At 65.9% G+C, this 50,109-nt stretch carries 49 protein-coding genes, 1 tRNA gene and 1 pseudogene; 25 read left to right on the top strand and 26 right to left on the bottom strand.

Features of this window, described 5'->3' with window-relative positions; all coding sequences use genetic code 11:
* Positions 1–138 precede the first annotated feature (138 nt).
* Entirely contained in the window at positions 139–618 is a 480-nt protein-coding gene (locus ACTJLD_RS40150; protein ID WP_440661611.1) for an SRPBCC domain-containing protein, read from the top strand.
* A 122-nt stretch (positions 619–740) separates the two neighbouring features.
* On the opposite strand, the gene ACTJLD_RS40155 is transcribed toward ACTJLD_RS40150, so the two are convergent.
* From ACTJLD_RS40155 to ACTJLD_RS40170, 4 genes are read right to left on the bottom strand one after another with little or no spacing between them, the layout of a single operon-like run.
* Complete coding sequence (locus ACTJLD_RS40155) at positions 741–1,721, bottom strand: acetyltransferase (RefSeq protein ID WP_440661613.1); 981 nt, start codon at positions 1,719–1,721, stop codon at positions 741–743.
* A gap of 17 nt (positions 1,722–1,738) precedes the next feature.
* Positions 1,739–2,530: an SDR family oxidoreductase gene (locus ACTJLD_RS40160; protein ID WP_091925860.1), complete on the bottom strand. Its 792-nt coding sequence runs from the start codon at positions 2,528–2,530 to the stop codon at positions 1,739–1,741.
* Between the two features lie 41 nt (positions 2,531–2,571).
* Positions 2,572–3,765, bottom strand: coding sequence for a sulfotransferase family protein (locus ACTJLD_RS40165; RefSeq protein ID WP_440661614.1), 1,194 nt, complete (start codon positions 3,763–3,765; stop codon positions 2,572–2,574).
* Positions 3,762–4,871: a DUF1214 domain-containing protein gene (locus ACTJLD_RS40170; protein ID WP_440661616.1), complete on the bottom strand. Its 1,110-nt coding sequence runs from the start codon at positions 4,869–4,871 to the stop codon at positions 3,762–3,764. Before ACTJLD_RS40170 ends, ACTJLD_RS40165 begins: the two co-directional genes overlap by 4 nt.
* Positions 4,872–5,001: 130 nt before the next feature.
* Between ACTJLD_RS40170 and cysD the strand changes: the two genes are divergently transcribed.
* From cysD to ACTJLD_RS40195, 5 genes are all read left to right on the top strand, one after another.
* Positions 5,002–5,982: a sulfate adenylyltransferase subunit CysD gene (cysD, locus tag ACTJLD_RS40175; protein WP_440661617.1), complete on the top strand. Its 981-nt coding sequence runs from the start codon at positions 5,002–5,004 to the stop codon at positions 5,980–5,982.
* Positions 5,982–7,895 (top strand): sulfate adenylyltransferase subunit CysN, encoded by a 1,914-nt coding sequence (cysN, locus tag ACTJLD_RS40180; protein ID WP_440661619.1) that lies wholly within the window; start codon positions 5,982–5,984, stop codon positions 7,893–7,895. Before cysD ends, cysN begins: the two co-directional genes overlap by 1 nt.
* Before the next feature lie 138 nt (positions 7,896–8,033).
* Positions 8,034–9,221, top strand: coding sequence for a helix-turn-helix transcriptional regulator (locus ACTJLD_RS40185; protein WP_440661620.1), 1,188 nt, complete (start codon positions 8,034–8,036; stop codon positions 9,219–9,221).
* A 257-nt stretch (positions 9,222–9,478) separates the two neighbouring features.
* The gene (locus ACTJLD_RS40190; protein WP_440661622.1) at positions 9,479–10,846 is read left to right on the top strand and encodes an MFS transporter; all 1,368 of its coding nucleotides are present in this window, start codon (positions 9,479–9,481) and stop codon (positions 10,844–10,846) included.
* Positions 10,833–11,882: a lactonase family protein gene (locus tag ACTJLD_RS40195; protein ID WP_440661624.1), complete on the top strand. Its 1,050-nt coding sequence runs from the start codon at positions 10,833–10,835 to the stop codon at positions 11,880–11,882. Before ACTJLD_RS40190 ends, ACTJLD_RS40195 begins: the two co-directional genes overlap by 14 nt.
* Positions 11,883–11,943: 61 nt before the next feature.
* Here ACTJLD_RS40195 and ACTJLD_RS40200 read toward each other — a convergent pair whose 3' ends face one another.
* On the bottom strand, positions 11,944–12,981 hold the full coding sequence (locus tag ACTJLD_RS40200) for an AraC family transcriptional regulator (RefSeq protein ID WP_440661625.1): 1,038 nt from the start codon (positions 12,979–12,981) through the stop codon (positions 11,944–11,946).
* Positions 12,982–13,185: 204 nt separating this feature from the next.
* Between ACTJLD_RS40200 and ACTJLD_RS40205 the strand changes: the two genes are divergently transcribed.
* The gene (locus ACTJLD_RS40205; protein ID WP_027786914.1) at positions 13,186–14,295 is read left to right on the top strand and encodes a fatty acid desaturase; all 1,110 of its coding nucleotides are present in this window, start codon (positions 13,186–13,188) and stop codon (positions 14,293–14,295) included.
* A gap of 23 nt (positions 14,296–14,318) precedes the next feature.
* Here ACTJLD_RS40205 and ACTJLD_RS40210 read toward each other — a convergent pair whose 3' ends face one another.
* The 8 genes from ACTJLD_RS40210 to ACTJLD_RS40245 form a co-directional block, all read right to left on the bottom strand.
* Positions 14,319–14,939 carry an HAD family hydrolase gene (locus ACTJLD_RS40210; RefSeq protein WP_027786913.1) on the bottom strand — a complete coding sequence of 207 codons (621 nt, stop codon included), beginning with the start codon at positions 14,937–14,939 and terminating at the stop codon, positions 14,319–14,321.
* A 151-nt stretch (positions 14,940–15,090) separates the two neighbouring features.
* On the bottom strand, positions 15,091–15,957 hold the full coding sequence (locus tag ACTJLD_RS40215) for a hypothetical protein (protein WP_059692997.1): 867 nt from the start codon (positions 15,955–15,957) through the stop codon (positions 15,091–15,093).
* Positions 15,958–16,008: 51 nt separating this feature from the next.
* Complete coding sequence (locus ACTJLD_RS40220) at positions 16,009–16,665, bottom strand: TerD family protein (protein WP_021163605.1); 657 nt, start codon at positions 16,663–16,665, stop codon at positions 16,009–16,011.
* 101 nt (positions 16,666–16,766) lie between these two features.
* Positions 16,767–17,783, bottom strand: coding sequence for a DUF475 domain-containing protein (locus ACTJLD_RS40225; protein WP_440661629.1), 1,017 nt, complete (start codon positions 17,781–17,783; stop codon positions 16,767–16,769).
* A 46-nt stretch (positions 17,784–17,829) separates the two neighbouring features.
* Positions 17,830–18,576, bottom strand: a complete 747-nt coding sequence (locus ACTJLD_RS40230; protein WP_027786910.1) for a VWA domain-containing protein — start codon at positions 18,574–18,576, stop codon at positions 17,830–17,832.
* A gap of 20 nt (positions 18,577–18,596) precedes the next feature.
* Positions 18,597–19,688: a toxic anion resistance protein gene (locus ACTJLD_RS40235; RefSeq protein WP_027786909.1), complete on the bottom strand. Its 1,092-nt coding sequence runs from the start codon at positions 19,686–19,688 to the stop codon at positions 18,597–18,599.
* Positions 19,689–20,041: 353 nt separating this feature from the next.
* Positions 20,042–20,458, bottom strand: a complete 417-nt coding sequence (locus ACTJLD_RS40240; protein ID WP_059692993.1) for a hypothetical protein — start codon at positions 20,456–20,458, stop codon at positions 20,042–20,044.
* Between the two features lie 45 nt (positions 20,459–20,503).
* Complete coding sequence (locus ACTJLD_RS40245) at positions 20,504–21,133, bottom strand: LysE family translocator (RefSeq protein WP_027786907.1); 630 nt, start codon at positions 21,131–21,133, stop codon at positions 20,504–20,506.
* Between the two features lie 155 nt (positions 21,134–21,288).
* Here ACTJLD_RS40245 and ACTJLD_RS40250 point away from each other — a divergent pair.
* From ACTJLD_RS40250 to ACTJLD_RS40260, 3 genes and pseudogenes are all read left to right on the top strand, one after another.
* A pseudogene (locus ACTJLD_RS40250) lies at positions 21,289–21,477 on the top strand (hypothetical protein); the annotation flags it as partial.
* Positions 21,478–21,534: 57 nt separating this feature from the next.
* Positions 21,535–21,625: transfer RNA gene (locus ACTJLD_RS40255), tRNA-Ser, on the top strand.
* A 258-nt stretch (positions 21,626–21,883) separates the two neighbouring features.
* On the top strand, positions 21,884–22,768 hold the full coding sequence (locus tag ACTJLD_RS40260; RefSeq protein ID WP_440661632.1) for a DUF2939 domain-containing protein: 885 nt from the start codon (positions 21,884–21,886) through the stop codon (positions 22,766–22,768).
* A gap of 63 nt (positions 22,769–22,831) precedes the next feature.
* Here ACTJLD_RS40260 and ACTJLD_RS40265 read toward each other — a convergent pair whose 3' ends face one another.
* From ACTJLD_RS40265 to acs, 3 genes are all read right to left on the bottom strand, one after another.
* Complete coding sequence (locus ACTJLD_RS40265; protein ID WP_440661634.1) at positions 22,832–24,847, bottom strand: sodium:solute symporter family protein; 2,016 nt, start codon at positions 24,845–24,847, stop codon at positions 22,832–22,834.
* Positions 24,848–24,850: 3 nt separating this feature from the next.
* On the bottom strand, positions 24,851–25,195 hold the full coding sequence (locus ACTJLD_RS40270) for a DUF4212 domain-containing protein (protein ID WP_440661636.1): 345 nt from the start codon (positions 25,193–25,195) through the stop codon (positions 24,851–24,853).
* Positions 25,196–25,278: 83 nt separating this feature from the next.
* On the bottom strand, positions 25,279–27,261 hold the full coding sequence (acs, locus tag ACTJLD_RS40275; RefSeq protein WP_440661637.1) for an acetate--CoA ligase: 1,983 nt from the start codon (positions 27,259–27,261) through the stop codon (positions 25,279–25,281).
* Positions 27,262–27,577: 316 nt separating this feature from the next.
* Here acs and ACTJLD_RS40280 point away from each other — a divergent pair, with 316 nt between their 5' ends.
* The 9 genes from ACTJLD_RS40280 to ACTJLD_RS40320 all read left to right on the top strand — a co-directional run bounded on the left by ACTJLD_RS40280 (position 27,578) and on the right by ACTJLD_RS40320 (position 34,881).
* The gene (locus ACTJLD_RS40280; RefSeq protein ID WP_440661639.1) at positions 27,578–28,474 is read left to right on the top strand and encodes a DMT family transporter; all 897 of its coding nucleotides are present in this window, start codon (positions 27,578–27,580) and stop codon (positions 28,472–28,474) included.
* Between the two features lie 113 nt (positions 28,475–28,587).
* Entirely contained in the window at positions 28,588–29,205 is a 618-nt protein-coding gene (locus tag ACTJLD_RS40285) for a TIGR00645 family protein (RefSeq protein ID WP_059688942.1), read from the top strand.
* A gap of 34 nt (positions 29,206–29,239) precedes the next feature.
* Positions 29,240–30,763: a fumarate hydratase gene (locus ACTJLD_RS40290; RefSeq protein ID WP_006478316.1), complete on the top strand. Its 1,524-nt coding sequence runs from the start codon at positions 29,240–29,242 to the stop codon at positions 30,761–30,763.
* A gap of 194 nt (positions 30,764–30,957) precedes the next feature.
* Positions 30,958–31,434 carry a bacterioferritin gene (gene bfr, locus ACTJLD_RS40295; RefSeq protein WP_059535536.1) on the top strand — a complete coding sequence of 159 codons (477 nt, stop codon included), beginning with the start codon at positions 30,958–30,960 and terminating at the stop codon, positions 31,432–31,434.
* Between the two features lie 39 nt (positions 31,435–31,473).
* Complete coding sequence (gene murI / locus ACTJLD_RS40300) at positions 31,474–32,334, top strand: glutamate racemase (RefSeq protein WP_222215229.1); 861 nt, start codon at positions 31,474–31,476, stop codon at positions 32,332–32,334.
* A 151-nt stretch (positions 32,335–32,485) separates the two neighbouring features.
* Complete coding sequence (locus tag ACTJLD_RS40305; protein WP_011352654.1) at positions 32,486–32,722, top strand: (2Fe-2S)-binding protein; 237 nt, start codon at positions 32,486–32,488, stop codon at positions 32,720–32,722.
* A 217-nt stretch (positions 32,723–32,939) separates the two neighbouring features.
* Positions 32,940–33,671 (top strand): energy transducer TonB, encoded by a 732-nt coding sequence (locus ACTJLD_RS40310; protein ID WP_027786896.1) that lies wholly within the window; start codon positions 32,940–32,942, stop codon positions 33,669–33,671.
* Between the two features lie 36 nt (positions 33,672–33,707).
* A complete protein-coding gene (locus tag ACTJLD_RS40315) occupies positions 33,708–34,439 on the top strand; it encodes a MotA/TolQ/ExbB proton channel family protein (RefSeq protein ID WP_027786895.1) in 732 nt (243 codons plus the stop codon).
* A gap of 13 nt (positions 34,440–34,452) precedes the next feature.
* Positions 34,453–34,881 (top strand): ExbD/TolR family protein, encoded by a 429-nt coding sequence (locus ACTJLD_RS40320; RefSeq protein WP_021163407.1) that lies wholly within the window; start codon positions 34,453–34,455, stop codon positions 34,879–34,881.
* Between the two features lie 384 nt (positions 34,882–35,265).
* Here the strand turns inward: ACTJLD_RS40320 and ACTJLD_RS40325 are convergent, their stop codons facing one another.
* The gene (locus tag ACTJLD_RS40325; protein ID WP_021163408.1) at positions 35,266–36,240 is read right to left on the bottom strand and encodes a LysR family transcriptional regulator; all 975 of its coding nucleotides are present in this window, start codon (positions 36,238–36,240) and stop codon (positions 35,266–35,268) included.
* A 122-nt stretch (positions 36,241–36,362) separates the two neighbouring features.
* On the opposite strand from ACTJLD_RS40325, the gene ACTJLD_RS40330 reads away from it, so the two are divergent.
* The 3 genes from ACTJLD_RS40330 to hemP all read left to right on the top strand — a co-directional run bounded on the left by ACTJLD_RS40330 (position 36,363) and on the right by hemP (position 38,201).
* On the top strand, positions 36,363–37,235 hold the full coding sequence (locus tag ACTJLD_RS40330; RefSeq protein WP_027786894.1) for a pirin family protein: 873 nt from the start codon (positions 36,363–36,365) through the stop codon (positions 37,233–37,235).
* 99 nt (positions 37,236–37,334) lie between these two features.
* Positions 37,335–37,817 (top strand): SRPBCC family protein, encoded by a 483-nt coding sequence (locus ACTJLD_RS40335; RefSeq protein ID WP_027786893.1) that lies wholly within the window; start codon positions 37,335–37,337, stop codon positions 37,815–37,817.
* A gap of 138 nt (positions 37,818–37,955) precedes the next feature.
* On the top strand, positions 37,956–38,201 hold the full coding sequence (gene hemP, locus ACTJLD_RS40340) for a hemin uptake protein HemP (protein WP_021163412.1): 246 nt from the start codon (positions 37,956–37,958) through the stop codon (positions 38,199–38,201).
* Positions 38,202–38,473: 272 nt separating this feature from the next.
* On the opposite strand, the gene ACTJLD_RS40345 is transcribed toward hemP, so the two are convergent.
* From ACTJLD_RS40345 to uvrB, 5 genes are all read right to left on the bottom strand, one after another.
* Complete coding sequence (locus ACTJLD_RS40345; protein ID WP_119338366.1) at positions 38,474–39,871, bottom strand: 4Fe-4S binding protein; 1,398 nt, start codon at positions 39,869–39,871, stop codon at positions 38,474–38,476.
* Positions 39,868–40,710 carry an FTR1 family iron permease gene (locus ACTJLD_RS40350; RefSeq protein ID WP_021163415.1) on the bottom strand — a complete coding sequence of 281 codons (843 nt, stop codon included), beginning with the start codon at positions 40,708–40,710 and terminating at the stop codon, positions 39,868–39,870. Before ACTJLD_RS40350 ends, ACTJLD_RS40345 begins: the two co-directional genes overlap by 4 nt.
* 58 nt (positions 40,711–40,768) lie before the next feature.
* A complete protein-coding gene (locus tag ACTJLD_RS40355) occupies positions 40,769–41,101 on the bottom strand; it encodes a cupredoxin domain-containing protein (RefSeq protein ID WP_047898577.1) in 333 nt (110 codons plus the stop codon).
* Positions 41,102–41,156: 55 nt separating this feature from the next.
* On the bottom strand, positions 41,157–41,708 hold the full coding sequence (locus ACTJLD_RS40360; protein ID WP_021163417.1) for an iron transporter: 552 nt from the start codon (positions 41,706–41,708) through the stop codon (positions 41,157–41,159).
* 220 nt (positions 41,709–41,928) lie between these two features.
* A complete protein-coding gene (uvrB, locus tag ACTJLD_RS40365) occupies positions 41,929–44,019 on the bottom strand; it encodes an excinuclease ABC subunit UvrB (protein ID WP_027786890.1) in 2,091 nt (696 codons plus the stop codon).
* A 263-nt stretch (positions 44,020–44,282) separates the two neighbouring features.
* Between uvrB and ACTJLD_RS40370 the strand changes: the two genes are divergently transcribed.
* Positions 44,283–45,482: an amino acid aminotransferase gene (locus ACTJLD_RS40370; protein WP_027786889.1), complete on the top strand. Its 1,200-nt coding sequence runs from the start codon at positions 44,283–44,285 to the stop codon at positions 45,480–45,482.
* A gap of 152 nt (positions 45,483–45,634) precedes the next feature.
* Here the strand turns inward: ACTJLD_RS40370 and ACTJLD_RS40375 are convergent, their stop codons facing one another.
* Entirely contained in the window at positions 45,635–46,423 is a 789-nt protein-coding gene (locus ACTJLD_RS40375) for a 3-hydroxybutyrate dehydrogenase (protein WP_048026652.1), read from the bottom strand.
* A 164-nt stretch (positions 46,424–46,587) separates the two neighbouring features.
* Here ACTJLD_RS40375 and ACTJLD_RS40380 point away from each other — a divergent pair, with 164 nt between their 5' ends.
* Both ACTJLD_RS40380 and ACTJLD_RS40385 read left to right on the top strand, forming a co-directional pair.
* The gene (locus ACTJLD_RS40380) at positions 46,588–47,559 is read left to right on the top strand and encodes a potassium channel beta subunit family protein (RefSeq protein WP_440661648.1); all 972 of its coding nucleotides are present in this window, start codon (positions 46,588–46,590) and stop codon (positions 47,557–47,559) included.
* A gap of 112 nt (positions 47,560–47,671) precedes the next feature.
* Positions 47,672–48,517 (top strand): 23S rRNA (adenine(2030)-N(6))-methyltransferase RlmJ, encoded by an 846-nt coding sequence (locus ACTJLD_RS40385; protein ID WP_021164367.1) that lies wholly within the window; start codon positions 47,672–47,674, stop codon positions 48,515–48,517.
* A gap of 15 nt (positions 48,518–48,532) precedes the next feature.
* On the opposite strand, the gene ACTJLD_RS40390 is transcribed toward ACTJLD_RS40385, so the two are convergent.
* The 3 genes from ACTJLD_RS40390 to cueR form a co-directional block, all read right to left on the bottom strand.
* Entirely contained in the window at positions 48,533–48,901 is a 369-nt protein-coding gene (locus tag ACTJLD_RS40390) for a hypothetical protein (protein WP_185734178.1), read from the bottom strand.
* A gap of 114 nt (positions 48,902–49,015) precedes the next feature.
* Entirely contained in the window at positions 49,016–49,162 is a 147-nt protein-coding gene (locus ACTJLD_RS40395; protein ID WP_006478295.1) for a DUF3563 family protein, read from the bottom strand.
* 215 nt (positions 49,163–49,377) lie between these two features.
* Positions 49,378–49,782, bottom strand: coding sequence for a Cu(I)-responsive transcriptional regulator (gene cueR, locus ACTJLD_RS40400; RefSeq protein WP_027786885.1), 405 nt, complete (start codon positions 49,780–49,782; stop codon positions 49,378–49,380).
* Between the last annotated feature and the right edge of the window lie 327 nt (positions 49,783–50,109).

The raw sequence follows: 50,109 nt of genomic DNA on the forward strand, positions 1-50,109 counted from the left end.
ACGTCCGCTTGACGCCCGCATTGCGTCTGCACGACAACGGCGCGCGATCGACAGGTTTTGTTACATCGCGTGCCATTCGACTTACAGTCCGGCCGGCCGGGCGCGCGGCTTCACCCGCTACTCACCCGATACGCCGCCATGACCAAACCCTCGAATCTCGTCACCTCGATCACCGTCGACATCGACGCACCGACCTCCGTCGTCTGGGAAGTGCTGACCGACTTCCCGCGCTACGGCGAATGGAACACGTTCTGCGTCGGCTTCGAAACGACCGGCAGGCTCGGCGATTTCGTGCACATGCAGGTGCGCATTCCCGGCACGGAAACCGTGATTCCCGTCAACGAGATCCTCGTCGCGTGCGAACCGGAACGCCTGCTGTCGTGGGAGCAGCGCCCGACCGACGACAACAAGGACGCCGCGCGCCGCGACCAGTACATCGACGCGATCGGCGCGGAACGCTGCCGTTATTTCACGACCGACCAGTTCCTCGGCATCAACGCGGACGCGATCATGCAGAACCACGGTGCGTGGGTGAAACAGGGTTTCGACCAGTGCGCGCGCGACGTGAAGCGGCGCGCCGAAGCGCTCCATGCGGCACGCCGGCGCAACGGCGCCTGACCGGGAGCCGCCGATGCCCGATCTGCAAACGCTGTCCGACCATCACGACATCCGCGAACTGATCGTCGCGTATTCGACCGCGATCGACTATCGCGCGATGGGCGGCGTCGCGGGCCGTCGCATCAATCGAGCCGGAACGCCGCCTCGAACCGCTCGGCGAACGCGTCGAACTCGGTTTCCGGCAGGTGATTGATGCCGCCCGCGCGCTTGCGCCCGCCGCCGGTCGGAAAGCCGCGACAGAACTCGTCGGCGCCGAGCGGCCGGCCGTCGGGCACGCGCACGCTGACGACGAGCCCGCCGTCCGCGCGCGGCGACAGCACCGCGAGCGCCGCATGCGGCGCGTTGCGCATCCGCTCGTTCGCGAGCATGCCCGTCGCGCGCCGCGCCCATGGATGATCGGGCATCCGGACCAGCGTCGCGCCGGGCACCTCGCGCAGCGGCGCGAGTGCGCACGCCCGTGCCATGTCGTCGCGGTAGCCGTCGCGCAGCGCGGCGAATACGGCGGTCTCGCGCACGAACTCGAGCGGGTCGACGCACGGCAGCATCGCATCGGCAAGTGCCGCCGGGTCGAAATGCAGATCGCCGACACACTCGCCGTACGCGTTGTAGTTCAGGTAGAGGCCCAGTTCGGCGAGCGTGTCGCGCGCCGCGTCGTCGATCCCGTGCTCGCGCGCGAGCGCGCCGCCGAGCGCCGGCAGCTCGTCGCCGAATGCCGCGACGATCGCCCAGCGCACGTGCCGGCCGCCGAGATAACGGTTCACGATCGCGCTCGTGCAGACGTCGGCCGCCGTGTCGATATGCGCGTCGAAGCGCGGATCGTCGGGAAGCTCGCCCGCGAAGTGATGGTCGAAATAGCGGACCGTCGCGCCGTCGCGCAGCAGCCGCGCGCACGCATCGCGATTCTGGTCGTGCGACACGTCGAGCACGGTGACGATGTCGCCCGCGTGCGCGTCGATCCGCTCGAGCAGCTTGATGTCGCGCTTCACGCCGGTCACGAGCGTGCCGCGCACGCCCTCCGCGAGCCGCAGTTGCTGAAGCGCGCACAGGCCGTCCGCGTCGCCGTTGAACGCAAGGAAGTGTCGTTCGTCGTGGTTGTCCTGCATGATCCTTTGCTCCGTCGTCAGGGCATGAAATCGCCGCCATTTGCGTCGAGCGTCGCGCCCGTCACCGCGTTCGCGTAGTCCGACGCGAGGAACAGCGCCGCGCGCGCGCAATCGTCGTCGGTCGGCAGCTTCGCGAGCGCGATGTTCGACGCGACCGGCGCGATGACCTGCTCTTCCGTCATCCCGTATTCGGCCGCCGCCTGCCGGAAATACGTCCGGGTCGGTACGCCCCACATCCACCCCATGTGGATGCTGTTCGCGCGAATGCCGTGCACGCCGAGTTCGCGCGCCAGGTATTTTGCCGCAACGGCGAGCGCCCCCTTCGATACAGCGTAGCCGCCTTCCCCTGCAAACGGCTTGCGGGTCGCCTGCGTGTTGATCATCACGATCGCGCCGCGCTTGTGCCGCTTCATGTGCGGCACGACTTCCTGCGTAAGCGCCATCGTGCCGAACACGTTGGTGTCGAACACCGCGCGCCAGCCGTCGAGGTCGGCGTCCTCCACCGGTTCGGGAAACCTGCCGTGCACGAATGCGCTGTTCACGAGCGCATCGATCCGGCCGAAGCGCTCGACGGCCTGCGTCGCGAGCTGCCGGCATTGCGCGCGATCGGTGATGTCGGTCTTCACCTTCAGCACGTCGCAATCGACGCCGAGTGCACGGATCCGCGTTTCGGCGTCGTCGAGCTTTTCCGTCGTGCGCGCCGCGACGACCACGCCGCGCGCGCCCTCGCGCGCGGCCTCGACGGCGAGCTTCACGCCGAGCCCCGGCCCGATCCCGGAAATCACGACGATCTTGTCCTTCAGCAACATGGCTTGTCTCCTGGTTGTCGTTGGTCTCGCGAGCCGGGCCGTCAGCCGGCCGCCCGCAGGTGCCGCGCGCGATACGCGGCGAAGTCGCGCGCGAGCTGCGCATCGGTGAAGCCGAAGCGCGCGATCGAATAGTCGTGCGCGGCACGCTTGTCGCGGCCGTTGCGCGCCATCCAGTCGGTCATCGCCGTGCGCCGCCGCGCATCGAGCGGCAGGCCGGCAAACGCGTACACGGCCTCGGCCACGCCGAGCGGATTCGACACCGTGTCCTCGAAACGCACGTCGAGGAAGCGGCCGGCCGGCAGCGCATCGCGCGCGGCCATTGCGGCACCGATTGCGCGGGCCATCCCCGCGTTCCACTGCGCACCGACGGCAAGCGGATCGGGATCGTCCGCATACATCTGCCACAGCGTGTGCGCCATGCTGGCCATCGACGGAATCGTCTGCGCCGGGTCGCGGTGCGTAAGCACGACCTGCGCGCGCGGGAACACGCGGCACAGCACGTCGAGCGCATGCAGGTGCTGCGGCGTCTTCAGCAGCCAGCGCGCGGCCGGCGCGCCCCCGCGCTGCGCCTTCTGCCATTGCAGGAACTGCAGCATCCGCTTCAGGTACGTATAGACCGGCGTGAGATCCTGCCGTGCGAGCCACGCCGTATAACGCGGCACGTTGGCGTACGAATCCATCGCGCACACGAACGAGTGTTCCATCAGCATGAACTCCTCGTCGGCGAGCATCGCATCGAGCGGATGAATCGTCAGGATCTGCGGAATGCAGTCGATCATCGTCGCGACTTCGGCCTGCGCGCGGGCGATGCGCACCGCCGGCTCGGCCAGCGTCTCGCCCGCGAGCGGCGCCGGGTAGCGGGTTTCCCACCACGCGGCAGTATGGAAGCGCGGATCGACGGCCAGCAGCCGCTGCAACAGCGTCGTACCCGTGCGCGGCAGGCCGACGATCACGAGCGGATCGTCGATCGCGATGTCCGCGATCTCCGGATGGCGCCGGAAGTAATCCTCGACGACGAGCCGGTTCACGAGTTGCCCGACGAGCTTCTCGCGCATCATCGTCGCGCCGCGTTCGGACAGCTTCGCTTCGTCGATCAGCGACGCGCACATCACGTCGAGCGCCTCGCGATACGGTCCGTCGCCGAACGCGGTGAGCCCGCCCGTGCGCGACACGGCCTCGGCGATCAGTCCGTCGGCGTCGAGCCGCGTGCGGATCAGGTCGATCGGCGCGTTCATGCGGCCTCCTTCAGCGCGGCGAGCTTCACGACCCGCGTGCGCGGATGCACCGGCTGCGCGGCGCCGACCCAGCGCCAGCAGATCGTGCCGGTGCGATGCCCGGCCGTATCGAGCCAGTTCGCGTCGCCCGGCCGCGCGGCCGCGACGACCACCGTCACGCCACCGTCCGCATTCCGTCGCGCGCCGTGCTTGTTCACGCAGATATCGAAGTGCCGGTAGTCGAGCGACTCCATCCAGTAGTTGTTGAGCTGCACGTTCCAGAAATCGCAGTCGGGCACCGTGTCGACGTCGATCACGAGCGCCTCGTCGTCGGCCAGCTCCCAGCACGAGTGGTAGTAGTAGATGTTCGGGTCGCCGCCGACCGACTGGCACAGCGCCTGGTCGGCGGGCGGCAGCGCGTTCACGTGCGACCGGTAGCCCGCGGCCCAGTCGGCGAACAGCTTCGCCGTCTGCTCGACGAACTGCGCGGCGCGCGTGAGGCCGCCCTCCAACGCGAGCGGATCGAGCGGCGCCGGGCGGTCGTGTGCGCCGATGCGTTCGATCTTCAGTTGCGCGGGCGTCTCCGTGCGCCGGTCGAGGAAGGTCTGGCGCACCAGCAACGCGTTGGTGCCGGGCTCCATGCGTACCCAGTTGCCCGCGCGCGGTGTGTCGCCGAGCACGATCTCGAAGCTGCCGTCCGGTGCGATCTCGAGCTGCTTCGCATCGAGAAAGCCCGTCTGCAGCATCTTGCCGTCGGTCTCGTAGCCGCCCTTCTGCGTGCCGAAGCTCAGGTAGGCCACCGTGCCGCGCCGCCCCGTCACGCGGTATTCGCAACGGCCGTCGAGCCGCGCGTACTGGTACAGGTTGTCGGGATTGTCGGCGCCGATCTTCGCGGTCTCGTGCGACGGCGAGAAAAAGCCGGGCCACGCGCCGTCCGCGAATTCGACGTGCATTTCGAGCGCGATGCGCATCAGCCGGCTCAGGTAACGAAAGCCTTCCGCGCGTGTCAGCGGATCGTCCGGCGCCTCGGCGCGCAGGATCTGTTCGCCGCTGCGTTTCAGGGTGTCGCAGAAATCGGCCCAGGTCTGGCCCGAAAGCAATTGCGTGGCACGTGTGTCGTCCGTCATGTGTCGTCTCCGCCGATGGTCGAGCGCTCACCTTAAGCGCCGGCGTCGCGCACCTCCTCGTCCGGGTGGACTAAGGAAAGATCCGCTCCACGGCCGCGCCGCGGTTTAGTCCACCCGGACGAAGAGCGGCATGCCGCTCGCTCGATACCGTTGGCGTCATGCACGAAACGCCGCACATGTCGCGCGGCGCCGGCATGAAACAAGGAGACGAACGATGTTGACCCACTTGGAGCGACTGGAGGCCGAAAGCATCCACATCATGCGCGAGGTGGTGGCCGAGAGCGAGAACCCGGTGATGCTGTATTCGATCGGCAAGGACAGCTCGGTCATGCTGCATCTCGCGATGAAGGCGTTCTACCCGGCGAAGCCGCCCTTTCCGCTGCTGCACGTCGATACGACGTGGAAATTCCGCGAGATGATCGCGTTTCGCGACGAGACGGCCGCGCGCCTCGGCCTCGACCTGCGCGTGCACGTGAACCCCGACGGCATCGCGAACGACATCAATCCGTTCACGCACGGCTCGGCCATGCACACCGACGTGTGGAAGACGCAGGGGCTCAAGCAGGCGCTCGATCATTACGGCTTCGATGCCGCGTTCGGCGGCGCGCGCCGCGACGAGGAGAAATCGCGCGCGAAGGAACGCATCGTGTCGCTGCGCTCGGAGCAGCACCGCTGGGACCCGAAGCGCCAGCGTCCCGAACTCTGGTCGCTGTACAACGCGCGCAAGCGCAAGGGCGAAAGCCTGCGGGTGTTCCCGATCTCGAACTGGACCGAACTCGACATCTGGCAGTACATCCAGCTTCACGACATTCCGATCGTGCCGCTCTACTTCGCGAAGGAACGGCCCGTCGTCGAACGCGACGGCGCGCTGATCATGGTCGACGACGAACGCATGCCGCTGCGCAAAGGCGAAGTGCCGCAGATGCGCAAGGTGCGCTTTCGCACGCTCGGCTGCTACCCGCTGACGGGCGCGATCGACAGCGACGCGAGCTCGCTCGACGACATCCTTCGGGAAATGCGCGAGACGCGCACGTCGGAACGACAAGGACGCCTGATCGACAGCGATTCGGCCGGCTCGATGGAAAAGAAGAAACAGGAGGGATATTTCTGATGGCACACGTTCTCACCGCGCCCGAGGCGCCCGCACACGCGACGCCCAACATGCACGCCGCCGATGCGCAGACGAAGGACCTGCTGCGCTTCATCACGTGCGGCAGCGTCGACGACGGCAAGAGCACGCTGATCGGCCGCCTGCTCTACGAATCGAACATGCTGTTCGACGACCAGCTCACGCAGCTCGAAGCCGATTCGAAGAAGGTCGGCACGCAGGGCGGCGAGCTCGATTTCGCGCTGCTCGTCGACGGCCTGTCGGCCGAGCGCGAACAAGGGATCACGATCGACGTCGCGTACCGCTTCTTCGCGACCGCGCGCCGCAAGTTCATCGTCGCCGACACGCCCGGCCACGAGCAGTACACGCGCAACATGATCACCGGCGCGTCGACCGCCGATCTCGCCGTGATCCTGATCGACGCGCGCAAGGGCGTGCTCACGCAGACGCGCCGTCATAGCCATCTCGTCGCGCTGATCGGCATCAGGCGCGTGGTGCTCGCGATCAACAAGATGGACCTGGTCGACTACGACCGGGCCGTGTTCGAGCGCATCGACGCCGACTATCGCGCGTTCGCGGCCGAGCTCGGGCTGGCGGAGATCGTCAGCATCCCGATGTCGGCGCTGCGCGGCGACAACGTGATCGCGCCGGGCACGCGGATGCCGTGGTACGCGGGCCCGACGCTGATGCAGCATCTCGACACGCTGCCGCTTGCCGCGCGCGTGACGCGCGACGAGCCGTTCCGGCTGCCGGTGCAGTGGGTCAACCGCCCGCACCTGAATTTCCGCGGCTACGCGGGCAGCATCGCATCGGGCGAGATCCGCGTCGGCGAGCGCGTGCGCGTGCTGCCGTCCGGCAAGGAGAGCCGCGTCGCGTCGGTGATCACGCAACGCGGCGAAAGCGGCATCGCGCACGCCGGCGACGCGGTGACGCTCACGCTCGCCGACGAGATCGACATCAGCCGCGGCGACATGATCGCGCGCGCGGACGCGCCGCCCGAGGTGGCCGACCAGTTCGAGGCGACGCTCGTGTGGATGCACGACGCGCCGCTGCTGCCCGGCCGCCCGTATCTCGTGAAACTCGGCACGCAGACGGTCGGCGCGACCTGCGCGACGCCGAAGTACAAGGTCGACGTGAACACGCGCGAGCATCTCGCGGCGCGCACGCTCGCGCTCAACGAAATCGGCGTGTGCAACCTGAGCTTCGACCGGCCCGTGGCGTTCGATCCGTACGACCGCAACCGCCACACGGGCGGCTTCATCGTGATCGACCGTTTCACCAACGACACGGTCGGTGCCGGGATGCTGCACTTCGCGCTGCGCCGCGCGCACAACGTGCACTGGCAGGCCGTCGACGTCGACCGCGCCGCGCGTGCCGCGCAGAAGGCGCAGACGCCGCGCATCGTGTGGCTGACGGGGCTGTCGGGCGCCGGCAAGTCGACGATCGCGAACCTCGTCGAGAAGCGGCTGCACGCGCTCGGCAAGCACACGTACCTGCTCGACGGCGACAACGTGCGGCACGGGCTCAATCGCGATCTCGGCTTCACCGAGGCCGATCGCGTGGAGAACACCCGGCGCGTCGCCGAAGTCGCGCGGCTGATGCTCGACGCGGGGCTCATCACGCTCGTGTCGTTCATCTCGCCGTTCCGCTCGGAACGCGAGATGGCGCGTGCGCTCGCCGGCCCCGACGAGTTCGTCGAGGTGTTCGTCGACACGCCGCTCGCGGTCGCCGAGGAGCGCGACCCGAAGGGCCTGTACAAGAAGGCGCGGCGCGGCGAGCTGAAGCATTTCACGGGCATCGATTCGCCGTACGAGCCGCCCGCGCGGCCCGAACTGCGCGTCGATACGGTCGCCGAGTCCCCCGACGAAGCGGCCGGGCGCATCGTCGCTTACCTGCTGCGCGAGCGCGCGGCGTAGGCGCCGCAGGCGGGCAGCCCGGCGGTTGCCCGCCGGCCCGCCCGGGCGCGCCGCCTCCTCCGTTCGGATGACGCGGGCCGCCGGGCGGCCGGTATGCTGGCTCGGGAACCCTTCACCCCGATCCAGGAGAACACGAGCATGCCCATCGCGCTGGCACCCGGCGATCCGGCCGCGCACGACGGCTTCGACGACGCGGCGTGGACGGCGCGCGAACTCAGCGCGTGGCTCGGGCTCGTCTACCAGGGCCCGTCGGAAGCGACCCCGTGGGCCGGCTTCCTCGAAGCGGTCCGCGTGCGGCTCGACGCGCGCTTCACGACACTGGTGCTGCGCAACCCGGGCGGCGCACGGCACGGGCTCATCATCAACGCGTCGGCGCACGGCCCGCTGCTGCCCGGCGAACCGTCGTACAGCGAGCAGTTCTATGCGCTGTGCCCGTTTCTCGATCAGCCGCCCGGCCAGGTCTTCACGGCCGACCGGCTGTTCGGCGAAACCGCGTGGCGCGCGCACGATTTCTACCGGCAATACCTGCAGCCGCTCGACCTGCGCTACATCCTCGGCGCGAACCTGCGCGGCGAACGCGGCGTCGAATGCGCGTTCTTCGTGAGCCGCGCGCACGGCGGGCGGGACTTCGACGCGACCGAACGCGCGCAGGTCGCGACGCTGCTGCCGCACCTGCAGCGGGCAGTCGAGCTGCACGCGGCGTTCGACGTGCTCGATGCCGAACGCGCGCTGTACGCGGGCACCGTCGACCGGCTCGATGTCGGCACGGCGATCGTCGACGAGGACGGCCGCGTGATCAAGCGCAACCGCATCGCCGAGCGGCTGATCGAGCAGCAGGACGGGCTGTGCGTGCGCCACGAGCGGCTCCACGCATCGTGCCCGCTCGACGAGCGCCGGCTGCAGAAGGCATTGCAGGCCGCGCTCGAGCATTTCCGCGCGGGCGCGCTCGCCCGCATCGAAGCCACCACGCTGTCGCGCCCCGGCGGCGCGATGCCGTTGAGCGTGCTGCTGCGCCCGCTCGCCCCCTACCGCGGCGCCGAGGACCGCCGGCACCGGCCGGCCGTCGCGGTGTTCGTGCGCGATCCCGTGTCGTCGCCGCAGACGTCGCGCGACATGCTGCACCGGCTGTTCCGGCTCACGCCGATGGAAACCGAAATCGCGCTGCTGCTCGTCGACGGGCTGACGCTCGACGAGGCCGCCGCCGCGACCGGCATCACGAAGAACACCGCACGCGCGCACCTGCGCGGCATCTTCGCGAAAACGGGCGCAACGCGGCAGGCCGTGCTCGTGAAGACGCTGCTCAACAGCGTCGTGTCGATGGCGTAGCGGCCGCGAGCGCAGCCGCCGGACGGGTTGCCTAGGAGATGCACCACGCGCGCGGGTCGCCACCGGGTATCCCGGCGATTGGCACACACTCGTTTCATGTCATATGTCATCAGACATTGACGGCCGCCCGAAGAATCTCATGAAATTCCCCAATATCCGGGTAATTCCCGGGTAAACCCGCGACGTCTCCATCGGCACTCAGGCGTACCATGTCATACGACGACATACTACACAGCCCCGCCCGACCGGAGACACGCTTGAACCCGCCCTCGCCCGCCCTGCCCGGACGCGACCCGCTCGCGTCCGCCGTCTCGAAAGTGAAGTGGCATGTGCTGCCGCTCGTGCTGATCATGTTCATCGCGAACTACATCGACCGCGTGAACGTCGGCTTCGTCGATCGCCACCTCGAAGCGTCGATCGGCATCGGCGCGGCCGCGTACGGCCTCGGTGCCGGGTTGTTCTTCGTCGGCTATGCGCTGTTCGAGGTGCCGTCGAACCTGCTGATGCAGCGCTACGGCGCCCGCGTGTGGCTCGCGCGGATCATGGCGACGTGGGGCATCGTCGCGGCCGCGATGGCGTTCGTGTGGAACGACACGTCGTTCTATGCCCTGCGCTTCCTGCTCGGCGCGGCCGAGGCCGGTTTCTTCCCCGGCGTCGTGCTGTACCTGTCGCAATGGCTGCCGCCGCAGGAACGCGGCAAGGCGATGGCGATCTTCCTCGGCGGCTCCGCGTTCGCGTCGGTGCTGTCCGGGCCGGTCACCGGTGCGCTGCTGTCGATCCGCGGCTTCGGCCTCGAAGGCTGGCAGTGGATGTTCCTGATCGAAGGACTGTTCTCCGTCGCGCTGTGCGGTGCGAGCTGGCTGCTGCTGAAATCGCACATCCGCGACGCGACGTGGCTCACCGCCGAGGAACGCACGGCACTGCAGAACGCGCTCGACGAGGAACGCTCGGCGCGCGACGTCCGTTCGAACGTGCCGGTGCGCGCCACCGCGCTGCTGCGCGATCCGCAGATCATGCTGTTCTGCTTCCTGTATTTCTCGATCCAGCTGACGATCTACGCGGCCACGTTCTGGCTGCCGACGATCATCCGCAAGATGGGCGGCCTCACCGATTTCCAGGTCGGCCTGTACAACACGATTCCGTGGATGATCGCGATCGGCGCGATGTACGGCTTCGCGGTGCTGTCGTCGAAATGGAAGCATCCGCAGCGCTGGCTCGCGTTCGCGCTCGTGCTCGCCGCGTGCGGGCTGTTCGCGTCGACGTCGCACGATCCGGCCTGGTCGTTCGCGTCGATCTGCTTCGCCGCGCTCGGCTTCAAGGCCGCGGCGTCACTGTTCTGGCCGATCCCGCAGGGCTATCTCGACACGCGCGTGGCCGCGGCCGTGATCGCGCTGATCAACTCGGTCGGCAACCTCGGCGGCTTCGTCGCGCCGACGGCCTTCGGCTATCTGAAGCAACATACGGGTTCGATCACGGGCGGGCTGTATGCGCTCGCGATCGCTTCGCTCGTCGCCGCCGTGGCCGCGCTGTTCGCGCGCACGCACCGGCGCAGCGATCCGCCGCGCGGCCTGCCGGCCGACACCGCCCCGACGAACGCATCGATGCTCCGCCATGCCGAACACTGATCGCCTGACCGTCGTCGTCTCGAACGCCGCCGACGCCGACCTCGCCACGTTTTCGCTCGCGGCCGACGGCACGCTCGCGCCGCTCGCCCGCTATCCCGCAGCCGACGTCGCGATGCCGATCGCCGTGCAGGCCGACCGCGCGCGGCTCTACGTCGCGACGCGCGGCGAACAGCCGACGATCGTCGCGTTCCGCGTCGTGCCGGCCACCGGCGCGCTCGTGCGCATCGGCGCGACCGCGATCGACGCGAGCCATGCGTACCTGTCGCTCGACCGCGACGGCCGCTGGCTGCTCGGCGCGTCGTACGGCGGAAATTCGCTGAGCCTCTACGACGCCGCGCGCGTGCGCGACGGCGACGGCACGCCGCTGCAGGTCGTGGGCGGCATCGCGAACGCGCACTCGGTGATCGTGTCGCCGGACAACCGTTTCGCCTATGTCAGCTCGCTCGGCTCGGATCGCGTGTTCAGCTTCGCGCTGGTCGAGGACGCGGCCGGCCTGCGCGCGCTCGAACACGGCGAAACGCGCGTGCCGGCCGGGTTCGGCCCGCGCCACCTGCAGTTCGCGCGCGACGGCCGAGTGCTCGTCGTCGTCAGCGAATTCCAGGCCACGCTCGCCACGTTCGCGCGCGACCCCGATACCGGCCGGCTCGGCGAGGCGCACGTGAGTGCGCGCCATCCGGCCGTCGCCGAACTCGCGCCGGGCCATGCGCGGCCGCCCGCGCCCACCGAGCCCTCCGTCTGGGCCGCCGACCTGCACCTGAGCCCCGACGAGCGTTTCGCCTACGTCAGCGAACGCACGTCGAGCCGCCTGCTCTGCTATCGCCGCACCGCAGACGGCACGTTCGAGCCCGCGCATGCAACGGCCACCGAAACGCAACCGCGCGGGTTCGCGATCGACCCGTCGGGGCGCTGGCTCGTCGCGTGCGGCGAACAGTCGGAATACGTGTCGGTGTATGCGATCTCGCAGGACGATGGCGCGCTGTCGCCGCACGCACGCGTGCCGGGCGGGCGCGGCGCGAACTGGGTCGAGATCGTCTGAAGAAGGGATACGTGGAGCATGAACCGGCAGTCCCGCCACGCGGGCCGGCGCATGCCCGCGTTCAGCGCCGCTCGCTCGGCGCGACACCCGTCCAGCGCTTGAACGCACGCGTGAAGTTCGCGCGATCCGTATAACCGACGCGCGCGGCGATCTCGTCCACCGGCAGCCGCGTCCCCTCGAGCAGCCGCAGCGCGTCGCGCAACCGGATCTCGTCGAGCAGCGCCGAATAGGTCGCACCGTATTCGGCGAGCTTGCGCTTGAGCGTACGCGCCGATACATGCAGCTCGCGCGCGACGTCGTCGACCGCCGGATAGCCGCCCTCGCCGCAGATCAGCAGGTTGCGCACGCGCTCGACGATGCTCTCCGCATACCCGAGCCGCGCGAGTTCGGCCTCGCACTGCTGCACGATCATCTGCGCGGTGTGCGCGTTCGCGGTGCCGATCGGTTCGTCGAGCAGCGCGGCATCGCAACGGATGCGGTTCGCGCTCGCGTCGAAATGGCAGCGCGGCAGGCGCGCGCGATAACGCTCGAACCACGGCGGCTCGGGCCATTCGAAGTGGAGTTCGGCGCGCGACTGCAGCGTGCGCGCCGGCACCGGATACAGCAGCGAATTGAACAGGATCGCCGTCTCGACCAGGAAGTTCTCGACCGCGAACTGCCGCAGCCGGCCGAGCGGAAACGCTTCGAGCACGTCGATGTCGACGGTCCCGTCGAGCCGCGCGAGCCGCACCGAGAAGAACGGCACGCGCGTCGGCAGGTAGCGGATGCCGAGCGAGATCGCCTCGCCGAGCGTCGCGCAGCTCATCAGCCCGAAGCCGATCAGTCCCGCTTTCGTCAGGCTGCTGCGCAGGCCGATCTCGATCGCGATCGACGGATCGTCCGTCGCGTCGAGCAGGTTGAACACGATCGCCGCCTGTTGCAGCGGCGTGATGCGCGCATCGGGCTGCGCGAGCCGGTCGCGCTCGACACCCGAGCCCGCGAGAATGCGGCCGCCGTCGATACCGCGCTCCTCGGCCAGCATCAGCATGAACAGCGCATACGCGGACGACACCGTCGCCTTGTTCAACTGGCGCGCGGCATCCGGGACGGACAGGGCCATGCGGAGGACTCCGGAGCGGTTTCGGCGGATTGTAGCGCCGCTGGCCCGCAATGACACCGGGGCGAGACTCTAGCCGCGCCGGCCGGCCAACGTGGCCCGAAATGACACCGCCATTGGCACCCGCGGCCCTCGCGGGCGGCCCGGTGCGCGCCTATGCTTGTCACATCGGCATAACGCCCCACTCTTTCCGCAGGAATCCGGTCGATGAGCCAACCCGCACGAACCGCCTTTCGCCACGACGCGGACAAGGTCGCGTACGTCCGCCGCGAGGTCAACGCCGCGAGCGACGCGATCCGCGCGCGCTTTCCGCTGCTCGACAACCAGAACCTCGTCGGCGCGACCGTGATGGCCGTGTCGGTGAGCGCAATGCTCGCGATCGCCTGGCTGTATGCGCGCGGGGCGATCGCGTGGTACGTCGCGCTGCCGCTCGCCGCGTTCGTCACGTCGCTGATCCACGAGCTCGAGCACGACCTGATCCACCTGATGTACTTCAAGAAGACGCCGTGGGCCTATCACCTGATGATGGCGCTGTGCTGGCTCACGCGGCCCGGCACGATCAACCCGTGGACGCGGCGGCGCATGCACCTGCATCACCACAAGGTGTCGGGCGGCGAATCGGATCTCGAGGAATTCGGCATCACCAACGGCGAGCGCTGGGGCGTGAAGCGCCTGCTGATGATCGCCGACGGCATGCTCGCCGTCGTGCTGCGGCCGGCCGCGATGCGCCGCAAGGTGAAGCAGTACGTGGCAGCGCAACCGGTGCAGGACCCGTCCGAACGCATGCAGTTGCGCGTCGAGCAGGTGTCGTCGTACATGCCGGTCGGTCACGTGTATTACGTGCTGTGGCATGCGTTCATCGTCTATCACGCCGGCCTGTTCGCGCTGCATGCGTTCGGCTACGCGGTGACGGTGCCGGCCATCGTCGCGCGCGCGATGAGCGTCGTCGATTTCCTGGCCGTGGTGTGGCTCGGGCCGAATTTCGTGCGCAGCTTCTGCATCAACTTCGTCAGCTCGAACATGCATTACTTCGGCGATATCGATTCACGCAACGTGATCCAGCAGACGCAGGTGCTCAACCCGTGGTGGATGCTGCCGTTCCAGCTGTTCTGCTTCAACTTCGGCAGCACGCATGCGATCCATCACTTCGTGGTGCGCGACCCGTTCTACATTCGCCAGCTGACCGCGCGCACTGCGCATGCGGCGCTGCGTGAAGTCGGCGTGCGCTTCAACGACGTCGGCACCTTCGCGCGTGCGAATCGCTGGGGCCCGTATCGACCGTCGCGCCGCGCTCGCCACGCGCAAGCCGACGCGTGATGTAAAACCGGCGCCGCGCCGGCTCAGCCGCCGATCGGCGGCATCGGCCCTTGCCCGCGGATCCACGACCAGTTCGCGAGCTCGGCCATTTCCTTGTCGCCGCGGCTGTCGCCGTACGCGAACAGCTGTTTCGGCGGCCGGCTGCCCCACCACCCGCGCAGCCGCACGACCTTCTGCGGCCCCCAGCAGTTTTCGCCGTCGAGCCGGCCGGCAAACGTGCCGCGCTCGAACGCGAGCCGCGTCGCGAGCACCGCATCGAAGCCGGCCGTCTTCGCCCACTTCTCCAGGTACAGCGACGGCGACGCGCTCACCAGCACGACTTCGTGCCCGCGTGCCCGGTGCTCGCGAATGCGTTCGAGCATTTCCGGACGCACGAGGCCCGGCAGATAGGTGTCGACGAACGTACGCGCCTGCGCATCGAGTGCGTCCTCGCGCACGGGCCCGAACGCGAACGACGCGAACTTCGCTTTCGCATCGCCACGCGACAGCAGCCCGGCCTTCATCGCGACGATCCACGGCAGCGCACGCAGCCCGGCCCATGCGAAGCGCGGCGTGCCGACCGCATAGCGGACGAAATGGCGAAAGCTGTCGGTCGTCGTGATGGTGCCGTCGAAATCGAATGCGGCAACGATGCGGTCGGTCATGGAGAATCGGCGGGAAAGCAATGAGATGCCCGGGAAGATAGCAGACTCGCGCCGGTGCACGTGAAATGGCGTGACGCGGCGTGGCCTGCGCAGCGAACGCGCGCGCCGCGGCGCGCGCATCCGTGCGCTTCGTGCCCTATGCGCCGTTCGCTCAGCGCTGCGGCCGCGCCGCCAGCGCCGCCGGCAGCACGACGTTCATCAGGTGATCGGCGCGCGACAGCAGATCGGTCACGCGCTCGTCGAGCCCGCGCAATTGCGCGGGTTGCATGCGGATCTGCTGCACCGCCTGCCCGACGATGTTGCGGCGGTCGAACAGCGTGCGCTCGATGCCCGCATCGTCCGGTGCGCGCACGACGTCCGACACCGCGCTCAGCGCCGCGAGTACGACCACGAGATTTTCTTCCGCATGGCGAACCTTCGCGGCGAGTTCCTCGGTGCGGCGCGGAAAGAAACCGAGCGACTGCTTGAGCGCACCGAGCGCCGCCCGGTAGTCGACATGGCCCGCCGCCCCGCCGAACCAGCGTTCGAACATGCCGGCCTTGCGCGTCGCCTGCGCGAGCATGCCGGCCATCATGTCGGCCGCGCCGAGTTCGTTGAATTCGCGCGTGGTGGCCGCGACGGCTTCGACGAGGTTGCCTGCCGTCTCCAGCGCGCCGTCGCCGATCGTCGCGACCGTCGTGAGCTTCAGCGGTACCAGTTGCCGGATGTGCCGCTCGATGCGCGGCGCGTAGTCGGGATAGAGATTCGGGAAGCTGGCCTGCGCGGCGCGGAAGCATGCTTCGAGCTGCGGATGGTTCGACTCGCCGAACACCGCGCGGCCGACCGCCTCGGCCGGCGCGGTGCGCACGGGCCTGTCGGGCGCCGGCCCGAAGTCGAGCGCCTGCGGTGCCGGCCGCTCGGGCGCGCGCGCGCCCTGCGTCGCGGCCGCGGGCGGCGCGTCGAACGCAAGACGCCCGGGCGTGCGCTCGGGCGTCGTATCGAACTCGAGCCGCTTCGGCTCGTCGGACGGATTCGTCATCGCTGCTTCCTGCCCGGCGCGGCGGTGTCCCGCCGGCCGGACTGCCGCCAGTCAGACCGCGCCGCCGTACGCGCGCACGAAGTCGCCCAGGCCGCGGTTGTAGCCGGCGCCGACCGCCTTGAACATGAAGTGGCCGTCGCGGCGATAGAAGCTGCCCACCTGCACCGACGTCTCCATCGAGAAGTCCTCCTCGAGTGCGTACTTCGCGATCACCGCGCCCGACACCTCGTCGGCGATCTGGATGTAGCTGTTGCGCACCTGGCCGAAATTCTGGCGGCGCGCTTCGGCCTGGTCGATCGTCACGACCACCGAGATTTCCTCGATGTCCGCGGCGAGCTTCGTCACGTCGATGAAGATCACTTCGTCGTCGCCGCCGCCGCTGCCCGTGCGGTTGTCGCCGCTGTGCACGACACCCAGGCACTTCGACGCGGGCATCCCGCGCTTCGGGAAATCGTCGCCCGGCTGGATGAAGGTTTCCTTGCGCTCCATCGTGCGCACTTCGCTGTTGTAGAACACGAAATGCTGATCCGAGATCAGCTTCGGATTGCTCTGCGCGTCGTACTTGCACAGGAACACCGACACGTCGAGATCGAAATCCGTGCCCGTGTCCGTCGCGTTCGCGTCCCAACCGAGACCGATGCGGAATTTCTGCGTGCCGGGCGCTTCCTTCGACAGGTTGACGCGACCGCCTTTCGACAAATTGATCATCTGAACCTCTTCTGCTGGAACCGCCGTTGCGCCGGCGGCAATGCCGGGCCGCCCTGCGCGGCCCCCTCGTTGATGGTTTGCGTGCCGCGCGCGGCGCGTGCTTATTCGCCGGCCACCGCGGTGCGGTCTTCCTTGCGCTGCACGACGATCGACGACCACACGGCCGCGGCGATCATCGCCGCGCCGACCAGGCCCGTGATGACCTCCGGCACCTCGAATTTCACGCCGAGGAACATGATCGTTGCGAGCGCACCGATCGCCCAGAATGCGCCGTGCTCGAGATAGCGATATTGCGCGAGCGTGCCCTTCTTCAGCAGCACGAGCGTCATCTCCCGGATATAGGCCGCGCCGACGCCGAGGCCGAGCGCGATCAGGAAGATGTTGTTCGACAGCGCGAATGCGCCGATCACGCCGTCGAAGCTGAACGACGAATCGAGCACCTCGAGATACATGAAACCCGCGACGCCTTCGCGCACCACGCGCGTGCCCGTTTCCTCGCCGCCGATCAGGTCGCCGATACCGTGCGCGATCACGAAGCTGATCACGCCGAACGCGCCTGCCAGCAGGAAGGCGACCTGTTCCGCCGACGGCACGTAGAACGACGCGATGATCACGATCGCGAGCGTCAGCGCCACTTCCAGCGCGGTGATGCGGCCGAGATGGCGCATCGGGCCTTCGAGGAAGCCGATCCAGTGCTCGTCCTTCTCGGTGTCGAGCATGAACTTGAAGAACACCATCAGCAGGAACGCGCCGCCGAACGCCGACACCTGGTGATGCGCGGAAGTCAGGATCGCCGCGTACTTCTCCGGCGACTCGATCGCGAGCGTCAGCGCATCCCACATGCCGATGTGGCCGATCACCGCGACGATCAGCAGCGGGAACACGAGCCGCATGCCGAACACGGCGACCGGCAGGCCGAACACCATGAAGCGGTTGCGCCACTTCTCCGACCAGTTCTTGAGCACGGAGGCGTTGACGACCGCGTTGTCGAGCGACAACGAGATTTCGAGCACGCACAGGACCGCGACGATCAGCATGTCTTTCACGCCGCCGAGGAAATACGCGGCGACCAGTGCGAGCGCCGTGAGCGACAGCGGGATCTTGAAGTCTTTCAACATGATGTGGAGTTTCGAGTTTCGGGAAAAAATGACGTGCGGGTCGCGCTTACTTCGCGCGCACCCAGTCGCAGAATTCCTGCGTGATCAACTGTTCGTAGATCTGTTCGTCGCTGATGTCGAGCGATTCGAGATGCAGGAAGCCGACGTTCGGCATCTCTTCCGCGATTTCCGCGAGGAAGCCGAATTCGCTCGGGTCGCCGACGCCGACGAGCGACCAGTACAGCGGGTAGTGCTGCGACTCGGCCAGCAACTGGCGCACGCGCTTGCGATCGTTCTTCGGGTTCTGCCCGTCGGTGACGAACAGCACCCATGCGGGCAGATGGCCGTTGACCGGCGCGGAAGCCGCTGGTGCCGGCGTCTCGTCCGCGCCGCCGAACAGCCGGCTCAGGAACCCGCGCTTCTCTTCGCGTTGCGGCGACGGCTGCGGCGCGCGGAAGAAGAAGTCGACGATGTCGTTCATCACCGGCGCGTACTGCGTGCCGCCCCATTTGTCGATCCGCGCTTCGAGCACGTGGTCGGAAATGTACGAGCCGTAGTTGTCCGGCGTCGCGGTCGGCAGCCGGTTGTAGCCTTCGGTGAAGGTCCACGTGTCGACTTCGCCGTTGTCGTCGAACTTCAGTGCGATGCCGAGGATCCGGTCGTGCGTCTCCTGGATCACGCCCGACTGGTAGAGCGGCTTCGCGGAGCCGGAGATGTCGAGCGCCGCGCCGACGCGCACGACGGGCGGCTTCAGGATCTGGCGTTTTTCGAGGACGATCGCGACCTTCGCCGCGCGTTTCTCAAGCGTAATCATGCGGTGTTCTCTCAGTTCTCTCAGTTGTGCTTCGGAGCGAATCGGGTGATCAGGTCCTGTTCGAGCTGGCGCAGGCGCGGCGCGTCCTGCTCGCGCTGGCGCTTGCCGTCGGCGATGATCTGCGTGATGTCGTCGAATGCGCCGAACAGCTGCTGCTGCGCGTATTCGAACGTGTCGGTCGAGATCACCGGGCGCTGGCCGAGCTTCGCGACTTCCTGCGCGTTCTGGCGGTTCAGGTCGGCCTGCGCGCGGATCGCCTCGTCGGCCGCGTCGTACGTCGCGTTCGCGAGTGCCGCCGCGCGCTTCGTGCTGAGCTGCTCGAGGTAGAGCGCGAACGCATTGGTCCACGCGGGGATCAGCACGGTCTTGATCGTCATGAACTTCGACGTCAGCGTGCGTTTCTGGTCCTGCTCCATGCGGATCTGCGGCGCGAGCTGCTTCGACATCAGCATCGCGCGGTCGAGGTCGTCGAGCTTGCTTTCGAGCGCGTCGACCTTGCGCTTCACGTCGAGCAGGCGTTGTGCGGCGAACGCGTCGTCCGCCGGCTGCTGGCCGGCCGCGAGATGCGCACGCAGCGTCGCGAGCGCCGTTTCGCCGTGCGCCTTCGACTGCGCGAGCTCCTGGTGCAGCGCGTAGTTGTCGTTGTACATCCGCTCGAGCTCGTCGATGCCGGCCTTCTGGCGCCGCGCATGGCTCTCGAGCTCGACGACGAGCGTGTCCATCCGCTTGCTCACCGATTCGTATTGCGACAGCAGCTTCTCCTTGGTCGAGCGAAACAGCCGCGTGACCTGCGTGAGCAGCCCGCCCTTGTCGGCGCCGCGCGGATCGAGCCCCTTCGCGGTCGCGATCAGTTCGTTGAGCTTGTCACCGAACTGGTCGGCATCCGACGCGCGGACGCTCGCGAGAATCTGCTGGGAAAAAGCGGCGATCCGCGTGCCCTGCGTCGCGCCGAGCTGGTCGATCTCGTCGACGGTGATCAGGCGGACATTCTCCGCCGGGCGCGCGGCCGGCACAGTGACGGCGGCGGCAGGCACGGCGACGGGTGACGAAGACGGGGTGGAAGGACGATCGCTGACCGCATCGGAGTTCTTGTCATCGAATAGCGGCTTCATGTGGCTACCACGTTTCCTTTTCTGCTTTCTGCTGCGTGTTGTCGTGCGCGCGTGGCGCGCATCCGCGATTGCCGCCGTGCTCTCTCACGGGCGGCAGACGGACAATAAATGGCCCGAGCGCCTTGCGTCAAGGGAAGGAATTCTTTCAATTTCCATTCATTTTGTAAGGTGGCGGACGGACGTCATGCAGGAGCGCCGCCACTCCTGCCGCGATGCGGGCTGGCCACGCGAGATTCGGACGCGCCGAAACTTACATGTCGGATCAATGCGAAAGAGAAATGAAACCGCCTGTTTGAGCGGGTTTCAGACGGCGCGCACACGTGGCCAAGCCCCTCTTGGGCACCGATCGCGCATTACCGATCCCGCACGCGATTCATCCCGAGCCTGGGCAGGATGAACGGCACCGATCGGTCACGAATCGTAAAATCCCATCGTCCGTCGATGTCCACGAACGTCGCGCTGAAATGCCGGTCGTCGGCCCACGCGAGGTCGTCCAGATGGCACGACGCATACATCGCGCCGACCGTGCGCCGCGCAATTTCCTTCAATGGATCCTTCGACACGAGCGTGAACGTGACGGCCTCCTCGAACAGGCAGTCGTAGTCGGTGACGAGCAGATAAGCGGCCGGCGTCTCGAACTGGCGAAGCAGTACGTAACCGGAAACCGTGAGGCCGGAGCGCTCGCCGTTCACGAGCACGGCGGTACGCGACGGCCACGTTTCGTACGGACCGTCGTGCGTTTCGAGCGCGAAACGCTCGATCGGCTTCATCGCCGGGCCGGTTGGCCGAGATCGTGTGCCGGAAGCATCGGCGCGTCAGTTCGCGGCCTTGCGGTACAACGCGACATATCCCGCGAGAATCAGCAGCAGCGCCCCGCTGACGCGGTTCAGCCACTTCTCGCCGGCCGCTTTCCACACGCGCACCGAGTGCACGCCGAGCAGCGCGTAGCCGGTCATCCCGACGACGTCGATCGCGACGATCGTCGCTGCGAGGATCGCGTACTGCGGCGCGATCGCGTGCGACCGGTCGACGAACTGCGGCAGCAGCGCGGACATGAACAGGTAATACTTCGGGTTGCTCATTGCGACGAAAAAACTCTTCAGGAACGCGGTCCGGCGATCGGGCATCGCCTGATCGACTGCCTGCGCGGCAGCACGACCACCGGACGAGAGCAGCATCCGCACACCGACATAGGCAAGCCACGCGGCACCGGCCAGCTTCAGCGTGACGAACGCCGTTTCCGATGCTTCGAGCAGCATCCCGAGACCGAACCCGACCAGCGCAACCATCACGACATCGGCGGTGACGGCACCGAGCATGCCGACCAGTGCGTGACGCAATCCGTACCGTGAGCCGTTGCTCATCGCGAGCAACACCGTCGGGCCGGGCGTCGCGACGCCGACGGAGAGGATCAGGGCAAAAGCGAGCAAGGCGGACAACGACATGGCGTGGCGTTCCTTCTGAAGGGAGCTTGCGAACGGGATGGCGTCGCCGTCTTCGGCCGCGCGGGCCGCTGCCGGCGCGCGCGAATCATGACGACGCATTCGAACGACCGATGATCGCATGTTCGCCCCGAGGTCCGCTCGGCGGTTGCGTGGCGTCGATCCCAGCGAGGGACCGCTACGATCTCGGTGCGTGTTGTGCGACGGCGCTGTTCGGCGGGAAGACGACGTTCCGTGCGACCGTGCGCAACGTCACGAACAAGTCGTACTGGTCGTCGACGACCGGCGGGCACCTGATACAAGGCGAGCCGCGGTCGGTATGGCTGTCGATGACGACGGATTTCTGACGATTGCCGAAGGGAGTGGCGGGCTGCCGCCAGAGTTTGCTATACTCTCGGTCTTCCGGAGAGATGGATGAGTGGTTTAAGTCGCACGCCTGGAAAGCGTGTATAGGTTAATCGCCTATCGGGGGTTCGAATCCCCCTCTCTCCGCCAGGATGTCAGCAAAAACGGGCCGCTCGGCCCGTTTTTCGTTTCTGCACGCCCAAGCGCCCGACAATCGTCGCTGCGCCGACATGCCCGCCATCATGCGCTTCGCATCGACTTCCGCCTTCAGGCATCGGGCAAGCGGGTCAGCCATGCAGTTCAATACTGCGACTCATCGCTTCATCGTTTTTCTCGACGCGACGACAGCGCCATTCAATCCATCGTTCCGAACTCGATAACGATCGCGTTTCGGCATCGCCGACAAGGATGCCGACTCGTTTTTCATCCCGTGTCGACTGTCCGCCACTGCGCGAAAACCTGCGTGCGCAGTTCATGACCATGATGCAACCGAACATGGCGCATTCGCCCGCCATGAACGGAAATGCATTCGCCGGCCCGGGAATGATGATGGCCATGGGCTTTGCGAATCAGGTCATCGACACGGCGGTTTCGCCGGCACCCATCGCACATCGCCCCCCCGCACCCCGCTCGCTAAAGATGTGTATTCTTCTGACGATATCCGAGGTTTCAGCTCCGCGAGTCAGATCCATGCGATTCAATCCAGGGTTCGCCATGACGATTGTCGCTTCGACGATGCTGTCAGCTTGCGCAACGGCATTTTCGCCGCCGTCGATCACCACCACCGTCGCGGTGACCTCTCCCCCGCCGGCCGACAAGGCGCTGCGCGACGGCGGATCGTCTACCGACCTGTCGGTCATCGGTCAGCCTGCATCCCCGTTTCGCACGCTGCTTTCCGTTCGCGAGTGCACTGCCGGCAAATGCGCGGCGGGAATCGCCATGCCGACGCTTGCGGTCACGGTTCAACGCGTGTCCGAAGGACAGGCGGCGATACGCTTCTCGGTCAGCGGTGAGATCGGCAGCAGCCAGACGCTGAAATCGCAAACCGGGAACGCCGCGTCGGAAGTGACGATGTCGATCCCGTCGAGCGCGACACCGATCAACGATCGCTTTGCCGTTGACCGGGTCGCGACGATCAAGGTCGGCGAGTTTCGCCACGTGGCGCTGCCGCATGGCATCCGTGCGTATGTGTGCGTCGCGATACCGAACGCCAAGGGGATGACGGACGGCAGCTGCGATTTCAGCCGGGTACAGACGACCAAGGGCGCCGAGCTCGGCATTTCCGCGCTCTGACCCGCCCGTCACGGCGCCGGCACTGGCTGCCCAGGCACGCGAGCATGCCGAACGACACCCGCGTCACGGATGCCGGATGTAATCCACCAGCGCCCGCGTATAGTCATCCGGCTTTCGATCGAGCAGACTCACGACGATCGCCACCGCGAACCCCGCCGGCACCCCGAACACGCCCGAACTGATCGACTCGATCCCGAACCACGTGCGCCCCGCGAATCCCGTCAGCTGCGTGAAGTACGGATAGGTCGACACGATGTAGTACACGCACACCGCGAGCCCGGTCACCATCCCGGCGATCGCACCGCGCGTCGTCGTGCGCTTCCAGAACACGCCGAGCACCAGCACCGGAAAGAAGCTCGAGGCCGCCAGCGAGAACGCGGCGCCGACGAGAAACAGGATCTTCCCCGTATTGAGCGACGCGACATACGACGCGAACAGGGCGACGCCGAGCAGCAGCACCTTCGAGATCGTCACGCGCCGCTGGCTCGATGCGTCGGGCGCGACCATGCAGTAGTAGACGTCGTGCGACAGCGCGTTGGCGATCGTCAGCAGCAGCCCGTCCGCGGTCGACAGCGCCGCGGCAAGCGCACCGGCCGCGATCAGTCCCGACACGACGTACGGCAGCCCGGCAATCTCCGGCGCGGCCAGCACGACCATGTCCGGCTGCATCTGGATTTCCGACCAGTGCACGATGCCATCGCGAATCACCTCGACGACGCTGATCAGGTCGGGCTCGAAGTGATGCCATTGCGTGACCCACGCCGGCAATTCGGCGAACGGCCGCCCGACGAGGTTCGCGAGGATCTCGTACTTGATCAGCACCGCGAGCACCGGCACGCTGAGGTAGAACAGCGCGATGAAGAACAGGGTCCACCCGACCGAGCGCCGCGCCGACGCGACCGACGTGGTCGTGTTGTAACGCGTCAGGATGTGCGGCAGGCTCGCGGTGCCGAGCGACAGGCACAGCAGCAGCGCGAGGAAATTCCGCTCGCGCGGCTTGCGTTCGTCATCGCTCGCGGCGGGAAACGGTTCGTGCATCGGCACGGGCGGCTCGGCACGGGCCAGCAGGTCGTCACGCGCCTGCGTCCACGCGACCCGCGCCGCCGCCGGATCGCGCGGAAAGTCCGCCAGCTCGCGCTCGCGCTGGCTGATCTCGCGCAGCGGTCCGTTGTGGCGCCGCAGGTCGGCCAACTGGTCGGCGAGATGCCGGCGTGCATCCGCATACGACGAAGGCAGCAGGTCGAGCCGCGTCTGGATGTCCGCGGCTTGTCGTCGATATGCGTCGCGCACCTGCTGTTCGTCGGACGCATCGCGCACCTGCGCCTCGCGCGCCGCGACGCGCTCCATCAGCTTGCCGTAGCTGAACTGCGGCACCGGGCCGAGCCCGTTCTTCATCGCGATCAGCGACACCGGAATCAGGATCGCGCTGATCAGGATGATGTACTGCGCGACCTGCGTCCAGGTGACCGCGCGCATCCCGCCGAGAAACGAGCACACGAGAATGCCCGCGAGCCCGCAGAAGATCCCGATCGCGAAATCGACGCCGATGAAGCGCGTCGCGATCAGGCCGATCCCCTGGATCTGCGCGACCAGGTACACGAACGAACACAGGATCGCCGCGCCGGCCGCGAGCGCACGCACGGCCGTGCTCGAAAAGCGCGTACCGAGAAAATCGGGAATCGTGTAGCGCGCGAGCTTGCGCACATACGGCGCAAGCAGGAACGCGACGAGGCAGAACCCGCCCGTCCAGCCCATCACGTACGCGAGCGCATCGTAGCCGGTCGTATAGAGCGAGCCGGCCAGGCCGATGAACGACGCGGCCGACAGCCAGTCGGCCGCCGTCGCCATCCCGTTGAACGCGGACGGCACGCGCCGCCCGGCCACGTAGTATTCGACGAGATCGGACGTGCGCGACAGCAACCCGATCACCGCGTACACCGCGATCGGCACGAACAGAAACACGTAGCCGATCCAGACGCCGGAGCCGGTGGCGCGCTCGATCCGCCACATCAGCAGCACGAATCCGAGAAACCCCAGCGTGTAGAGCGCATACGCGCGGATCAGTCGATGCGTCAGCATGAATCAGCGCCCGCCGTTCGGATGGCCGGTACGCGCCGCATGATCGTCGTACGCGCGGCGCAGCGTGCGGTCGGCGCGCTGCATCAGCCCGATATACGCGACGATCAGCACGAGATACACGAGAATCGCGCCCTGCGCACCGACGTAGAACGGCAGGCTGAACCCGGCGAAGCGCACACTCGCGAGCGCGGGCCCGAAGAACGGCACGATGAACGACACGGCGAAACCGATCGCCATCAGCACCGCGATCAGCGCGACATTGAAGCGCCAGTAGCGTGCGTGGGCACGCTCGAGCGGCTCGGGAACGGGCGGTGGCGCGGCAGGCGCGGATCGGGTCGGAACGGTCATGCCGTTATGTAACAAAAAGCCCCTGCGCGGGCAATCGGGATTGCCGCGCAGGGGCTCGTGCGCGTGATGCGCAACCGGTACGGTCAGCGCACTTCGGCGAGCTGCTCGAGGATGGCCGGATTCTCGAGCGTGGACGTGTCCTGCGTGATCGCTTCGCCCTTGGCGAGCGAGCGCAGCAGGCGCCGCATGATCTTGCCCGAGCGCGTCTTCGGCAGGTTGTCGCCGAAGCGGATGTCCTTCGGCTTCGCGATCGGCCCGATCTGCTTGCCGACCCAGTCGCGCAGCGTCTTCGCGAGCGCCGCGGCCTCTTCGCCTTCCGGACGCGCACGCTTGAGCACCACGAACGCGACCACCGCCTCGCCCGTCGTGTCGTCAGGACGGCCGACCACGGCCGCCTCGGCCACCAGCTCGTGCGAGACCAGCGCCGATTCGATCTCCATCGTGCCGAGCCGGTGGCCCGACACGTTCAGCACGTCGTCGATCCGGCCCATGATCGTGAAGTAGCCGGTGTCCTTGTCGCGCACGGTGCCGTCGCCGGCGAGATAGAGCGTGCCGCCGAGTTCCTCGGGGTAATAGCTCTTCTTGAAGCGTTCCGGGTCGCCCCAGATCGTGCGGATCATCGCGGGCCACGGGCGCTTGACGACGAGAATGCCGCCTTGCCCGTTCGGCACGTCCTGGCCGGTTTCGTCGACCACCGCGGCCATGATGCCCGGCAGCGGCAGCGTGCACGAACCGGGCACGGTCGGCGTCGCGCCCGGCAGCGGCGTGATCATGTGGCCGCCCGTCTCGGTCTGCCACCACGTATCGACGATCGGGCAGCGCTCCTGGCCGACGTGCTTGTGATACCACATCCACGCTTCCGGATTGATCGGCTCGCCGACCGTGCCGATGATGCGCAGGCTCGACAGGTCGTAGCTCTTCGGATGTACCTTGTCGTCGGCCTCGGCGGCCTTGATCAGCGAACGGATCGCGGTCGGCGCGGTGTAGAACACGCTGACCTTGTGGTCGCCGATCATCTTCCAGAAGCGGCCGGCGTCCGGGTAGGTCGGCACGCCCTCGAACACGACCTGCGTGCCGCCGCAGGCGAGCGGGCCGTACGTGATGTACGTGTGGCCGGTGACCCAGCCGATGTCGGCCGTGCACCAGAACACGTCGGTGGGCTTCCAGTCGAAGGTCCACTTCATCGTCTGCGCGGCCCACAGCAGGTAGCCGCCGGTGCTGTGCTGCACGCCCTTCGGCTTGCCGGTCGAGCCCGACGTGTACAGGATGAACAGCGGATGCTCGGCGCTCACCCATTCCGGCTCGCAGGTGTCGGATTCGGTGGCCGTCAGTTCGTGCATCCACAGGTCGCGGTCGGCATGCCAGTCGATCTTGCCGCCGGTGCGGCGATAGACGATCACGCTCTTCACCGCTTCGCAGCCGCCCAGCGCGAGCGCCTCGTCGGCGATGCTCTTGAGCGGCAGCGTCTTGCCGCCGCGCGCCTGCTCGTCGGCCGTGATCAGCGCCGTCGCGCCGACGTCGACGAGCCGCTCGTTCAGCGACTTCGCGGAGAAGCCGCCGAACACGACCGAGTGCGTCGCGCCGATGCGCGCGCAGGCCTGCATCGCGACGATGCCTTCGATCGACATCGGGATATAGATGACGACGCGGTCGCCCTTGCCGATGCCGCGCTTCTTCAGCGCGTTCGCGAAACGCGACACGCGGGAGAGGAGATCCGCATAGGTGACGCGCGTGACGGTGCCGTCGTCGGCTTCGAAGATCACCGCGACGCGCTCGCCGTTGCCGGCTTCGACGTGACGGTCGAGGCAGTTGTACGACGCGTTGAGCTCGCCGTCGTCGAACCACTTGTAGAACGGCGCGTTGGACTCGTCGAGCACGTTGGTGAACGGCTTGTGCCACGCGAGACCCTCGCGCGCGAGGCGCGCCCAGAAGCCTTCGTAATCGCGCTCGGCCTCGGCGACGAGCGCCCGATAGGCCGGCATGCCGGAAATGGTCGCCGCCTGCTCGAGCGCCGCGGGCGGCGCAAACTGGCGGGTTTCGTGAAGAACCGATTCAATCGCAGACATCGACTACCCCTTGGTGAACATGAATCCTCTGCATGGCGGCGCGATCGTGCACGCCGCGCGTCTTGGCCGGCGCATGCGCGCCGCTGTCTCCTACCCACCATCCGCGCACGGCCCGAAGGCCGCTGCGCGATGCTGCGCCGCACCACGTCGCACGATGGCGACCGGGCGACCCGACAGTGTCCACAATAAGCGCTCCAACTTACCCGTCACTTACGCGGCACGGCCGTTTCGCCCGCCGGGCGGCGCCGCTTGCAGCTTTACGCTGTAACGAGCGCGACCCTACAATCCTAACTGAACTCGCCTTCCGGATTCCAGCTTGAATCGCTATGCTTTCTTTCTCGTTCTGTCGATGCTGTTCGTCGGCAGCAATGTCGGTATCGGCAAATCGATCGTCGTCTTCGTTCCCGTCGCCATCCTCGCCACGCTGCGCTTCGTGATTGCGATCGCCGTGCTGTGGCCGCTGTTCAGCCCGGTGAAGATGCGCACCGTCAAGCGCGGCGAATGGCTGAACCTGTTCCTGCAGGCGTTCTTCGGCACCTTCATGTTCACGCTGCTGATGCTGAACGGCGTGCAGCGCACGAGCGCGGTCGCGGCCGGCGTGATCACCAGCACGATTCCGGCGATCGTCGCGCTGTTCGCGTGGCTGATCCTGCGTGAAAAACCGAACGGCCGTGCGCTCGTGTCGATCGCGCTCGCAATCGCCGGCGTCGTGACGATCAACCTCGCGAACGGCAGCGCCGCCGGGCACAGCGCATCGTCGTCGCTGACCGGCAACCTGCTGATCCTCGGCGCGGTGTGCTGCGAATCGATCTACGTGATCCTGTCGCGCCGCCTCACGCAGACGCTCGCGCCGATCGACATCTGCGCGTACACGCACCTGTTCGGCCTGTGCCTGATGCTGCCGCTCGGCGCGACGGCCATGTGGCATTTCGATTACGCGAGCGTGCCGGCCGGCACCTGGGCGCTCGTCGTCTGGTACGGCCTGTCGGCCAGCATCTTCTCGTTCTGGCTGTGGATGAAAGGCATCCGGCACGTGCCGGGCAGCCTCGCCGGCGTGTTCAGCGCGGTGCTGCCGGTCGCCGCGGCCGCGTATGGCATCGCGTTCCTCGGCGAGCGGCCGACCCTCGCCCACGGCATCGCGCTCGCGTGCGTCGTCACCGGCATCGTGCTCGCGAGCCTGCGCGTGAAACGCGTGCCCGCCGCCGCGTCCTGATCCGTCCCCGGCTGTGCCGGCGCGTCACTGCAGTCGCGCCGGCCGACGCGTTACAATAGCGCGCCTTTTCAAGATTACCCCCGATACCTGCGCACCGCGCCCGAGTCTCCATCATGTCCGCCCCGCATTCGCCCGGCCGCCCCGCCCGTCGCCCGCTTCGCCCGCTTCCCGCGCTGATTTTCATGAGCCGCTGGCTCCAGGTTCCGCTTTACCTCGGCCTGATCGTCGCGCAGGCCGTCTACGTGTTCCTGTTCCTGAAGGAAGTCTGGCACCTGCTGTCGCATGCGACCAGCCTCGACGAAATCAGCGTGATGCTCGCGGTGCTCGGCCTGATCGACGTGGTGATGATCTCGAACCTGCTGATCATGGTGATCGTCGGCGGTTACGAAACGTTCGTGTCGCGCCTCGGCATCGAGGGCCACCCCGACGAGCCCGAATGGCTCGACCACGTGAACGCGGGCGTGCTGAAGGTCAAGCTGTCGATGGCGCTGATCAGCATTTCGTCGATCCACCTGCTGAAGACGTTCATCAACCCCGACCAGCACACGATGCACGCGATCATGTGGCAGGTAATCATCCACGTGTCGTTCCTGGTGTCGGCGCTCGTGATGGCGTGGGTCGACCGCCTGACGACGCACACGCACCCGGCCCATTTCCACGAGACGCACGCGCCGCACGCGAGCGCCGTGCCCGCGTCCCGCAAGCCGGCCGAAACAGCCGCCAACGCATAAACGCATTCCCCACTGTCCCCACAGAGTCTCAGCCATGACCGTCATCAAACAGGAAGACCTGATCCAGAGCATCGCGGATTCGCTGCAGTACATCAGCTACTACCACCCGCTCGACTACATCCAGGCCCTCGGCCGCGCGTACGAGCTGGAAGAAAGCCCGGCCGCGAAGGATGCGATCGCGCAGATCCTCACGAACAGCCGCATGTGCGCGGAAGGCAAGCGTCCGATCTGCCAGGACACCGGCATCGTCACGATCTTCGTGAAGGTCGGCATGGACGTGCGCTGGGACGGCGCGACGATGGGCCTCACCGACATGATCAACGAAGGCGTGCGCCGCGGTTACACGCACCCGGACAACGTGCTGCGCGCGTCGATCGTCAATCCGCCGGAAGGCGCCCGCAAGAACACGAAGGACAACACGCCGGCCGTGATCCACTACGAGATCGTGCCGGGCGACAAGGTCGACGTGCAGGTCGCGGCGAAGGGCGGCGGCTCGGAGAACAAGTCGAAGTTCGTGATGCTGAACCCGTCCGACTCGATCGTCGACTGGGTGCTGAAGACGGTCCCGACGATGGGCGCGGGCTGGTGCCCGCCGGGCATGCTCGGGATCGGCATCGGCGGCACCGCCGAGAAGGCGATGCTGATGGCGAAGGAATCGCTGATGGAGCCGATCGACATCCAGGAAATCATCGCGCGCGGCCCGAAGGACTGGGTCGAGGAACTGCGTGTCGAACTGCACGAGAAGGTCAACGCTCTCGGCATCGGCGCCCAGGGCCTCGGTGGCCTCGCAACGGTGCTCGACGTGAAGATCATGGCGGCACCGACGCACGCGGCATCGAAGCCGGTCGCGCTGATCCCGAACTGCGCGGCCACGCGCCACGCGCACTTCGTGCTCGACGGCTCGGGCCCGGCCAAGCTTGAAGCACCGTCGCTCGACGCATGGCCGAAGGTCCAGTGGGAACCCAACACGGAAACCAGCAAGCGCGTCGACCTGAACACGCTGACGCCGGAAGAAGTCGCCAGCTGGACGCCGGGCCAGACGCTGCTGCTGTCGGGCAAGATGCTCACCGGCCGCGACGCTGCGCACAAGCGCATCGCCGACATGCTCGCGAAGGGCGAGAAGCTGCCGGTCGACTTCACCAACCGCGTGATCTACTACGTCGGCCCGGTCGATCCGGTGCGCGACGAAGTGGTCGGCCCGGCAGGCCCGACGACGGCCACGCGCATGGACAAGTTCACCGAGACGATGCTCGCGCAAACCGGCCTGATCTCGATGGTCGGCAAGGCCGAGCGCGGCCCGGTCGCAATCGACGCGATCAAGAAGCACAAGGCGGCCTACCTGATGGCCGTCGGCGGCGCCGCATACCTCGTGTCGAAGGCGATCCGCGGCGCGAAGGTGCTCGCATTCGAGGACCTCGGCATGGAAGCGATCTACGAGTTCGACGTGCAGGACATGCCGGTGACGGTTGCCGTCGATTCGTCGGGCACGTCGGTGCACCAGACCGGCCCGAAGGAGTGGCAGGCGAAGATCGGCAAGATCCCGGTCGCAACCGCTTGAGCGCGATCGAATGCAAGGCCGGACGCAAGTCCGGCCTTTTTGCTTCTCGTTCTCATTCCTGCATGCGGCCGGTTATTCGAGGCTGATTCTCATTACATGCAAAAGGCAGGCCCGGCAAGGCTTCGAGGCTTGGCTTTTCTCGTACGAGCGATTATCTTTCGGTTTCTGAAGCTCCACTGAACAAGGAACAAGCCATGCAAGGCGACAAGAAAGTCATCGAATATCTGAACGCCCAGTTGAAGAATGAACTCACGGCGATCAACCAGTACTTCCTGCATGCGCGCATGTACAAGCACTGGGGCCTCGAGAAACTCGGCAAGCACGAGTACGACGAGTCGATCGGCGAAATGAAGCACGCCGACTGGCTGATCGAGCGCGTCTTCATGCTCGACGGCCTGCCGAACCTGCAGGACCTGCACAAGCTGCTCATCGGCGAGGAAACCGAAGAGATCCTGAAGTGCGACCTGAAGCTCGAGCAGATCTCGCAGTCCACCTGCAAGGAAGCGATCGCCTATTGCGAATCGGTTCGTGACTACGTGTCGCGCGAGATCTTCGAAAAGATTCTCGACGACACCGAAGAGCACATCGACTGGCTGGAAACGCAGATCGACCTGATCGGCAAGGTCGGCCTGCAGAACTACCAGCAAACGATGATGGGTTCGCCGGAGTAAGCGCGCTCCGCCCTTCCCGCCATCGCCACCCGTCCTTTCATGTCGACACATTCCGTTATCGCCGCGACGTCCACGACCGCTGCCCCCATCGGCATCTTCGATTCAGGGCTGGGTGGCCTGTCGGTACTGCGCGCCGCGCGCGCGCAGCTGCCCGACGAATCGTTCATCTACGTCGCCGATTCGCACCACGCACCTTATGGTCCGCGCGATGAGGCGTTCATTACGGAACGCACGCTGGCAATCGGCGAGTGGCTGGCCCGCGAAGGGGCGAAGGCGCTCGTCATCGCCTGCAACACCGCAACCGCACGCGCGATCGCCGCGATCCGCGAACACCTGCCGATGCCGCTCGTCGGTGTCGAGCCGGGCATCAAGCCGGCCGCCGCCGTGTCCGCGAGCGGCGTCGCGGGCGTCCTCGCCACGCAGTCGACGCTGAACAGCCCGCGCTTCCAGGCGCTGCTCGACCGCTACGGCGCCGGCCGCCGCTTCATCTGCCAGCCCGGCCACGGGCTCGTCGAGGCCATCGAGCGCGGCGACACGAATTCGCCCGCATTGCGCGCGTTGCTCGACAGCTACCTGCAGCCGATGCTCGACGACGGCGCCGATACGCTGGTACTCGGCTGCACGCATTACCCGTTCTTCACGGAAACGATTCGTGACCTTGTGGGCGACCGCCTGACGATCGTCGACACGAGCGACGCAATCGCGCGCCAGCTCGCCCGGATTCTCGACGAGCGCAGCCTGCGTGCGCCGGCCGGCACGCGCGCGGCGCCGCCCCGCTTCTGCTCGACCAGCGACGGCCGCCAGTTGCAGGTACTCGCATCGACACTGCTCGGCCTCGCCGCACCGGTCGAATCCGTCACCATTTCCTCGCCGAACGCGCGCGCCTGCGCGACCGCCTGACACGAGCCGGCACGCGCGCTTCCGCGTGCCGCTCCACCGCCCCCATCGCTTCAAGGGTCTGATGACCTTAAAAAAAGCCTGACCCGCGCTTGTCAACGTCCGCAAAATTAATGATAATAATTCGCATTAACGTTAGCTATCGCAACTCACCATGATCGTCTGCGTGTGCAAGTCTGTTTCCGATCGCAAGATTCGCGCGTCCCTCGCAGAGGGCGTGAACTCTTTCGATGAACTCCAGTTCGAGCTCGGCGTGGCCACGTGCTGCGGCAAGTGCGAGGAGTCCGTACGCGACCTCATGGCCGAACAAGGCGTCTGCGCGAGCCAGTGCGGTGTCGAGCACCACGCTCATCCGATCCCGGTCACGTTCTACGAACGCAAGGCTGCCTGACCGGCGCCGGGTGTGTACATGCGGCCCAGGCCGCATTTTTGTTTTGACCGTCAGCAAGCCACCGTATGCGCGAGCCAGCGGCTTACCTGCCAAGGAGCCTGTCATGGAATTGCTGATCGGATTTGTGACCACCGTTTGCATCTCGCTGCTGATCTTCCGCAAGTGATGCCGATTCACCCGCCGCGCCCCGGGTGCGACATCGTTCTTTCAAGCTAACATGCAGGCTTCGCATTCCACTCCCGCCAGCATCTTGCCGGCTGCACCACGTATGAATCCCCGAGTGATCGTCGCCGCGGTCGGTGTGCTTGCCGCACATGCGATCATGCTGACGGCCGCCTGGCTCCATCGCAACGCGCCGCCGCCGGCGAAGGAGATCGAGGTTCAGTCGATCACCGCACAGCTCATTCCGCCCGCGCCCCCTGCCCAGCCGGTCGCGGTCCAATCGGCCGCGCAGCAGCCCACGCCCCCCAAGCCCACGCCGCGCGTGAAGCCGAAGGTCGAGCCGAAGCCGGTACAGAAAGCCGTCCCGACGCCTCAGCCGGTCGCGCAGGCACCGTCGCCGACGCCCGCGCCGGCAGTGGTCGATCCGACGCCGGCTCCCGCCGCGCCGGCGCCTGCCGCACCGGCTGCAGCACCCGGCCCGGCGCGCGAGACAATGCAGGTCAGCGCACCGAAGAACGTCACGGCGCTCAGCTGCAATTTCGTGAAGCCCGCCTATCCGACGATGTCGAAGCGTCGCGGCGAAACGGGCACGGCTTATGTTCACTTCATCATCGGCGTGACGGGCAAGATCGAAAGCGTCCAGCTGCAGAAGAGCAGCGGCTACCCGCGTCTCGACGAAGCCGCGCTCGAGGCGACGCGCGCCAGCACCTGCCCGCCGTATATCGAGAACGGCCAGGCGATCCGCGCCGCCCATACGCTGCCCTTCAACTTCACGCTCGACGACTAACCCGTCATATTCGGTAGATTCAAAGGAAACAAGAAAATGCAAAGCTACGGTATCGCGCACGTCTGGGCGCAAGGTGATTTCGTCACGCGCGCCATCGCGATCACGCTGCTCGTGATGTCGGTCCTGTCGTGGATCGTGATCGTCATCAAGGGCTGGAACGTGATCCGCCTGAACCGCCTGACGAAGAACGCCGAACAGGCGTTCTGGCATTCGGACAACTTCGACGACGGCATCAAGAAGCTCGGGCTCGCCGCCTCGACGCCGAACGACAACCCGTTCCTCGCGCTCGCGCTGTCGGGCAAGGAAGCCGCCGATCACCACCACCAGACGCAACCGCACCTGCACGACCGCATGGACGTGTCGGACTGGGTCACGCGCTGCCTGAAGGACACGATGGACGAAGGCATCTCGCGCATGCAAAGCGGCCTCGCGATCCTCGCGTCGGTCGGCAGCACGGCGCCGTTCGTCGGCCTGTTCGGTACGGTCTGGGGGATCTACCACGCACTGCTCGCGATCGGCGCATCCGGCCAGACGTCGATCGACCAGGTCGCGGGCCCGGTCGGCGAATCGCTGATCATGACCGCATTCGGCCTGTTCGTCGCGATCCCGGCCGTGCTCGGCTACAACGCACTCACCCGTGCGAACAAGGGCGTCGTCAGCAAGCTGCGCCGCTTCGCGCACGGCCTGCACGCGTATTTCGTGACGGGCGCGAGCCTCGCATCGTCGTCGACGCGCGACGGCCTGCGTCTCGCGACGCGCGCCAGCTGAGACGGGGTGAACCATGGCAATGAACACCGGTTTCAGCGACGATGACGACGATGCAGTGATGAGCGAGATCAACATGACGCCGCTCGTCGACGTCATGCTCGTACTCCTGATCATTTTCCTCGTGACGATCCCGGCGATGCAGCACGCGGTTAAGATCGACCTGCCGCATGCCAGCAGCCAGCCTGTCGACGAAAAACCGCAGACGGTCGACGTCGCGATCCAGGGCGACGGCACGATCCTGTGGGACGACCATACGGTCACGCGCGAACAATTGCAGGAACGCATCGCGGAAGCGGCAAAACGCACGCCGCAGCCGGAGTTGCACCTGCGCGCGGACCGCAAGGTTGCCTACGAACACGTCGCCGAAGTGATGTCGGATGCGCAGGCCGGCGGTTTGACGAAGCTCGGCTTCGTGACCGAGCCGACCGCAAAAGCGAAGTAACGCACGCGCAATCAGGCGCTCGCCGGCTGCACCTGGCCGGCCGCGCCTAGCCGGCCGCGCACAAAGTAAAAGGCCTTCATCGCCAGATGAAGGCCTTTTTTCATGCGCACGCGGGCGCCTTCGGGCGGCGGGCTCTTTGGCGGTATCGGTTACGCCTCGAGCAACGCAAATGCGACTCTGCCGTGGTCTGCACGGACTGCGCGTTCTGCCCTATCTGGCTCACAATATATGCGGCCACCTGATTTCGCTCAGAACTTCCTTCACGAAATGGGATTTCAATATAGGCTCGCACGCACGCGCATTCAAGGTTCCGGCGATTGAAACTTGCGATTGCAGGCGACGCTTCAATGACAAAACAAATTTGCCTCGCCGTGCACGTCGTGTTCAGGTCGCCGAAACATCGGCCGCCGCTTCCTTCTTCGCACGCTCCGGACACCCCGGTTCCTTGTAGGCGCCGTGATCGAGCTTCTCGACCAGATAGTCGACAAACGCACGCACCGCAGGCGGCATCCCCTGCCGCGACACGAACACCGCGTACAGTTGCGGCACGGGCAGCGTCCAGCCCGGCATCACCGGCGACAGTTGCCCCGCGCGCAGCGCGTTGCCGTACATCATCTCCGGCAGCGCCGCGATGCCGAGGCCATCGAGCACGGCTTCGCGGATCGTCATCAGGTCGGCCGTCACCAGCCGCGGGTCGTGTTCGTGCACGTGACGCGTACCGTCCGGCGCGATCAGGTTGAACACGTGCCGCCCGTCGACGCTCGGCGTATCGAGCGTTTCGAATCCGCTCAGGTCGTCCGGTACCAGCGGCGGCGCATTCTGGCTCAGCAGGCTCGGCGCACCGACCAGCATCTGCTCGGTGCGCCATAGCGGCCGCACGACGATATTCGCGTTCTGCGGCGGCTCCGAGCGCACACGCAGCGCGACGTCGATCGAATCCTCGAACAGGTCGATCACGCGATTCGTCACGCGGACGTGCACCTTCACCTCGGGATAGCGGCGCAGGAATTCGGGCAGGATGCGCGACAGCATCGTCTGCGACAGCGTCACGGGCACACTGACACGCACCGAGCCGCGCGGCGATGCGCGCAACTGCTGGACCGCGTTCATCGCAGCCTGCGCTTCGGCCAGCATCGCCTGGCAGTGCTGGTAGAACAGCTCCCCCGCCTCGGTCAGCGCGAGCTTGCGTGTGGAGCGCTGCAGCAGGCGCACGCCGAGCGCCGCCTCGAGTTCGGTCAGGCGCCGCGACAGGCGCGATTTCGAGATGCCCAGCACGCGCTCCGCGGCCGAGAAACCGCCATGTTCGACGACCTGCGAAAAGTACATGAGGTCGTTCAGGTTGTGTGCATCGATATTCATCTCATCGTTCCAATTTCAGAACAATCCATTGCGAACCGTCGCGAATCGCGCGGTAAAACGCCCAATATAATAGCGCTATGTTTCAAAAATAACGCTATTCCAATGATTTCGAGGGTATCCGCATGACGACCGCTCGCTCGCTTGACCGCACGTACCCCGCACTTCGCACGACCGAAGGCGGCGGCTTCGTGGTTCACCGCCCGTTCCCGACCCGGCTGCTGATGGATTTCGATCCGTTCCTGCTGCTCGACGAAATGGGCCCCGTCGACTACGCGCCCGGCGAAGCCAAGGGCGCCCCCGACCATCCGCATCGCGGCTTCGAGACCGTGACCTATGCACTCGACGGGCGCTTCCGTCATCGCGACTCGTCCGGCCATGCCGGCACGCTCGGCCCGGGCGACGTGCAATGGATGACGGCGGGCGCCGGCGTCGTGCACAGCGAGATGCCGGATCCTGAATTCGCGCAGGCAGGCGGCCGCTCCCACGGCTTCCAGCTGTGGGTCAACCTGCCGCGGCGCGACAAGCTGATCGCGCCGCGCTACCAGGAAATCCCGGCCGATCGCATCCCGAGCGCCACGTCGCCGGACGGTCTCGTGCGCGTGCGCGTCATCGCCGGCGAAGCGTTCGGTGTCCGGGCGGCGATCGAGACGCGCACGCCGATCCTCTACCAGCATTTCACGCTGCAACCCGGTGCAACGGTCACGCAGCCCGTCCCGGCAGGCTATCGTGTATTCGCCTATCCGATCGACGGAACGGGCCTCTACGGGCCCGACAGGCAGGCAGTCGACGCACGGCACATGGTCGTGTATGGCGACGACGGCGACACGGTCACGTTCGCTGCCGGCGACACGCCGCTCGACCTGCTGCTGATCGGCGGCGTACCGCTCAACGAGCCGATCGTCCGCTACGGCCCGTTCGTGATGAATACCGAGGAAGAGATCCGGCAGGCGGTCGTCGACTACCAGACGGGGCGCATGGGCCGTATCGAGGCATGAGGCGTGGACGCACGGGCAGGTGCCGCGAAACCGCCCGTTTTGCGTCACAATGACTTCTTGAGCCATGTGGCCGCCCGCCACCAGAAGGAACCCGTCCCCTTGAACTTCGAACATCTGATCCAGATCAACTCCGACGATCCGGCCGTGCCCACCCTCACCCGCGACCAGCTCTGGGAAGGTCTCGTGCTGCGCGCCGAACAGCCGCAACTGTTCGTGCTCGGTCTCGACAGCTGCGTCGTCCACGAACGGACGGAGACGACGCTCGAACGCGAACTGCACTACGGTCACGCGACCGTGCGCGATCACGTCACGTTCACGCCGAATCAGCAGGTCCGCTACGACATCCGCGCCGCCGACGGCGAGATCGGCGGCTCGCTGACGATGACGATCGAGGAACGTGACGACCACGAGCTGTTCCTGCGTTTCGAATACCGCACGACGCTGGTCGTCACCGACGACAGCGAAGACGCGCGCCAGACGCACGGGATCGTCAAGGAGGCGTACCGCACGTCGGATATCGACACGGTTCGCCTGATCCGCGAGTACGCGCAGGGCCGCAAGGATCCCGATCCGCTGCACTGAACCCGGCGGCGGCCTGCGGGCCGCCCCTTTGATTCAAGCTATCAGATTCACCATTCCGATCGATAAAGAGTTTTTGTAAATGGGAATAGTTATCATTTAGAATTCATTCCATCGTATCGACAGTCACCGATCAACCGAATGACCGACACCATGCGCCCGACCACGCTGACCTTGCGCCGCCCGACCGGCACCGCAGGCAGCAGCCGCCAGAAGACGGCAGCGGTCACCACGCCGGCGAAGCCCGCCGGCAACCGCGATGCAGGCACGCGGGTCGTCAGCAGCGATGCGCTGCTGCAAGGCCAAAGCCACGTCAGCATCGCGCATAACGGAGAGACCTATCAGTTGCGCGCCACACGGCTCGGCAAACTGATCCTGACGAAGTAACGACAGAGTATTGTGGGGACCACCTCCCTGAGAGGTGTTGGGCATTAGCCAGCGTAACGGCTTGCACGCGAGATCTAGACCCCTTCGTGCAAACACACTCAAGCAGCCGTTGCAGCAAGCCAAGCCACTTTTTTGGTTCTCGCACAAGGAAGAAAAAAGCGACACGTCCTTCGACGTGTCGCTTTTTTATTTGGGCGGCCAATGCGCGAAGCAAGTCCCCGAGATTCGTTACCGCGTAAGTGCATGACCGCCGAAGCGGCGCGCGAGCCGCTTCAGAAACCCCAGAACATCAGCCACCATGCGCTGTCGATGACGGCAAGCGCGACAGCGAACCACGCGAATGCCGCAAGCCGGCGCGGCAAGGCCGCATAACGCCCCGTCACTTTCCATGCGAGCCACGCACTCCATGCGTTGGCGCCGACCAGGATCGCGATGCGTACATCGGTTGCCCAACCGAGCGGCACATGCTCGGCACGAAGCAGCGACAGCGTCGTGGCCGACAAGCCAAGAAACACGCCCGCGCCCGCGATAGGGATCAAAGCCTGCGCGAGATGATGGAGCCGCACGCGCTCGAAGCGGCCGAGCATCAGCGTGGCGCCGGCCAACAGCACCAGCAGCGCCGTGCCGTACACGAGCCCCGTGCCGACGATGTAGCTGACGACCAGCCCGCCGTCGAGCCAGGAGAAGACGTCGTTGCGATCCGGATAATGCGTGAGCAGGAACCACGGTGCATTGGTTTCGAGCGGCCACGTGATGTCATGGTCGATCAGCCAGCCCGCGAGCCATTGCTTGATCTGCACGAACCATGGGCTGACGGTCCAGTGGAACGCACCGATCGCGACGCCGAGCAGGCCGTACAGGATCAGCGCGGTGTCCCACGGGTTCGCCTTTTGCGCGCCGAGGTTCACGACTTCGTCGGACGGCGAGCGCGACGACAACGAGATTGCATCCCGGTGCCCGCTGCAGCGACCGCACATATGGCAGTCCGCCGCGCCCTGCATGTTGCGCAACGGCACGAGCGGTGCGCAGTTGATCGGAATCACGCGATGGCCATGCTCGCCGTTCTTGTACGAACGACGCCATGCCTCCTCGTCGACCTTGTAGCGCATCGGCGCAAGCCGCGCGAGCAGCCCGAACACGCCGTTGACCGGGCACAGGTACTTGCACCACACGCGCTTCTCGCGGCCGTACAGCACGCCGATCACGATCGCGCCGACGGTCGAGCCGCCGAGCACGAACAGCACCGCGAGCGGGTACTGGTACACGCTCACCATCTGCCCGTAGATCGTCGTGAGTCCGAACGCGACGAACGGCCAGCCACCCCACCGTATCCAGCGCGGAATCGGACCGCCCCGGCCAAACTTGCTCGCGAATTCGGTGAGCGCGCCCTCCGGACACAGCACGCCGCACCAGACACGGCCGAGCATCACCATCGACAGCAGCACGAACGGCCACCAGATGCCCCAGAACGTGAATTGCGCGATCAGCGTGAGGTTGCTCCACAGGTGCGCGGAGTCGTCCGGCAGCGGCAACACCGCCGGCACGATGATCAGGAACGCATAGATGGCGACGACGGCCCACTGGATGCCGCGGATCAGCGCGCCGTGGCGCTGCATCCACTGGCCCGCCTGCGCGAGCCAGCCCGGCTTGGCTGCGGCGGCAACGCTCATGCCGCGCGACCCGCAGCGACGGCCGGGCGACGGCTCGCACGCTTCATCAGCAACCAGACCACCGCCCAGTACACCGCGTACGCAACCAGGTTGGTCAGTGCCGGGTGCGCGCGATAACCGGTCAGCGTCGCGACGAGCGAGCCGAACGTGCCCGAATCATCGAGGATCGCGGACGTGTCCCACACCTGCGAAATGCCGAGCGGCAGGATTTCCTTGTCGATCAGCTTGTCGACGCCGGTCTGGAACAGGCCTGCGCCGAGGAACAGCAGCATCACTTCGGTGACGCGGAAGAAATGCCGCCACGAGAAGTACTTGCCGCCGAGCTGCAGCAGATAGAACGTGAAGAACGCAAGGCCGAGGCCGATCACGACCGCGAGCATCTGGCTGCCGTCGACGTGGCCCGACTGGCCGAAACCGAGACCGTACAGGAAGATCACCGTCTCGCTGCCCTCGCGCGCGATCGCAAGCGCGACCAGCACCGCGACGCCCCACCAGTTCGAATCGCGCGTGCTCTGCTGAAGCGATTGCTCCATGTCGCGCTTCAGCGTGCGGCCGTGCCGGCGCATCCACAGCACCATCTGCACGATCAGCACGCATGCGATCAGCACCATCGCAGTCTGGAAGTAGTCCTGCGCGTCACCGGACAGCACTTCGGTGAAACCGACCAGCGCGGCGCCGAGGCCCACGGCCATCAGCAAGCCGACACCGACGCCGGCCCACAGGAAAGGCAGGCCGCGGCGCGCGTCGTCGTCGCCGTTTTTCAGCCATGCATAGAGAATGCCGACGACGAGCAGCGCTTCGACGCTCTCCCGCCAGACGATGAACAAGATCTGACCCATCGATACCTCCTGACGCGCAGAACATCGGGCAGGTGAGCCTGCGCGCAGATAAAACGTGTTACTTCGCGACGATCACGCCCTGCGCCTGCTGGTGGAAATCGTCGAAAAACTTGTATTCGCCCGGCGACAGCGGCGCGACGACCACGAACGAATCGGCACCCGGCGCAAGCACCTTCTCCTTGCGCAGCTGGACGCTCTCGAATTCGGCTGCGCCCTTGCCGGTGTTCTTGATCTCGATCTTGAAACGCTGGCCGGCCGGCACTTCGATGCGGGCGGGATTCAGCTTGCCGTCCGCCATTTCGAGCTTGAACGTCGGCAGATCGGCAGCGTACGCTGCGCCGGCAAGCCACAACGCAGCGGCTGCGGCAACGATTTTCTGGGGAATTTTCATTCTGGGTTCTCTACGCCGACGGCGCGCCGAAGCGCGCCGTCCGTGATGCTACCAATCAGTAACCGCCCTTCTTGCCGATACCGGCGAACGGGAAGTCGTATTCGAGGGTAATGGGCTTGAACCATGCGCCCACGCCCGTTTCCTTGTCGATGTGACGACCGAACGCCATGTGGCCCGTCTGCATCGGCGGCTTGACGACCATCGTCAGGTGATACTTGCCCGGGCCGTTCAGCTTCACGTTGTCGCCGTAGTGCGGACCATCGCTCGCGACCATGCCCATCAGGTCGCCTTCGGCCTTCCACTTCGTGTCACCCTGCTTCGTCAGCTTGTACGTGACCTGCAGGTACGGCATCCAGTCGCCTTCCGCGAAACCCGTCGGGTTGTTCTTGACCGCATGGATGTCGGCCTCGAGGTGGATGTCGGAATCCGACGCCTTGCGCATCATCCCTTCCGGGTCCATCGTGATCGGCTGCAGGTACACCGCGCCGATTTCCATGCCGCCCTGGATCTGCTGCTTGCCGATCGGATATTCGGCTGCCGAGGCCGACATCGCGGCAAGCGCCGCTGCTACCGCAACCGTCGTGCGGATGAACGAAGAACCCAACATGGACACTCCTTGTTATTTGATCTGGAACCATGCGAACCGACCGTCAGGCCTGCCCGCCGAAAACACTAACGCGACGAATAACGTTAATGCGAACAATTCTCAATAATTGCGAAGTTTAGCACCGAACCTGTTCCGGAACAAACGACGAGCCATGTAAACCCCTGATCCGACAAGGCTTACAGGCTCGTTACCGCAAGGTTTCTGTGACGCTTGGAAAGATTTACCGGCCGCCGCTGACGTGATCGCCGACGTTCGCGCCGAACACGCGCTCACGCAACAGCGCAAGCTGGTCGCGGGTCGCGGCAGCCTTCTCGAACTCGAGGTTCTTCGCGTAGTCGGCCATCTGCTTCTCGAGGCGCTTGATTTCCTTGGCGAGCTGCTTTTCCGACATGTCCTCGAATTTCGCACGCTGCTGGGCTTCCTTCAGCTCGGCGCGTGCCTCGTCCGCGTTGTAGACGCCGTCGATGATGTCCTTGATGCGCTTCACGACACCGCGCGGCGTGATGCCCATCTGCTCGTTGTAGGCAATCTGCTTCGCGCGGCGCCGCTCGGTCTCGCCGATCGCGCGCTTCATCGACTCGGTCATGTTGTCCGCGTAGAGGATCGCCTTGCCGTTCACGTTCCGCGCGGCCCGGCCAATCGTCTGGATCAGCGAGCGTTCCGCGCGCAGGAAGCCTTCCTTGTCCGCGTCGAGGATCGCGACCAGCGACACCTCGGGAATGTCGAGCCCTTCGCGCAGCAGGTTGATCCCGACCAGCACGTCGAACGTGCCGAGCCGCAGGTCACGGATGATTTCGACACGCTCGACCGTGTCGATGTCGCTGTGCAGGTAACGCACCTTGACCCCGTGGTCGGCCAGGAACTCGGTGAGCTGTTCGGCCATGCGCTTCGTCAGCACGGTGATCAGCACGCGCTCCTCGGCTTTCACGCGCGCATTGATCTCGGCGAGCACGTCGTCGACCTGCGAGCTCGCCGGCCGCACTTCGATTTCCGGATCGACGAGCCCCGTCGGCCGCACGACCTGTTCGGCGATCTGCCCGGTCACGCGCTTCTCGTAGTCGGCCGGCGTGGCCGACACGAACACGACCTGGCGCATCTTGCGCTCGAACTCGGGAAACTTGAGCGGCCGGTTGTCCAGCGCCGACGGCAGCCGGAAGCCATAGTTGACGAGGTTTTCCTTGCGTGCGCGGTCGCCGTTGTACATGCCGTTCAGCTGGCCGATCAGCACGTGCGATTCGTCGAGCAGCATCAGCGCGTCGGGCGGCAGGTAGTCGACGAGCGTCGGCGGCGGATCGCCGGGCTCCGCCCCCGAGAAATGCCGCGAGTAGTTCTCGATGCCCTTGCAGAAGCCGAGTTCCTGCAGCATCTCGAGATCGAAACGCGTGCGCTGTTCGAGGCGCTGCGCCTCGACGAGCTTGCCGTCGCTGTGAAAGAACTCGAGCCGCTCGCGCAGTTCGTCCTTGATCGTCTCGACCGCGCGCATCACGGTATCGCGCGGCGTCACGTAGTGCGACGACGGATACACGGTGAAGCGTGGAATCTTCTGCCGCACGCGGCCGGTCAGCGGGTCGAACAGCTGCAGCGTCTCGACCTCGTCGTCGAACAGCTCGACGCGCACGGCCAGCTCGGCGTGCTCGGCCGGGAAGATGTCGATCGTGTCGCCGCGCACGCGGAACGTGCCGCGCTGGAAATCCTGCTCGTTGCGCGTGTACTGCATCGCGATCAGCCGCGCGATCACGTCGCGCTGGCCGAGCTTGTCGCCGGCGCGCAGCGTCAGGATCATCTGGTGGTATTCGGACGGATTGCCGATACCGTAGATCGCCGACACCGTCGCGACGATCACGACGTCGCGGCGCTCCATCAGGCTCTTCGTCGCCGACAGCCGCATCTGCTCGATGTGCTCGTTGATCGACGAGTCCTTCTCGATGAACAGGTCGCGCTGCGGCACGTAGGCTTCAGGCTGGTAATAGTCGTAGTAAGAGACGAAATACTCGACCGCGTTGCGCGGGAAGAACTCCCGGAATTCCGAGTAGAGTTGCGCGGCAAGCGTCTTGTTCGGCGCGAACACGATCGCCGGGCGGCCGAGCCGCGCGATCGTGTTCGCCATCGTGAAGGTCTTGCCCGAGCCCGTCACGCCGAGCAGCGTCTGGAACGACAGGCCGTCCTCGACCCCTTCGACGAGCGTGTCGATCGCGGTCGGCTGGTCGCCTGCGGGCGGATACGGTTGGTACAGCTGGAACGGCGACCCTTCGAAGGTCACGAATTTCGATTCGTCGAGCGCGTCGCCGGTTTCGGCATGATGTTCGGACATGGAATGCGGCCGGAGCGAGGGCAAAAGAGTCATTCTAGCGCTTCGCGGCCGGGCGAACTGCTGTCGGCTCCTGACGCGCGACGGCTGCCGGGAATCGCGGTTCCCGGCCGAATTTCGCCGCCGAAACGCCGCCCCCGCCAGCGCGAATTCGCTACAATGTCAGGCTGCTGCGCTTTCCGGCGTCGTGCCTGCCTGCGCGCGGTCCCCCGCGCCCGCCCCGCCCGTTGAAAGCCTGACCCTCTTTTCACTACTGCCGAATCATCATGTCGCTCTTCTCTGCTGTCCAGCTTGCTCCCCGCGACCCGATCCTGGGCCTGAACGAAGCCTTCAACGCCGATGCGCGTCCGACCAAGGTCAACCTCGGCGTCGGTGTGTACACGAACGAAGAAGGCAAGATCCCGCTGCTGCGCGCGGTTCGCGAAGCAGAGAAGGTGCGCGTTGAAGCGGGCCTGCCGCGCGGCTACCTGCCGATCGACGGCATCGCCGCCTACGATGCGGCCGTGCAGAAGCTGCTGCTCGGCAACGATTCGCCGCTGATCGCAGCGGGCCGCGTGGTCACGGCCCAGGCACTGGGCGGCACGGGCGCGCTGAAGATCGGCGCCGATTTCCTGCGCACCGTGAACCCGAACGTGAAGGTCGCGATCAGCGATCCGAGCTGGGAAAACCACCGCGCGCTGTTCGAAGCGGCCGGCTTCGAAGTCGTTGCGTACCCGTATTACGACGCGGCCACCAACGGCGTGAACTTCGAAGGCATGCTGTCGGCGCTGAACGGTTACGAAGCCGGCACGGTCGTCGTGCTGCACGCGTGCTGCCACAACCCGACCGGCGTGGACCTGACCGAAGCGCAATGGCAACAGGTCGTCGACGTCGTGAAGGCACGCAACCTCGTGCCGTTCCTCGACATGGCCTACCAGGGCTTCGGCGAGAACATCGAGGCCGACGCTGCCGCCGTGCGCCTGTTTGCCGCGGCCGACCTGAACGCATTCGTGTCGTCGTCGTTCTCGAAGTCGTTCTCGCTGTACGGCGAACGCGTCGGCGCCCTGTCGATCATCACGTCGAGCAAGGAAGAAGCGACGCGCGTGCTGTCGCAACTGAAGCGCGTGATCCGCACGAACTACTCGAACCCGCCGACCCATGGCGGCGCCGTGGTCGCAGCGGTGCTCGCATCGCCGGAACTGTACGCTTCGTGGGTGCAGGAACTCGGTGAAATGCGCGACCGCATCCGCGCGATGCGCAACGGTCTCGTCGAGCGCCTGAAGGCAAGCGGCGTCGATCGCGACTTCAGCTTCATCAACGCGCAGCGCGGGATGTTCTCGTATTCGGGCCTGACCTCGGCGCAAGTCGATCGCCTGCGCGACGAGTTCGGCATCTACGCGGTCGGCACGGGCCGGATCTGCGTCGCCGCGCTGAACACGCGCAACCTCGACGCGGTTGCCAATGCCGTTGCAGCGGTTCTGAAGTAAGTCGGCGCCAACGGACGGCAGCCATCACCGGCCCCGTCCTGCCGAAACGAAAAACGCGCTCCCCGGAGCGCGTTTTTTTGTGCGATTCTCCGGACTTGCCGGGGAATCGTCGCCCGGGCAGCACGTGTCGCGACCGCCCGTGCCGGAAGCCTTTACTGCATGAACCAGCCGTGGCTGACGACAACTGACTGGCCCGTGAGCGCGGCGCTCGGGAACGCCGACAGGAACAGCACCGTCTGCGCGACGTCCTGCACCGTCGTGAACACGCCGTCGACCGTATTGCCGAGCATCACCTTCTTCACCACTTCTTCTTCGCTGATCCCGAGCTCCTTCGCCTGCTCCGGAATCTGCTTGTCGACCAGCGGCGTGCGCACGAAGCCCGGACACACGACGTGCGAGCGCACGTTGTGCTTCGCGCCTTCCTTCGCCAGCACACGGGCCAGGCCGAGCAGGCCGTGCTTGGCCGTCACGTACGCCGATTTCAGCGGCGACGCTTCGTGCGAGTGCACCGAACCCATGTAGATCACGACACCGCCGCGATCGTCCTTGTACATGTGCTTGAGCGCGGCCTTGGTCGTCAGGAATGCACCGTCGACGTGGATCGCCTGCATCTTCTTCCAGTCGGAGAACGAGTAGTTCTCGATCGGGTTGACGATCTGGATGCCCGCGTTCGACACGAGGATGTCGACCGAGCCGAACGTTTCGGCCACCTTGTCGATACCGCTGTTCACGGCTTCCTCGTTCGTCACGTCCATCGCGACGCCGATCGCCTTGCCGCCCGCCTTGACGATCTCGTCGGCAACGGCGTTCGCGCCGTCCTGGTTCAGGTCGGCGATCGCGACGGCCGCGCCCGCTTTCGCGAGCTCGAGTGCGATTTCCTTGCCGATGCCGCTCGCGGCGCCCGTGACGACTGCGGTCTTGCCATTCAGATCTGCTGCCATGTCCGTCTCCTCCCGTTTTCGGATCGAAAAAGTACGTGCCCGTCACCTCGGCGTTCATCGCATGATCGACGCGGCGGGCCAGCCGCCATTGTGCACGATCGGCCCCGCCGTTCGCGCGCAAAACGTCTAAGCTTAAGGTCGGTTCTGTCACGCAGGAGATTCGCATGCACTATCGACGGCTAGGCCGCTCCGGCCTGCAGATCAGCGAGCTTTCGCTCGGCTCGTGGGTGACGTACGGCAACCAGGTCGACCAGCGAGTCGCGCGCGAATGCCTTGCCGCGGCACGCGACGCGGGCGTCAATTTCTTCGACAACGCCGAGGTGTACGCCGGCGGCAAATCCGAGGAAATCATGGGTCATGCGCTCAAGTCCCTCGATTGGCCGCGTGTCAGCTATATCGTGTCCACCAAGTTCTTCTGGGGGCTCGCCGAAGCGCCGAACCAGTATCACACGCTGAACCGGAAATACCTGCTGAACGCCATCGACGGCTCACTGCGCCGGCTTCAGCTCGACTACGTCGATCTCGTCTATTGCCACCGCCCCGATCCGAACACGCCGATCGAGGAAACCGTCTGGGCAATGAGCGACATGATCGTGCGCGGCAAGGCGCTGTACTGGGGCACGTCGGAATGGAGCGCCGACGAGATCCGTGCTGCCTGCGAGATCGCCGAACGGCATCACCTGCACAAGCCGGTTGTCGAGCAGCCGCAGTACAACCTGTTCCACCGCACGCGGGTCGAAAAGGAATATGCACGGCTCTACGACGACTACGGTCTCGGCCTCACGACCTGGAGCCCGCTGGCATCGGGCCTGCTCACCGGCAAGTACCGTAACGGCGTACCGCCCGGCAGCCGCGCGCAGTTACAGGGGTACGACTGGATGCGCGACCGCCTGACCGACCAGGCCGCCAACGACATCGTCGAACGGCTCGGCGAAATTGCGACGGAGCTCGGCTGCAGCACCGGCCAGCTCGCGATCGCGTGGGTGCTCGCGAATCCTCACGTGAGCTCGGTCATCACGGGCGCGTCGCGAGTCGAACAGATCAGCGACAACATGCGCGCGCTCGACGTTGCCGCGAAGCTGACACCGAATGTGAAACAACGCATCGAAGAGGTGGTCGGCGATGCGTACGAATGAGGCAATGCACGGCCACTCGCGTACAATACGCGGCCCGCATCGGCGCCCGGCCTGACGGCCGCGCCCGATCGACCGCTTTCATCGATTCACCTTTCGTTTCAGGCAGCCCGCCATGCTCAGTTATCGTCACGGTTTTCACGCAGGCAACCACGCGGACGTGCTCAAGCACGCCGTCGTCGTCCAGCTGCTGCGCTACCTGAACAAGAAAGACAAGTCGTACTGGTACATCGACACGCATGCAGGTGCCGGCGTGTACTCGCTGCGCGACGGTTACGCGGCAAAGACGTCGGAATTCGACACCGGCATCGGCCGGCTGTGGAACGAAAAGAACCTGCCGGAAGCGCTGGGCGACTATGTGGATGAAGTCCGCGCGCTGAACGACGACGGCGAACTGCGCTTCTACCCGGGGTCCCCATACATCGCATGGCGATCGATGCGCGAGCAGGACCGGATGCGGCTGTTCGAAATGCACACGACGGAAATCGACGTGCTGCGCCACAATTTCCGCGATGCGGGGCGACGCGCGATGATCTTTGCCGGAGACGGCTTCGAAGGCATCAAGGCACTGCTGCCGCCGCCGCCGCGACGCGCACTCGTGCTGATCGACCCGTCCTACGAGGACAAGAAGGATTACGCGCGCACGGTGACTTGCGTGACGGAGTGTCTGAAGCGTTTCGCGACGGGCTGCTATGCCGTCTGGTACCCGCAGGTGACCCGAACGGAATCGCAGCGCTTTCCCGAGCAGTTGAAGCGCCTGCAACCGAACAACTGGCTGCACCTGACACTGACGGTGTCGAATCCGCCCACTGACGGGCTGGGTCTCTACGGCAGCGGGATGTTCATCCTGAATCCGCCGTACACCCTCGCCCAGAGCATGAACGAGGCACTGCCCTATCTGGTCGAGATGCTGGGACAGGATAGCGGCGCCCGCTGCCAGATCGAGCACCGCGGAAACTGATCACGCGACTGCGCGTTACGGCTGCGGTCTGGGCGCAAGCCTTGGCTGGTTGGCCGGCTGCCCACCCCACGCGGGTACATTGATATACGGCGCGACGAACAGCGGAACCGACGTGTTCGGCGCCTGCCCGGCCGGAACTCGCATGCCTGCCGGCTCGACGATCGGCTCAGGAGACAACGGCGCCGTCTGCAGCACCAACCCGCCCTTGCCGTCCTGGATGCCGCGTTGCGTATCGAGAATCAGCGGTTTGGACGATGTCGCGGCAGCGGCCGCGAGTCCGTGAACAAGCGCCACCGCGCCGAAAACGAGACGCGCGCGGGTACTGCGACGCACATCGAGACGCAAACGCATGATCGTGTCCTTCGGGATGAAAAGCAGGCCCATACCATAGCGCTGCACTGATGATTGCGCCAGATCCGGCGCACAAAAAAACAAAGCCCCGTCAATACGGGGCTTGCTTATCGTTCGGTGCCACGTGGCACCTGACGGTGACTCCGATTACAGCGAGTAGCCGTTGGTTTCGAGCGAGCGGATACGGCTTTCGAGCTGGACGATGTCCGACGACGTGGCGAGGTAAGCCTCACGGCGTTCACGTTCTGCGGATTCGAACCAGTTGCTCAGCTTTTCAACGATGTAGGCGATCATGACGTTCTCCAAGGAAGGGGGACCCCTGGTGAATCGAGATTCAGGGATTTCCCGTATAGGGTTATCCCGAATTATAGCGATGCCGCACCAAGATGCTAGTGAAATACTTGCATGGAAGCCATTCCTGTTTGGAATGGCCGAACGTCAATTTCACGTAACATATTGATTTTTATGGAAATCGATTCGAGGCCCGTCTTGAGCCTCGAGTACGCGCACTAATTTGGTTCACTGACGGGGTCGGATAGACGCGCCAAAATCGGGCATTCTGGACGCCCATCACCATGACAGTGCGCAGCAAGATCGGCCAGCGTGTCGCGCATGTCGCTCAGTTCCGCGATGCGCTTGTCGAGTTCGGCCACGTGCTCGAGCGCGATCGACTTCACTTCTGAGCTCGCGCGGGAACGATCTTGCCAGAGCGTTAGCAGCTTGCGGATGTCCTCGACGAGAAAGCCTAGGCGTCGCGCCTGACGGATGAAGCGCAGGATATGAATTTCGTCCGCGCCGTAGATCCGGTAGCCGGCGTCGGTACGTTTGCTCGGCGCAAGCAGGCCAACCTGTTCGTAGTACCGGATCATTTTTGCGCTGACTCCGGATTCGCGCGACGCGTCGCCGATATTCATTCCCGCCCTCTCCATCAAGCCCTGGTTTCGAACATGAACGTCGACGAGTGCAATCGCCGGCGCCGCTTCGATCGTATCAAATCGCGTGGTTTCGTTTCGGGGCAGGGTTTGACTGCAGGATTGCAGCTGAGTGATCGGGCCGGCGCGCCAGGTAGAGGGGATGAATAACGTGCCCTTTCTCCAAACGCAGATATATTTTCGTCGCCGAAATGCAAAAACCCCCGCCTTTCGGGCGGGGGTTCTTGGCTTAGGGAGCCTGACGATTACCTACTTTCACACGGGAATCCGCACTATCATCGGCGTAGAGTCGTTTCACGGTCCTGTTCG

It is taken from the genome of Burkholderia sp. 22088, from assembly GCF_052045915.1.
Taxonomy (GTDB): domain Bacteria; phylum Pseudomonadota; class Gammaproteobacteria; order Burkholderiales; family Burkholderiaceae; genus Burkholderia; species Burkholderia cepacia.

Bases quoted from the DNA above. Each gene is read 5' to 3' on its own strand.
- ACTJLD_RS40150 (WP_440661611.1), top strand. From the start codon at position 139: ATGACCAAACCCTCGAATCTCGTCACCTCGATCACCGTCGACATCGAC.
- ACTJLD_RS40155 (WP_440661613.1), bottom strand. From the start codon at position 1,721: ATGCAGGACAACCACGACGAACGACACTTCCTTGCGTTCAACGGCGAC.
- ACTJLD_RS40160 (WP_091925860.1), bottom strand. From the start codon at position 2,530: ATGTTGCTGAAGGACAAGATCGTCGTGATTTCCGGGATCGGGCCGGGG.
- ACTJLD_RS40165 (WP_440661614.1), bottom strand. From the start codon at position 3,765: ATGAACGCGCCGATCGACCTGATCCGCACGCGGCTCGACGCCGACGGA.
- ACTJLD_RS40170 (WP_440661616.1), bottom strand. From the start codon at position 4,871: ATGACGGACGACACACGTGCCACGCAATTGCTTTCGGGCCAGACCTGG.
- cysD (WP_440661617.1), top strand. From the start codon at position 5,002: ATGCCGCTCGCTCGATACCGTTGGCGTCATGCACGAAACGCCGCACAT.
- cysN (WP_440661619.1), top strand. From the start codon at position 5,982: ATGGCACACGTTCTCACCGCGCCCGAGGCGCCCGCACACGCGACGCCC.
- ACTJLD_RS40185 (WP_440661620.1), top strand. From the start codon at position 8,034: ATGCCCATCGCGCTGGCACCCGGCGATCCGGCCGCGCACGACGGCTTC.
- ACTJLD_RS40195 (WP_440661624.1), top strand. From the start codon at position 10,833: ATGCCGAACACTGATCGCCTGACCGTCGTCGTCTCGAACGCCGCCGAC.
- ACTJLD_RS40200 (WP_440661625.1), bottom strand. From the start codon at position 12,981: ATGGCCCTGTCCGTCCCGGATGCCGCGCGCCAGTTGAACAAGGCGACG.
- ACTJLD_RS40205 (WP_027786914.1), top strand. From the start codon at position 13,186: ATGAGCCAACCCGCACGAACCGCCTTTCGCCACGACGCGGACAAGGTC.
- ACTJLD_RS40210 (WP_027786913.1), bottom strand. From the start codon at position 14,939: ATGACCGACCGCATCGTTGCCGCATTCGATTTCGACGGCACCATCACG.
- ACTJLD_RS40215 (WP_059692997.1), bottom strand. From the start codon at position 15,957: ATGACGAATCCGTCCGACGAGCCGAAGCGGCTCGAGTTCGATACGACG.
- ACTJLD_RS40220 (WP_021163605.1), bottom strand. From the start codon at position 16,665: ATGATCAATTTGTCGAAAGGCGGTCGCGTCAACCTGTCGAAGGAAGCG.
- ACTJLD_RS40225 (WP_440661629.1), bottom strand. From the start codon at position 17,783: ATGTTGAAAGACTTCAAGATCCCGCTGTCGCTCACGGCGCTCGCACTG.
- ACTJLD_RS40230 (WP_027786910.1), bottom strand. From the start codon at position 18,576: ATGATTACGCTTGAGAAACGCGCGGCGAAGGTCGCGATCGTCCTCGAA.
- ACTJLD_RS40235 (WP_027786909.1), bottom strand. From the start codon at position 19,688: ATGAAGCCGCTATTCGATGACAAGAACTCCGATGCGGTCAGCGATCGT.
- ACTJLD_RS40240 (WP_059692993.1), bottom strand. From the start codon at position 20,458: ATGAAGCCGATCGAGCGTTTCGCGCTCGAAACGCACGACGGTCCGTAC.
- ACTJLD_RS40245 (WP_027786907.1), bottom strand. From the start codon at position 21,133: ATGTCGTTGTCCGCCTTGCTCGCTTTTGCCCTGATCCTCTCCGTCGGC.
- ACTJLD_RS40260 (WP_440661632.1), top strand. From the start codon at position 21,884: ATGCCGACTCGTTTTTCATCCCGTGTCGACTGTCCGCCACTGCGCGAA.
- ACTJLD_RS40265 (WP_440661634.1), bottom strand. From the start codon at position 24,847: ATGCTGACGCATCGACTGATCCGCGCGTATGCGCTCTACACGCTGGGG.
- ACTJLD_RS40270 (WP_440661636.1), bottom strand. From the start codon at position 25,195: ATGACCGTTCCGACCCGATCCGCGCCTGCCGCGCCACCGCCCGTTCCC.
- acs (WP_440661637.1), bottom strand. From the start codon at position 27,261: ATGTCTGCGATTGAATCGGTTCTTCACGAAACCCGCCAGTTTGCGCCG.
- ACTJLD_RS40285 (WP_059688942.1), top strand. From the start codon at position 28,588: ATGTCCGCCCCGCATTCGCCCGGCCGCCCCGCCCGTCGCCCGCTTCGC.
- ACTJLD_RS40290 (WP_006478316.1), top strand. From the start codon at position 29,240: ATGACCGTCATCAAACAGGAAGACCTGATCCAGAGCATCGCGGATTCG.
- bfr (WP_059535536.1), top strand. From the start codon at position 30,958: ATGCAAGGCGACAAGAAAGTCATCGAATATCTGAACGCCCAGTTGAAG.
- murI (WP_222215229.1), top strand. From the start codon at position 31,474: ATGTCGACACATTCCGTTATCGCCGCGACGTCCACGACCGCTGCCCCC.
- ACTJLD_RS40305 (WP_011352654.1), top strand. From the start codon at position 32,486: ATGATCGTCTGCGTGTGCAAGTCTGTTTCCGATCGCAAGATTCGCGCG.
- ACTJLD_RS40310 (WP_027786896.1), top strand. From the start codon at position 32,940: ATGCAGGCTTCGCATTCCACTCCCGCCAGCATCTTGCCGGCTGCACCA.
- ACTJLD_RS40315 (WP_027786895.1), top strand. From the start codon at position 33,708: ATGCAAAGCTACGGTATCGCGCACGTCTGGGCGCAAGGTGATTTCGTC.
- ACTJLD_RS40320 (WP_021163407.1), top strand. From the start codon at position 34,453: ATGGCAATGAACACCGGTTTCAGCGACGATGACGACGATGCAGTGATG.
- ACTJLD_RS40325 (WP_021163408.1), bottom strand. From the start codon at position 36,240: ATGAATATCGATGCACACAACCTGAACGACCTCATGTACTTTTCGCAG.
- ACTJLD_RS40330 (WP_027786894.1), top strand. From the start codon at position 36,363: ATGACGACCGCTCGCTCGCTTGACCGCACGTACCCCGCACTTCGCACG.
- hemP (WP_021163412.1), top strand. From the start codon at position 37,956: ATGACCGACACCATGCGCCCGACCACGCTGACCTTGCGCCGCCCGACC.
- ACTJLD_RS40345 (WP_119338366.1), bottom strand. From the start codon at position 39,871: ATGAGCGTTGCCGCCGCAGCCAAGCCGGGCTGGCTCGCGCAGGCGGGC.
- ACTJLD_RS40350 (WP_021163415.1), bottom strand. From the start codon at position 40,710: ATGGGTCAGATCTTGTTCATCGTCTGGCGGGAGAGCGTCGAAGCGCTG.
- ACTJLD_RS40355 (WP_047898577.1), bottom strand. From the start codon at position 41,101: ATGAAAATTCCCCAGAAAATCGTTGCCGCAGCCGCTGCGTTGTGGCTT.
- ACTJLD_RS40360 (WP_021163417.1), bottom strand. From the start codon at position 41,708: ATGTTGGGTTCTTCGTTCATCCGCACGACGGTTGCGGTAGCAGCGGCG.
- uvrB (WP_027786890.1), bottom strand. From the start codon at position 44,019: ATGTCCGAACATCATGCCGAAACCGGCGACGCGCTCGACGAATCGAAA.
- ACTJLD_RS40370 (WP_027786889.1), top strand. From the start codon at position 44,283: ATGTCGCTCTTCTCTGCTGTCCAGCTTGCTCCCCGCGACCCGATCCTG.
- ACTJLD_RS40375 (WP_048026652.1), bottom strand. From the start codon at position 46,423: ATGGCAGCAGATCTGAATGGCAAGACCGCAGTCGTCACGGGCGCCGCG.
- ACTJLD_RS40380 (WP_440661648.1), top strand. From the start codon at position 46,588: ATGCACTATCGACGGCTAGGCCGCTCCGGCCTGCAGATCAGCGAGCTT.
- ACTJLD_RS40385 (WP_021164367.1), top strand. From the start codon at position 47,672: ATGCTCAGTTATCGTCACGGTTTTCACGCAGGCAACCACGCGGACGTG.
- ACTJLD_RS40390 (WP_185734178.1), bottom strand. From the start codon at position 48,901: ATGGGCCTGCTTTTCATCCCGAAGGACACGATCATGCGTTTGCGTCTC.
- ACTJLD_RS40395 (WP_006478295.1), bottom strand. From the start codon at position 49,162: ATGATCGCCTACATCGTTGAAAAGCTGAGCAACTGGTTCGAATCCGCA.
- cueR (WP_027786885.1), bottom strand. From the start codon at position 49,782: ATGAATATCGGCGACGCGTCGCGCGAATCCGGAGTCAGCGCAAAAATG.